Below are 57,671 nucleotides of genomic sequence, written 5' to 3'. Positions count from 1 at the left end.
TGCTCCTGCATACGACCTTACCCTATGCACAGAAGGCTACAATGGTCAGCACGCTACATCTGTCAACTCTACCGGCTACCCTACTCTTCAGGACTTCATAGCCGTTGGGACAAAGATTAAAATGGGCGAGAAGCGTTGCAGGGAAATCTTTGATGAGGTTTATCAGAAATGCGGTGACCTTCTGCTCAATGACATTACAAAGAAATAACAGGAATGGTATAAACATTTTTTGCACAGCATTGAAGCAATGGCAAAGCACCTATAGGAGCTGTTGTCACTATGCAACTTCAGTAAATCGCAACCATCCGAAACAAGCCGCCTTTTCCATTTCATTGCTGTCCGCTAAAACTCTAAAGAGCACAAATTCCCCGCCCGAAGTCCTGAAATGGGACTCTGGGCTTGTTTTATAAAAAGTAAGCCCCTCTCTAATCACCTGAACCATTTTTGCCCAGTCTTTTTCTGGTTCCTCAAGGAAAGTATAGCAGTTCACATAATACATGAGCATGATTCTTACCATTGATGCCAATCCAGAAAAGCTCCAAGAGCGTTTGATGCGCTTTTTTATGACCATCAGAAGGAGATTGGCTATTAGGGTGCCCCCAAATCTGTATCTTGATGGCGTTGGCGCTCTCCCCATAGAAGTATTTCAGCGGGAAATTTTGTTTCAACTGCTTGAACAGCAACTCTATTTCCCATCTTTGGCGGTATATGTCGATGATGTCTTCCACCTCCATGGTCATGTCGTTGGTGAGCAACGATATGACTTTCGCCTTTTTCTTCGCAGGATCGACATAGGTGACAATACGGGCCTTGTGTTTGATATTCTCTCCGCCCTTTATATGTTTCCTGAACTCCACGACCTGGACTCTACACTCCATGAGGCCGCACGGCAACATGTACATTGTGTCAGAAAGAGTATCATATACAAGATTCTTCTTCTTTGTCACGTATGTGACGCCACGATTGGTAAGTTCCTCAAACCTGGCATAGTCTATGTAGGCCCTGTCCATGGCAATGATATCTCCATCGTTATAATTCGCGGGCTTCAGCATAAAGCTGTCATTGGTTGCGGCTGACGTGAACTTGATGTCAGACGGCACGAACTCGTTAGCGTGGATATTGGTGTGCACTTTTATGCCACCCTTCTTTTTCCCCGGTCTTGGGATGCCTGCCTACGCCTTTGAAAATGAGGTTGGAAAAAAGGCTTATTGTCGTGGAGTCGATAATCTGCAGGCGGTTGAACCATGCGGACAGCCGAAGTTCTTGACACAAAGATAATATAACGCATCTGCCTGCGGGTGCGCCAGCCCAGAGGTTGTATGAAATGGCAGGGGAAATGTATGAAGTGTGATATCCGTTGTGATTGGAGCCAGGGTGGGCCCCATCCCAACCTTCCCCAACGAAGAATGCGACAAAACCACCCCATCTTCAGTTCCATGGATTTGGTTTTGCCGCATCATCTGTCTTCCCGGATGGTTATCAGGCCGCGCGATGCTTCCTTTTCCACCACAGGTAATAGCCGCTGATGACGCCGGCTGGTGTTGCGCCTTGCCCCTTACTTCTCATAGAGCTCTATGGGCAGACCGTCGGGGTCGCTGAAGAAGAGGAAGGGCTTGTGGGTGTACTCGTCGGTACGGACGGGCTCGTGGACGATGTGGCGGGCGTCCAGCTCTGCTACCGCCGCGGCTATGTCGTCGACCTCGAAGGCGAGGTGGCGCAGCCCCGCAGCCTCGGGATAGGTGAGGCGCGCGGGTGGAGTGGGGAAGGAGAAGAGCTCTACGACATAGGTGTCGCCGAGGTAGCAGTCGGCCTTCCACGAGTCGCGCTCGCTGCGATAGTGTTCGCTACGGATCTCGAGCCCGAGCACTTCGGTGTAGAAGCGCTTGGACATGCTGTAGTCGCTACAGATTACGGCGACGTGGTGTATATGGTTGAGTTTCATCGCTTATGAGTTTGTATGTTTGTGACCATGTTGCCCTCGGCCTGTTGTTCCTCCGGGCTGTATCGGTACACCCTGACCATCTGGCTGTCGCCGCCCAGCAGTTGGCTGCACCGGTTGAGGCGGCCCGTGTCTATAAAACCGCACTTCTCCATGACCCTCCCCGATGCTGGATTGCCCGTGAAGTGGTCGGCGTAGATGTTGTCGAAGTGCATCACGTTGACGCAGTAGTCGACCATGAGCCGCAGCGCCTCGGTGCAGATGCCCCTGTTCCAGTAGGGGCGCCCCAGCCAGTAGCCCACCTCGCAGTCGTGGGTGCCGATGTCGATGTTGCTCGTCGCGTGGGTGTAGTAGCCTATGCAGCCGATGGCTTCGCCCGTCTCGCGGAGCACTATCGCCCAGGTCGAGTCGTTGGCGAAGACAGAGCGGATAATCTCCAGGCTCTCTTCGACCGACCGGTGGGCGGGCCAACCGGCTCGCGGCCCCACTTCGGGGTCTGAAGCGTACTTGTAGAGCGCCTCGGCGTCGGTCTCCCGCCATCGGCGGAGTAGTATTGTCGCTGTTTCCATATTGTCGTTGATGTGTGGTGTGGGTGAGGGGGCTCTGGCGCCGCCCTTGGTCATTGTGGCTGTAAAGTTACATAGGAAGATTAACACCGCCAAACTATTTGCCTATTTTCTCATCATCCCCAGCCCTTGCCTCACTGTCATGGTGACCGTGGGAGGCGTGGATAGCGGCTCGTAACGTATGACGCGGAGACTCGTAACGTAAGGCGCGGATGCACGTGTCGAACGATACGGATGCTCGTTTCGGACGATACGCGTCAGCCAAGTGGCCCTCGGTGTCGGTAGTGGTCATGAGAAAAGTTGCCGGGGTCATGAGAAAAGTTGCCAAGGTCATGAGAAAAGTCGCGGAGGTCATGAAATCAGTATTTTAGGTCATGAAAGGAGTGGGCGGGGGCACGAAATATGTGTATGGTGGCATGAAATAAGATATAAAGCCATCAAAAAAGGGCAAAAGCAATCTTGCGGTGGTTGCTTTTGCCCTTTCGGGTCGTTTGCCGATGGCCGGCCTGACGGCGCGGACGCCTTACAGACGGTAGCCCACGCTGAAGGTGAACGAGCGGTTCTTGGAACCGAGGTCCTTATGCACCTTGGAGAGTCCCAGGTTGTAGCGCGCGTCGAGCACCACGTTCATATACTCGTAGGAGATGCCCACGGGTATGCTGAAGTCGGTCTTGCTGTAGCCGTCCTTGGACTTGTCTTCATTTTTGGTGACCACCTGGCTGTAGGTGCGCACTCCCGTGGTGCGGTTCTGCGTGAAGTCGCATGTGGTGTAGCCGCTCTTGGCCGAGGTGAGCATGCCCACCTGTACGCCAGCCTTGAGCGCCAGTCCCTGAGCCACATATACATGCGCCATGACGGGCACGGCGATGTAGGTAGTCGTGGTAGAGTAGTCGGTGTAGGCAGTGTACTTGATTTCCTCATCGGTCTCTGCCGGCTCTGCGCGCAGCTCGTCGAAGTCGTGATACTTGCTGCCCAGCGAGGTGTAGACTACGCCCGCCGAGAGCGCCACCTGGTCGGTGAGCTGGTAGAAGGCGTCGGCGCCCACGGCAAATCCGGGCTTGGACTTAGACTTGATGGTGCCACCGCGCTCGAGCGTCAGGTCGTTGTCGGTGAGGTTGGCGATGGTCACTCCCACGCGTGGCACGAAGGAGAACGAGCCCTGCTTCTGCTGAGCCAGAGCTGCTGTGGCAATGAGTGCGAGCACGAGGCTCGTCATGATTTTCTTCATTTCTTATTGCTTGTTAATGGGTTGTGTAATGTCTTGTCAGTTGGCTACCTCTGAGATGAACTTGATGCGCACCAGGCGTATGTTTTCGTCGGTGTAGTCGCCTCCCAGTTCCTCGACGGCTGTGTCGAGGTCGTCGGTGTCGGCCTCCATGAAGTAGTCGAAGATGTCGTCGATGGCGTCGTCGTCCATCACATCGCGCAGGAAGTAGTCGATGTTGAGTTTGGTGCCGCTGTAGACGATGCTCTCTATCTCGTCGAGCAGCTCGTCGAAGTCGAGTCCCATGGCCGACGCCAAGTCGTCGAGTGCTATCTGGCGGTCTATGCTCTGGATAATCTTGACCTTGACCATGCTGTTCTTGGCTACCGTCTTTACGCGTATGTCCTCGGGTCTCTCGATGCCGTATTCTTCGCAGTGGCGGCGTATAAGGTCACAGAATTCGGCGCCATACTTCTTGGCTTTTCCCGCACCCACGCCCTGTATGTTCTGCAGTTCCTGCAGGGTGACGGGATACATGGTCGCCATCTGCTCGAGCGACTGGTCGAAGAAGATGACGTAGGGTGCGAGCCCCAGGCGCTTGGCCACCTTCTTGCGCAGGCTGACGAGCATCTCGTAGAGCTCGGGGTCGAGCGCTGCCATGGCTCCCTGGGCGTCGTCGTCTTCGTATTCGTCCTTGAACTCGGTGTCCATGACCACCATGAAGGAGTGGGGCGACTTGATGAAGCGCCGTCCTGACGGTGTGACCTTGAGCAGTCCGTAGTTTTCCACATCCTTCTTCATGTAGCCGGCTATCATGGCCTGTCGGATGACGGGATTCCAGAGCTTCTCGTTGAAGTCCTCGCCCGAGCCGAACTCTTCGAGCTCGTTGTGGTGATGGGATACGATGTCGTCGGTGCCGCGACCCTTGATGAAGTCGATGACATACTCCTGGCGGAAATTCTCCTTGAGCGCCAGCACCGCCTCGAGGGCTATCACCAGCTGCTGCTGTGCCTCTATCCGCTCCTTGGGGTGCAGACAGTTGTCGCAGTTGCCGCAGTTGTCCTTGTCATATTCCTCGCCGAAGTAGTGGAGCAGTATGCGTCGGCGGCATACTGAAGACTCGGCATAGGCTGCCGTCTCCTGGAGCAGCTGCCGGCCTATGTCCTGCTCGTTGAGAGGTTTGCCCTCCATGAATTTTTCGAGCTTGTGCAGGTCTTTGTAGGAGTAGAAGGCTATGCAGATGCCCTCGCCTCCATCCCGGCCTGCGCGTCCGGTCTCCTGGTAGTATCCCTCCAGGCTCTTGGGTATGTCGTAGTGGAAGACGAATCTCACGTCGGGCTTGTCGATGCCCATGCCGAAGGCTATGGTGGCCACGATGACATCGATGCGCTCCATGAGGAAGTCGTCCTGGGTCTGCGAGCGCGTGGCGCTGTCGAGGCCGGCATGATAGGGCGCCGCCTTGATGTCATTGGCCTTGAGCTCGGCAGCCAGTTCTTCTACCGTCTTGCGCGAGAGACAGTAGATGATACCGCTCTTGCCCGGGTGCTTCTTGATAAAGAGCACAATCTGCTTGTTGATCTCCTTGGTCTTGGGCCGCACCTCGTAGTAGAGGTTGGGCCTGTTGAAGGAGCTCTTGTACTCGATGGCGTCCTGTATCTCCAGATTTTTCTTGATATCGCTTCTCACCTTGTCGGTGGCAGTAGCCGTGAGGGCTATCACCGGCGCGTTGCCAATCTTGTTGATGGTGGGTCTGAGGTTGCGGTACTCGGGTCGGAAGTCGTGTCCCCACTCCGAGATGCAGTGGGCTTCATCGATGGCATAGAACGAAATCTTGAACGACTTGAAAAACTCCAGGTTCTCGGGCTTGTTGAGCGACTCGGGAGCCACATAGAGCAGCTTGGTCTGGCCGTTGCGCACGTCATTCATCACCTGTGTGGTCTGCGCCTTGGTGAGCGACGAGTTGAGGTAATGGGCCAGTCCGTTGTGCTCGCTGATGCCATTGACGGCGTCTACCTGGTTTTTCATCAGGGCGATGAGTGGCGACACGACGATGGCAGTGCCTTCCATGAGGAGCGACGGCAGCTGGTAACACAGGCTCTTGCCTCCGCCGGTGGGCATGAGCACAAAGACGTTGTGCCCCGCCATGAGCGAGCGGATAATGGCTTCCTGGTCGCCTTTGAACGAGTCAAAGCCGAAATAGTGCTTTAGTTTTTCCGAAAGATTTATGTTGTCTGTCATATTGATATAAAGCAGTTTTCTTTCTCCAAGGAACTGGGGTGGGGGAGATAGAATTACTGATAATTATATATCTGATGACGGTGGGGCTGCCCGGGGCGGTCCCACCGGGCAGATTACTGGGCTTCCTGCTTCTGGAAATTGGATTTCTCCATCTGTTCCTTGGCGTAGGCGAGGGTGACCTCGAATGTCTTGGTACGCTTGGAGGGCAGCTCGAACATGGCGTCCATCATGATGGCTTCGACGATGGAGCGCAGTCCGCGTGCGCCCAGCTTGTACTCTACCGCCTTGTCGACGATGTAGTTGAGCGCCGCCTGGTCGAAGGTGAGCTCAATGCCGTCGATGGCCATCAGCTTGATGTACTGCTTGACTATCGAGTTCTTGGGCTCTACGAGGATGCGCTCCAGGGCGGGCTTGTCGAGGGGGTTGAGGTGGGTGAGCACGGGCAGGCGTCCGATAATCTCGGGGATGAGTCCGAACGACTTGAGGTCCTGCGGCGTGACATACTGTATGAGGTTGTTCTTGTCAATGCGTGCCACGTTCTGCACCGAGTTGTATCCCACCACGTGGGTGTTCATGCGCTGGGCTATCTTGGTCTCGATGCCGTCGAAGGCTCCACCGCAGATGAACAGGATGTTGCGCGTATCGACATGGATGTAGTCCTGGTCGGGATGCTTGCGGCCTCCCTTGGGCGGCACGTTGACCATAGTGCCTTCGAGGAGCTTGAGCAGACCCTGCTGCACGCCCTCGCCGCTCACGTCGCGGGTGATGCTGGGGTTGTCGCTCTTGCGGGCTATCTTGTCTATCTCGTCGATGAAGACGATGCCGCACTCGGCCTTGGCCACATCGTAGTCGGCCACCTGGAGGAGTCGGGAGAGGATGCTCTCGACATCTTCGCCCACGTATCCGGCTTCGGTAAATACGGTGGCGTCGACGATGGTGAAGGGCACGTTGAGCAGATGGGCTATGGTGCGCGCCAGCAGCGTCTTGCCGGTACCTGTGCTGCCCACCATCATGATGTTGCTCTTCTCGATTTCCACTCCGTCGTCGTCGATGTGCTGCTGCAGTCGCTTATAGTGGTTGTAGACTGCCACGGAGAGGAATCGCTTGGCGTCGTCCTGGCCTATGACATACTGGTCGAGGTACTCCTTGATTTTGCGGGGCTTGGGTATCTCCTTGAGGGTGAAGGCGTCGGTGGGTTTCTTGTTGGCAGCTGCGCTGCCATAGGCTCCGGTCGACTCGGCTATCTCGTAGGCTTGCTTGGCGCAGTCGTCGCAGATGAAGCCGTGAAGCCCCGAGATGATGAGGTTGACCTGGCTCTCGTCGCGGCCGCAGAAACTACATACTTTCTTCTTAGCCATTCTTCTTGCGTGTTAATATAGTGTCTATCATGCCATAGTCCTTGGCCTCCTGGGCAGTCATCCAGTAGTTGCGGTCACTGTCCTGCCATACCTTGTCGTAGGGCGTGTGTGAGTGCTCACTGATAATGGTGTAGAGTTCCTTCTTGAACTTCTGAATCTCCTTGGCCTCAATCTCGATGTCGGACGCCTGTCCCTGTACTCCGCCGAGGGGCTGGTGAATCATCACTCGGCTGTGGGTGAGTGCCTGTCGCTTGCCCTCGGTTCCGGCTGTGAGCAGCACGGCAGCCATCGAGGCAGCCATGCCGGTGCAGATGGTGGCTACGTCGCTCGAGATAAACTGCATGGTATCATAGATGCCCAGTCCGGCTGTGACGCTGCCGCCGGGGCTGTTGATGTAGATGGAGATATCCTTCTCTGGGTCGGTAGAGTCGAGGTAGAGCAGCTGGGCCTGCAGGGTATTGGCGGTATAGTCGTCAATCTCGGTACCGAGGAAGATGATGCGTTCCATCATGAGTCGTGAGAATACGTCCATCTGGGTGACATTGAGCTGGCGCTCTTCCAGAATATAGGGATTGATGTACTGTGCCTGCGACTTGATGACATCATCGAGTGCCATGCCGTTAATGCCTAAATGCTGGGTGGCATACTTGCGAAAATCTCTATTCATGATAATAATAATATATGTAATGAATGAAAACAAAGAGAGGTTGCCTACTCTTTTATGCATTGTTCTAAGAACAAAGATACATAAAAAAGTTGACAACCTCCTTATCTTTAAGAAGTTTTTTTTGAATTTCTTTTTATGCGTCGAGTTTGTTGAAATCGTCGAGGGTCACTTCCTTGACGTTGAGCTTGACAACGCCCTTGAGTTTCTCGGTGAGCTTGCGGTCGATGGCGCGCTCCACAAACGACTGGATGTGCTCCTGCTTCTTGAGCATCTCGGTGGCGTAGTTGTCCAGGTACTCGTCGGGCACATTGTTCATGCCGTACTGTGCAAACTGGGCGCGGGCAGCCTCCTTGGCAGTCTCCTTGACGTCGTTGTCGTCAATCTTGATTTCCTGGGCGGCAACCAGCTTCTCTCTGATGAGGTGCCATGTCAGCTCGTTGATGCTGGCTTCGTAGTTCTTCTCTACAAACTCCTCACCCTTGTCCTTGTTGTTGGCGAGCATGATGCGCTTGAGCAGGGCATCGGGGAACTCGAGCTTGCCGACCTTCTTCTCGCAGTGCTTGCGCACGTCCATGAGGAAGCGGAAGTCGGTGTTGACCTCAAACTGAGCCTTGAGGTTCTCGGCAATCTTGGCGCGGAAAGCAGCCTCGTCGGCCACGTTGCCCTCGCCGTATACGCGGTCGAAGAGCTCCTGATTAACCTCGTGCTTGGTAAAGTGGTTGATTTCCTTGACCTGATAGCTGAAGTCGCCGGTGTGCTCGGCTACCTCCTTGCGGTCTATCTTGAGGAGTGAGGAAACCTCGGCGTCGTTCTCGGGATAAGCCTTGCGGGGAGAGAAGGTCACTACATCGCCGGGCTTAACGCCGTCGAAGAGGTTCTTCTGGTCCTCGACCTTGATGTAAGAAGGCATAATTATGGCGTCCTCGACTACGATGCCGCCTTCCTTGGTGTTGCCAGCCTCGTCGAGCTCGCGCAGCTCGCCCTTGAGGGTGTCGTTCTCCTCGTAGTGGTCGCCGGGAGCGTAGCTGCCAGCCTGTGAAGCGAACATATCTACCTGACGGTCGATGAGCTCGTCGTCAACCTTGAGCTGGTAGTAGTCTACCTTGTCGCGGCCTGTGAGCTCGCACTTGAACTCGGGGGCGATGGCGATGTCGAACTTGAAGGTGTAGGGACCGTCCTTCTCGAGGTCCTGGGGCACCTGTGACTCTGATGCCATGGGCTCGCCCAACATCTGGATGTCGTTGTCCTTGATGTACTTCTGCAGCTGCTCACCTACCAACTTGTTGATGGCGTCCATCTTGATGCTCATACCAAACTGGCGCTTGATGAGGCTTAATGGGGCCTTACCTGGGCGGAAGCCGGGGATATTGGCCTTCTTGCGATAGTCTTCGATTGTCTTGTTGACATCCTTCTTGATGTCTGCCTCTTCAACCACGAGGGTGAGCAGACCGCTTACTTTGTCAGGGTTTTCAAATGAAATATTCATCTCTGATACTATTTATAAATTTTTGATTTTCCGAATGAGTCGCAAAATTACTCATTTTTAGCGACATTACCTAATAATCTTGTGGAAAAGTGCATCCGCGGGCGGCTGGCGGCCGTCTGCAGATGGGTTTAGTCGCGGTGCATGGCTGCCGCGGCCGCTGCTGCCTGCTCGTCTTCCTCGGTGGGGGTGAAGCGGGTCAGCTGGAAGTTGTCGGTGAGATAGTTCTTGCGCACCACGGGGTTTGACGCCAGCTCTTCGGGCTTTCCGCTGAAGAGAATCTTACCCTCGAAGAGCAGGTAGCCACGGTCGATGATGGCCAGGGTATCGCGCACGTTGTGGTCGGTGATGAGTATGCCGATGTTGCGGTACTTCAGTCGCCACACGATGTGCTGGATGTCGGCCACAGCCACGGGGTCTACGCCGGCAAAAGGCTCGTCGAGCATCACAAACTTGGGGTTGATGGCGAGGCAACGGGCAATCTCGGTGCGGCGGCGCTCGCCACCCGAGAGTTGGGTTCCCATGTTCTTGCGCACCTTGGTGAGGCGGAACTCCTTGATGAGGCTTTCGAGCTCTCTAAGCTGCTCTTCATGGCTGAGCTGCGTCATCTCGAGCACGGCCATGATATTGTCTTCCACGCTCATCTGGCGGAACACGCTGGCCTCCTGGGGCAGATAGCCTATGCCTGCCCTGGCGTGCTTGTAGACGGGGTAGTTGGTGATGTCGATGTCGTTGAGGCTTACGCGGCCCTCGTTGGGCACTACCAGACCGGTGGTCATATAGAACGAGGTGGTCTTGCCTGCACCGTTGGGTCCGAGCAATCCCACGATTTCTCCTTGCTTCACATGGAAGTCGACCTTGTTGACCACCGTGCGCTTGCCATATCTTTTTACAAGACCCTCTGTGCGGAGGGTCATCACCATGTTGTCTGTATCGGCCATAAATAGCTATTGTTTATCGTGCAAAATTACAAAAAAATAAGACAATTACACTGAGAATACTAAAAAACTATTATATACATGGTAGTTTTTTGACCTTTTTTGGTTACTTTTGCAACGTAAAACGGACATTAAGCCTATGTTGATAATCAAATTGTTAAAGAAATATCTCACCACTTTCGGCAAATACCTCATCCTGATGGGGCGCTCGTTCAGCGTGCCCGAGCGGATGCGCATGTTTGCCAAGCGGTATATCAAGGAGATGTCGCAGTTGGGCGTAGACTCGATACCCATTGTGCTGCTTATCTCCTTCTTCATCGGCGCCGTAATCTGCATACAGATGAAGGTGAATATCCAGAGCCCCTGGATGCCGCGCTGGGTGTCGGGCTATACCACCCGCGAGATTATGCTGCTCGAGTTTTCGAGCTCCATCATGTGTCTCATCCTCTCGGGCAAGGTGGGCTCCAACATCGCCTCTGAGTTGGGTACCATGCGTGTGACCCAGCAGATAGACGCCCTTGAGATTATGGGCGTCAACTCTGCCTCGTTTCTCATCCTGCCCAAGATAGCAGGCCTGATGACGATGATGCCCACCCTGGTAGTCTGCTCGTCGGCGATGGGCATCGTGGGTGCTTATGGCACAGCCTATATCGGGCATCTCTTGCCGCCCGATGACCTGACCTTAGGACTGCAACACGCCTTCAATCCATGGTTTGTATGGATGAGTATCATCAAGAGTACCTTCTTTGCCTATATCATTGCCAGCGTGTCGTCGTTCTTCGGCTACACCGTCGAGGGCGGCTCTGTCGAGGTGGGCAAGGCCAGCACCGACGCCGTGGTGTGCAGTTCGGTACTCATCCTCTTTTCCGACGTTTTCCTTACCCAAATCCTGAGTTGATATGATAGAAGTCAAAAATCTTACCAAGTCCTTTGGCGACAAGACCGTACTGCGTGGCATCAATGCCCGCTTTGAGACCGGCAAGACCAACCTCATCATCGGCCAGAGCGGTTCGGGCAAGACGGTGCTGATGAAGAACCTCGTAGGACTGCTGCACCCAACCTCGGGAGAGGTGCTCTACGACGGGCGCGACTTCGTGGGCATGACCAAGCGCGAGCAGGTGATGATGCGCCGCGAGATGGGCATGATTTTCCAGGGCGCCGCACTCTTTGACTCGATGTCTGTGAGAGACAATGTGCAGTTCCCACTCGATATGTTTTCCTCGCTCAACTATGCCGACCGCGTGCGCCGTGCCGAGGAATGCCTTGACCGTGTCAACCTGGTGGAGGCAGCCAACAAGTATCCCGACGAAATCTCTGGAGGTATGCAGAAGCGTGTGGCGATAGCCCGAGCCATCGTGCTCAATCCCAAATACCTCTTCTGCGACGAGCCCAACTCCGGCCTGGACCCCCAGACGTCGCTCGTGATAGACCATCTGCTCTCCGACATCACCCACGAGTATGGCATCACCACCATCATCAACACCCACGATATGAACTCAGTGATGGGTATCGGCGAGAACATCATCTTTATATATAAAGGTACGAAGGAGTGGCAGGGAGTGAGCGCCGACATCATGGGCTCGACCAATGAGCGGCTTACCGACTTCATCTTTGCCAGTGACCTGCTCAAGAAGATGAAGCGCACCGAGATGCAAGGCTGAACCAGCTGACTCGGACTCGATAGAAAACGAAAAGGGCAAATCTGCGGATTTGCCCTTTTCGCGTATATGCAGTGCAGTGACCAGCGTGTCAGCGCCCGGCCATCACTCGGAGCTCCTTGACGAAGCGGCGGTAGAAGAGTATGCCGGCAATGGTAAGACCTATGGGGAAGGCGGTCCAGATGCCGTATATGCCCCAGCCTGCGATGAAGCCCAAGACATAGCCCACAGGCAGATTGATGCAGAAGTAGGCGATGAAGGCGTAGTACATCATCGGCTTCACGCAGGCTATGCCGCGCAAGGCGTTGGCGTAGATATACTGCATGCCGTCGCCAAACTGGTAGATGACGAGTATCCATATCAGATGCGCCACCGTGAGGCACGCCTCGTCGTTGTCGGTGAAGATGAAGCCGATGTCGTGGCGGAAGAGGATGATGGGCAGACTCACCACGGCAGAGAAGACCAGCAGCATGCGGAAGCCGTCGGCCGCGCAGCATCGCATGGCGTCATACTCCTTCTGCCCCATGAAGTAGCTGATGCGGATGGATATGGCTGAGGCCATGCCCGATAGCACCAGGTAGAACAACTGGGAGATGGTAATCATAATCTGGTGAGACGCCAGTGGAATGGTGCCCAGCCAGCCCACCATCACACAGCTCAGCGTGAAGGCAGCCGACTCGGTGCCCAACTGCAGTGCCACGGGCCAGCCCAGACGGTTCATCTCTACAAAGTCGGCACGCGTCACGGTGCTCTGCTTCAGGCTCTGGCGGTAGCGGACATAGCCTCTGCCGGTGAAGAATATCACCACGAGGGCTATCGACATCACCACGCGCGACCCCATGGTGGAGATACCGGCTCCGAGCAAGCCCAGCTCGGGGAAGGGACCTACGCCGTAGATGAGCAGCCAGTTGAAGAGGATGTTGACCACATTGCCGCCAATCATTACCCACATCGGCACCTGTGTGCGGGTGATGCCGTCGAAGAACTGCTTCAGGGTGTTGAACATGCCCACGAAGGGGATGCTCACCAGATTGACCAGGAAGTAGGGGCGGATGATGGGCAGCAGCTCCTCGGGCTGACCGATGTTGTGCAGGTTCAGGTAGAGCAGCGTCATCATTGCCATGAGCAGCAGTCCCACCACCATGTTGGCCACTATCGAGTTCTTCACCTTCTGCCCGATTTCGTCGGTGCGGCCCATGCCGAAGAGGCGGCCCACGATGGGGGTAAGTCCGTAAGAGAAACCGAGATAGAAGAGCAGTCCCAGGGTGAAGATGTTGTTGACCAGTCCGGCTGCACCCAGCTCGATGGTGCTGTGGTGGCCTATCATCAGCGTGTCGGCAAAGCCGAGGATGATGGTGCCCAACTGTCCGATGACGATGGGCACTCCTATTTCCAAGAGGGGCTTATAATGGTGTCGTTGTGTCTGTTGCATTCTTGATTTTCGTTTTACTTGTTTTCGTTTACGGTCTTGTCACGTTGAGGGTGCCGGTCAGCCTGATGTCCTTTGACGAGGCGCCCACCATCAGGGTGAAGTCGCCCGGCTCGACCACGAAGCGCATGTCCTTGTCCCAGAGCGCCAGGTCGGCAGGCCCGAGCCTGAATGTCACCATCTGGCTTTCGCCCGGCTTGAGGCTGATACGCTCGAAGCCACGCAACACCTGGGTATAGGTAGTCACCGTGCTGACTTCATCGCGCACATAGAGCTGCACCACCTCGTCGCCTTCGCGCAAGCCCACATTCTTGACCTTTGCCGTCACGGTCACGCTGTCGGTGGGCAGCATCGTGGAGCGCGAGATGACAAGGTCTGAGTATTCAAAGCGCGTGTAGCTCAGTCCGTGGCCAAAGGGGAAGAGGCTGCCCCAAAGCGAAGACTTGTTCTCGACGTCTGAGCCGGGCTTGAAGGGGAAGGCGTAGGGTATCTGGCCCACGGTGCGGGGCGTGGTACAGGTGAGGCGGCCTCCAGGATTGTAGGCACCGAAGATGACCTCAGCCACAGCCTGTCCGCCATACTCTCCGGGGAAGCAGGCATTGATGATGGCTGGCACGTGACGGGCGGCATAGTTGACGGTGGTAGCCCGGCCCGCCATCAGCACCAGCACCACAGGGCGGCCCGTAGCCACAATCTCTCTGAGCAGCTGTTCCTGACGGCCGGGCAGATTGAGCGTAGTGCGCGAGTTGCCTTCGCCCACGGTCTTGTCGTCGTCGCCCAGCACCACGATTACCGCCTCGGCGTCGCGTGCCACACTGACGGCAGAGTCCATCATGAGCCTCTCGTCGCGGGTCATCTCAAAGTCACACACCTCGCTCTCGGGATAGTGGGGGTCGCGTATCTCGCAGCCCTTGGCATAGACCACCTCGGCCTGAGGCAGCAGCTGTCTTACGCCGTCGACCACCGATACCACGTCGGCACCCGCAGGACCGTAGCGGCTTATGGGGCGGGCGTCGGCATTGGGACCTATCACCGCCACACGCTTCATCTGCGCGCTGAGGGGCAGGGTGGCGCTGTCGTTCTTGAGCAGCACCATCGACTGGCGGGCCGCGTCGAGCGCCAGCTGGCGGTGGGGCTCGCTGTGCACGATGCGGTCTACGCGGACGGCGTCGCCACGGTAGGGCTGGTCGAAGAGCCCCAACCAGAACTTCACCCTCAGCACCTCGCCCACGCGCTCGTCGAGCGTCTCGCGGCTTATCTTGCCGCTCGCCACAGCCTGGCGCAGAGGCGTGATAAACTCCGAGGGTTGGGTAAACTGTGTGCGCACGTTGAGACCGGCGTTGACAGCCAGTGCGCAGGCGTCTTCGTAGGAGGCAGCCACATGGTGCTTGGTGTAGAGAAACTCGAGGGCTTCGCTGTCAGACACCACGTAGCCCTTGAAGCCCCATTCGTGGCGCAGTATGTCGGTGAGAAACCGGCGGCTGCCAGTGATGGGCTCGCCGTTGTAGTCGTTGTACGAACTCATCACGCCCAGCGCGCCGGCCTCAGCTATGGCCTTGCGGAAGGGTTCGAGGTAGAGGGTGCGCATTTCGCGCTCGCCCACATGGGGGTCGGTGCGGGTGTTGCCGTCGCGGCCTCCCACCGGGATGGAGTACACGGCAAAGTGCTTGGGGGTAGCCACCAGCCCGTGGGCTTGCAGTCCGATGACCATCTGCTTGCCCAACTCGCCCACGAGATAAGGGTCTTCGCCATACGACTCCACGCAGCGGCCCCAGCGGGGGTCTTGGGCTATGTCGAGTATAGGCGAGTATATGTTGGTGTAGCCCAGCGCCACGGCTTCCTTGGCTTCTGCGTCGGCTATCTGCCTTATCAGCTGTCGGTTCCATGTGCTTCCCTGACCTGTCTGGTTGGGGAAGTAGGTGGCGCGATAGTGGCAGAGACCGCGTATGCCCTCGTTGGTGAAGTCGACGGGGATGCCCAGTCGGGTCTGTTCGACAAACCAGCGCTGCACGGCGTGGAGGGCGTCGATATGTCGCTTGTAGGGGAAAGCGTATTGGGCTCCGAAGCGGCCCACGCCGTTGTGCTGCTCATCGATGTTGCCGATGCCGTCTTTCCACACCTCGTTCTTCCATCCCTCGGTGGGCAGGGCGTCGGCGAGCACGCGGCCCGAGCCATAGAGCGTAGCCAGCTGGCAGGTCTTTTCCTCTATGGTCATCTGCTGCAGCAGGTCGGCCACGCGGGCATCAATCGGTGCGCGGCTGTCTTCATAGACATCCATGCGCCCGTTCTTGTTGAAGTCTATCCAACCTTTGTGGTAGATGCGCTGGGCTTCTGCGTGCTGTCCAGACAGAAGCGCCAGCATCAGCGCCAGCGCTACAAGGACAGTGCGCCGGCTCTTGTACATAGTTTGTTTTGTCATATATAGTCAGTCCATTGTCGGGCTGATGTGCAGCAACCCTCCCGGGCGCGTTCAGCCGCTATATATATAAAAGGTATCGCGCGCGCGGCGATGCCGTCAGCCCCGATGGCGCTTGCGGGCACAGTCGGGGCAGATGCCTTTGACCATGTAGTCGATGGTAGAGACCCAGAAGCCGTCGGGCACATCTATCTTGGGTATGGCCACATGGTCCAGACAGAATGTCTTGCGACACTCCTCGCAGTAGAAATGGGCGTGGCGGTCGTCGTCGACGTCATGATGGTGGCTGCGGCAAAGCTCGTATTTCACCTCGCCGTTGCCACCCTCGATGGCGTGTACCAGCTGGCGCTTGTAGAATTCGGCCAGGGCGCGGTAGATGCCCGACTTGTCGATGGTGACGATGCTGGTTTCGAGCTCGCTCATCGACATGGGTCTGCCAGCCCGGTCCAGCGCCTCGGCTATCACGATGCGGTTGGCTGTGGCTCTGATGCCGTGCTTGGCGAGCATCTGTGCATAGTCGTCCGGTTTCATCTGCGAGGTAGGGTGGTTAGCGTTCAAACTCCAGAGTGCCGAAGAAGTCGGGACGGTGGAAGTTGGGCGAAGGCAGGTCTATGCGGTTCCACGACAGGAAGTGGGGAGTCTGCAGCTTGTCGCCACACTTGTAGAAGTTGGCTTTCATGCGGGCTCCGTCGAGAGTGGCTATCTGTGAGTGGAAGGCTGTGCCTGTGGGGATGATGAGCGCCATGTGCCATGTGGTGGGCTCTATGCGCTCGGCAAATGGTGTGCGTCCCAGCGACGACCAGCGGCTTATGGCGTTGAGCACCTCGGCGGGAGCGGCCTCGCGGGCCTCGCGGGTCTCGCCGCAACCCACCAGCACCGTGCCGGCACAGTTGGTCTCTACATTATAATACACGTTGCCGCCCTCGGGCTGGAAGAAGAATTCGCAGCAGCTGTCTTCCCACACGCGGCCGTTGTCGTGGGGAGCCACGGCGGCCACCGACTGCTCGCTTACGCGGTATTCTATCAGCACGGCATCGCCCTTGTGGGCTATACGAAACTCTACCTTGGGGGCATAGGGATAATCGGCCGCCCAGTCTACGCAGTCGATGGGCTGGAACTCCACTCCCTGGGCGTCGAGCAGTGCCGGGACATCCTCGGCACGAGCCACGCTGGTGTCTATCTTCTTTACACTGAGATGTTTCATATCTTTCTTCGGGTTATTTACACTGGTTGATGAAGTCGCGCATGTATTGCTGCTGAGCATATACTTCGCGGAAGAGCTGCAACTGGTTGCGAGTGCGCACCAGATTATGCTCAGGATACTTAATTTTGTAATATGTGTCGCCATTGATGTAGTCGGTGAGGAATCTTACGCATTGCATGTAGGGGAAGAGGGCGACGGCGTAGGGCAGATTGTCGCGCTCTGCCGGGGTGAGGAATGTGGCCGACTCGAGATAGCCTCGGGTGAAGGCTTCGAAGATGTCGCGGCGGAAAGCGACACGCTCGATGGCTGGGTCGTCCTCGGCCACGGCGTTGGCACCGGTGCGCAGGAAGTCGCCATAGTCAGAGAAGACAAAGCTGGGCATCACCGTGTCGAGGTCGATGACGCAGAGCACGCGGCCGTCTTCGTCGAACATCATGTTGTTGACCTTGGTGTCGCAGTGGCAGATGCGCTTGGGCAGCACACCGTCTCTCCCCATCTGCTCGGCCTTGCACATCTCCTCGGCATGGGTCTCCAGCTCGTCCACCATGTCCTTGACCTCTGCCAGACGGCCTACGGGGTCTTGGGCCACGGCGTCGCGCAGCTGGCGCATACGCAGTTCCATATTGTGGAAGTCGGGGATGGTCTCGCCTAAGGGCTCGTCGAGGTCCACCAACATGGCTTCAAAGTGGCCGAAAGCCTTGCCGGCATAGTAAGAGTATTCGGGGTTGACGGCCTCGAAGGTCTTGGCACGGGGGATGAACACCATCACGCGCCAGTAGCGGTCGGCATCGTCGTGCCAGTAGGTCTTGCCCTCGGCGGTGGGCACAAAGCGCAGCACGCGGCGGTCTATGTCGTCGGCACCTTCGGCCTCGAGCTTGCGGCGTATGTGGGCGGTCACAGCCTCGATGTTGTGCTGCAGCAACTCTACATCCTGGAAGATGGCGTTGTTGATGCGCTGCAGCACGTAGTCGGGCGCATCGCCTTCGGTCGTCACCTTGTAGGTGTCGTTTATCAGTCCGTTACCCAGGGGAGCCACCGCGATGACGGGCGCCTCGACCTCAAATTGAGCTACAATAGCTTTCAGTTCTTTTTCGTCCATGTCTTCATGATTTGTAATTGCTACAAAATTACGACATTATTTCTCCAATGCCAAATATTTCAACCACTATCTCTTCTGCCGTCCTCGTAAAAACCGCCACAGCCCGCTCTCCGGCCCTGTCGGCGGCGACGGTGGGCATGGCCGTGGCAATGACGGGTAGGGCTGTGCGGCGAGGAATGGCCGTAGCGAGGCGGGATGGCGCCGCCACCGTCTTCAAGCCGGTTGCAAGTCGCGAAACGGTGAAATCAGGGCTTGCCGTCATCATTGCAGGCCGCGCATCGGCTAATTCGCAGTCCGCAATGCAGATAAATGTCGTCTCGGGCGTGTTTGCAACCCGGTTGCATGCGAAACCTTGTACCTTTGTCGCCGTAAACATTAAAAGCAATACTGTATGTCAGATCATCATCACCATCATCATAGTGGTTCTTGTCGCAAGGTGGCTCTTATCCTTGCGGCATCGTTGCTGCTTGCCGTTGCAGCATGGATAGAGCATGCGCTGGCGCTGCCCACCTGGCAGCTGCTGCTGGTCTATCTGGTTCCCTATCTGCTCGTGGGCGCGTCGACGCTGCGCGAGGCAGCCGAGGGCATAGTGCATGGACGCGTGTTCAATGAAGACTTTCTGATGGCAGTCGCCACCATCGGTGCCCTCGCCATCGGGTTCATGCCCGGCGCCGACACCGAGTTTGCCGAGGCGGTCTTTGTGATGCTCTTCTTCCAGGTGGGCGAGCTCTTTGAGGGCTACGCCGAGGGCCGCAGCCGCGACAGCATTGCCCATCTCGTAGAGGTGCGCCCCGATACCGCCCATGTGGAGCGCAGATGGGCGGTGGAGACCGTTGCGCCCGATGAGGTGGCTGTGGGCGAGACCATCGTGGTAAGCCCCGGCGAGCGCGTGCCTCTCGACGGCGTCATCCTCTCTGGCCAGGCTTCGCTCAACACGGTGGCTCTCACCGGCGAGAGCATGCCGCGCGATGTCGGCGAGGGCGACGAGATAGTCTCTGGCTGCATCAATCTCTCGGGTGTGCTCCGGGTTCGTACCACCCGCTCGTTTGGCGAAAGCACCGTGTCGCGTATCATCCATCTTGTCGAGAGCGCCAATGAACAGAAGTCGCGCAGCGAGTCGTTTATCTCCCGCTTTGCCCGTGTCTATACCCCCATCGTGGTCATCTCTGCCGTCATGCTGGCTGTGGTTCCGCCCCTCTTCCTTGGCGGCATGGCAGTCTTCGCCCAGTGGCTCCACCGAGCCCTCATCTTCCTCGTCGTGTCGTGTCCCTGTGCGCTGGTCATCAGCGTGCCTCTCACCTTCTTCGGCGGACTTGGCGGGGCGTCGCGTCGCGGCATACTCATCAAGGGCAGCAACTACATGGACACCCTGGCGCGGCTCCACACCGTGGTCTTCGACAAGACGGGCACCCTCACCCACGGCGAGTTCTCGGTGGTGGCAGTCCATCCCGAGAAATGCGACGAGCGCGAACTGCTGCATCTCGCCGCCCATGTCGAACACTATTCCACCCACCCCATAGCGGCGGCGCTGCGCGAGGCTTTCCCCAGTGAGGCCACCGACGGATGCCGCGTCGAGGCGGTCGAGGAACTGAGCGGTCGGGGCATCCGTGCACGGGTAGACGGTCGCATCGTGTGCGTGGGCAATGCCAAGATGATGGGCGACCTGGGCGTGGAGTGGCACGACTGCCATCTCGTGGGCACCATCATCCATGTGGCTATCGACGGGCGCTATGCCGGCCACATAGTCATCAACGACCGCGTCAAGGCCGACAGCCCTCAGGCTGTGGCAGACCTCAAGGCTCTGGGAGTGGGTCATACCGTGATGCTCACGGGCGACCGCGAGGCTGTGGCTGCCGATGTGGCGCGCCAGACTGGCATTGATGAGTATCATGCCCAATTGCTGCCTATCGACAAGGTGTCTCACGTGGAGCGTCTGCTGGCTGCGGCTCCCCGGGGTGCCACTCTGGCGTTTGTGGGCGACGGCATCAACGACGCCCCCGTGCTGAAGCGTGCCGATGTGGGCATCGCCATGGGAGCCTTGGGCAGCGATGCCGCGATAGAGGCAGCCGACGTGGTGCTCATGGACGACTCGCCCGCCAAGATAGCCACTGCCGTGCGCATCTCGCGGCGCACCATCGCCATAGCCCATCAGAACGTGTGGTTTGCCATAGGTGTCAAGGTGGCAATCCTTGCTCTCGCCACCGTAGGGTTGGGCACCATGTGGATGGCGGTCTTCGCCGATGTGGGCGTCACCGTCCTGGCTGTGCTCAACGCCATGCGTGCCCTCATGGTTGGCGGCAACCGGTAGCTGCCGGGCTCCCCGGCTGAGCGCAATGTATTATAGGGAACAGCGCAGGAAACCTGCCTGAACATAATGGGCCCAAGTCAACGCGCGGCAACGGTCTGCGGCGTCGCGCGGGCCATGGCGGTTGGACGGTGAGTCTCTTCGCCTGACATAAGAAATCCCCATAGCTGCCCCGGGTGGGTGGCTATGGGGATTGATGTTATTGCTGTCAGCCTGGACGGCAGTGATTACTTGCTGAACTTCTCTACCTGCTGACGTATCAGCTCCTGGTCGTCGAAGTAGTTGATCTGCATGGCTGCGCGCACTTCGTCCATGGTCTTAGCGGCGGTTTCGCGTGCGGCCTCTGAGCCCTTCTTGAGGATGTTGAATATCTCGGGGATATCCTGCTCCCACTCGTGACGACGGGTGCGGATGGGGTCGAGCATCTTGTTGATTACGCTGTTGAGGAACTTCTTGCAGGTGCCGTCGCCGATACCTCCCTGCACATACTGCTGCTTCAGGGCTTCGAGGTTCTCAAACTCGGGCCAGAACTCGGCAAAGTCTTCGTCGGTGCTGAAGGCTTCGAGGTATGTGAATACGGCGTTGCCCTCGAGGTGGCCGGGCTCTTCCATGCTCATACGTGGCTCGCCGTTGGACATCTTCTTGACCTTTTTCCATACAGTTGCCGCATCGTCGCTCAGATAGATACAGTTGCCGAGGCTCTTGCTCATCTTTTCCTTGCCGTCGGTACCGGGCAGGCGTCTGCATACGGCCTGCTCGGGCAGCAGGATATTGGGCTCGACGAGCACCTCGCCGTAGGTCTGGTTGAAGCGGCGCACCAGCTCGCGTGTCACCTCGAGCATGGGCTCCTGGTCTTCGCCTGCGGGCACGGTGGTAGCCTTGAAGGCGGTGATGTCGGCGGCCTGAGAGACAGGGTAGCAGAAGAAGCCGAGGGGCAGGTTGGCCTCGAAGTTGCGCATCTTGATTTCGGTCTTAACCGTGGGGTTGCGCTGCACGCGCGACACGCTGATGAGGTTAGAGAGATAGGTGGTGAGCTCGGCGAGCTCGGGTATCTGGCTCTGGATGAAGAGCGTGCACTTCTGTGGGTCGAGTCCACATGAGAGATAGTCGAGCGCCACCTCTATGATATTCTGTCTTATCTTCTCGGGGTTGTCGGCATTGTCGGTGAGCGCCTGCACGTCGGCCATGAACACGAACATGCGTTCATAGTCGCCTGCGTTTTGCAGCAACACCCTTCTGCGGAGTGAGCCGATGTAGTGTCCCAAGTGTAATTTGCCGGTGGGACGGTCGCCGGTAAGAATGATTTTTCCCATTGTCGTTATGTGATATTCTTAGAGTTACTAATCCATGATGCCTATAAATCGCAGCACGTCGTTGAGGTTGGCTACGACCATGAGGAGTACGAGTATGCCTATGCCGATGTATTCAGCCCATATCATGAAGTTTTCCGAGGGCTTGCGGCGGGTTATCATCTCGTAGAGCAGGAACAGCACGTGTCCTCCGTCGAGTGCGGGGATGGGCAGGAGGTTCATGAAGGCGAGGATGATACTCAGGAAGGCGGTCATCATCCAGAACATGTGCCAGTCCCAGGTCGGGGGGAAGAGGCTGCCGATGGCGCCAAATCCACCGAGGCTCTTGACGCCGTCGGTCGAGAATACGTACTTCATGTCGTTGACATATCCCTTGAGGATGTTGATGCCGTAGCGTGTGCCTGCGGGGAAACTCTCAAAGAAGCCGTACTCTACCTTGACGGGCTCGTAGTAGGAGAGGAGCGAGGTGAGGCCTACGCCCATCTTCATCTCGGGGGTGAGCACCAGCTGGGTCTCCACGGTGTCCTTGGCGTTGGCGTAGGTGATGTTTACGGTGCGCAGAGCGAGGCTGTCGCTGCCGGTCTTGGCGTCTTCGAGCTTCTTGTTCAGCCCGGCCATGATGTCCTGAAACTCGTTCCATGTCTCAATCCTGGTGCCGTTGAGGGCGATGATGCGGTCGCCTTTGGCTATTCCTGCCTTCTGCGCGGGAGAGCCTTTCTCGGTGAGTGCCACCTCTGAAGGGATGAAGGGGGCGACAAACCGTGGCGACTGCTTGATCATATCGAGCAGATTGAGATTGCCGGGGAGGTGAAGGCTGATGTGCTTGCCGTCGCGGATGATGTCTACGCGGGTGGCTTCAGAGAGTTCGCGCACCAGGTCGATGTTGAAATCCTTAAACGTGCCGAGGTCGGTGCCCAGCAGGATGTCGTGGTCGGCAAATCCCAGTGCCTTGGCCTCCTTATTGAACTTCATCCCCATGGTCATGTCCTTGGTCGGGACAAACTGTTCGCCCCAGACGAAGAGCACCATGGAGTAGATGAAGAGCGCGAGAAGGAAGTTGACCAGCACGCCGCCAATCATGACCAGCAGTCGCTGCCAAGCGGGCTTGGAGCGGAACTCCCAGGGCTGGGCAGGCTTTGCCATCTGCTCTTTGTCGAAGCTCTCGTCTATCATACCGGCTATCTTGCAGTAGCCGCCCAATGGCAGCCAGCCTACGCCATACTCGGTGTCGCTGGTCTTGGGCTTGAAGCTGAAGAGCTTGCCCGACCACTTGCCGATACTCATATCGAAGAAGATGAAGAATTTCTCTACTCTTATGCCGAAGAGCTTGGAAAAGAACATGTGTCCTCCTTCATGCAGGAAGACAAGCAGCGAGATTGCCAGAACGAACTGGAGCAGTCTGATTAAAAATATTTCCATTATGATGATTATAACAATTTGTTTAACTGAGTAACTGGGCAGCCACACGGCGGGCCTCGGCGTCGGTCTGGATGTAGACGTCGTAGTCGGGCGAGGCGTCGAAGGAAACCAGGTTCATGGTGCGCTCGATGACGTCGGCCATCTGGAGGAAGCCGCAACGGTCGTGGCGGAACGCCTCGTTCACCACCTCGTTGGCGGCATTGACGATGCAGGGCATGTTGCCACCCTTGCGGATGGAGTCAAACGCCAGGGCAAGACACTTGAACTTGCGCATATCGGGCTCGTAGAACTCGAGGCTCTTGCCATAGAGGTTGAGCCTGTCGCCACGCAGGGGGAGACGGTCGGGGTAGGAGAAGGCATACTGGATGGGCATGCGCATATCGGGCACGCCCAGCTGGGCCTTGACCGAGCCGTCGACAAACTCGACGGCGCTATGCACGATGCTCTGCGGATGCACGAGTACCTGGATGCGGTCGGCCTCGACGCCGAAGAGCCACTTGGCTTCGATGACCTCGAAGCCCTTGTTCATCAGCGAAGCCGAGTCGATGGTAATCTTGGCGCCCATGGTCCAAGTGGGGTGCTTGAGGGCGTCGGCGGCAGTGACCGAGCAGAGCTGCTGGTCGGTGAAGGTGCGGAAGGGACCGCCCGAGCAGGTGAGCAGTATGCGCTCTATCTCGTTGTTGCCCTCGCCGACGATAGACTGGAAGATGGCGCTATGCTCCGAGTCGACAGGGAGAATGGGGGTGTGGTACTGTTGGGCCAGATTGCATATCAGCTCGCCTGCCACGACCAGGGTCTCCTTGTTGGCGAGGCATATCTTCTTGCCGCTCTTGATGGCGTGGATGGTGGGGGTGAGTCCGGCAAATCCTACCATCGCGGTGAGCACCATGTCTATGGACTCGGCTTCTACTATCTCGTTGAGGGCGTCGCGGCCGGCATAGACCTTGATGTCGGGCTGGTCGTCGAGCAGCGCGCAGAGTTCACCGTATTTGTCCTCGTTGGCTATGACCACGGCAGCCGGGTGGAACTTCCGGGCCTGCTGAGCCAACTCCATCACGCGGTTGTTGGCCGTGAGGCAGTAGACTTCGTAGAGGTCGGGATGCTGTTCGATGACATCCAGCGCCTGGGTACCTATCGAGCCCGTACTGCCAAGTATGCAGATTTGTTTCTTCATTATTATATTATATATCCATGATGCCTTCGGGCAGCCGGGTCCAGATGGCCCGAGCCTCGGCATCTACCTTTTCTATCAGTTCTTCGTGGGCGGGAACGAGCAGAGAGTCGCCCGCCGGGGTGGTGATGTCAAACAGGGTGTTGATGGTGCTGTCGTCTACGTGGTCGATGGTGCCCACCTCTCTGCCGGTGGTGCTGTCGATGAGCTTGAAGCCCACTATCTCGCTCCAGCCGAAGCCGGCCTCGTCGCTGTCCGAGAGCTCACGGGGGAAGTAGACCTTGGCGCCGGTCAGGCTGCGGGCCTGCTCCTGGGTGTCGATGTCGCAAAACTTCATCAGCACGGTCTCGTCGCTCTTGAAGCGGTATTCCTCCATGAAGAAGGGGACGAGGATACCGTCGAGTTCGAGCAGCAGATATTCGGCGTCGACGCGGTCAAACACGTCGTCGCTTATCTGGAAGGTTATCTCGCCCTTCACGCCGTGGGGTCTGCCCAGGCGTCCTATCTGGAATACGTCTTCGGGGGTTATCATCAGCTTTCGATGCGTTGGATGTGGGCGCCCAGACGGTTCAGACGGTTCTCTATGTCTTCATATCCACGGTCTATCTGGGCGATGTTGTCTATGCGGCTGGTGCCGTTGGCACTCATGGCGGCTATGAGCAGTGCTATTCCGGCACGGATGTCGGGACTGGTCATGCGGCCGGCTCTGAGCCTGCGGGCGTGGTCGTTGCCGTTGACCACGGCGCGGTGGGGGTCACAGAGGATAATCTGCGCGCCCATATCGATGAGCTTGTCTACGAAGAAGAGGCGGCTCTCAAACATCTTCTGGTGTATCAGCACATTGCCTTTGGCCATCGTAGCCACCACGATGAGCACCGACAGGAGGTCGGGGGTGAGCCCGGGCCAAGGGGCATCGGCGAGGGTCATGATAGAGCCGTCGATAAACGAGTCTATCTCGTAGTGGGGCTGCTCGGGGATGAACAGGTCATCACCGTCTTCCTCTATCTTGATGCCCAACCGCCTGAAGGCGTCGGGTATCATGCCCAGGTTGGGCAGCGACACGTTCTTGATGCGTACACCCTTGCCCACCATGGCTGCCATGCCGATAAACGAGCCTACCTCTATCATGTCGGGCAGTATGGTGTGGCTTGTGCCGTGCAGCGAGTCCACTCCCTCGATGGTGAGCAGGTTCGACGCCACGCCGCTGATGCGGGCGCCCATGCTGTTGAGCATCCGGCAGAGTTGCTGGATGTAGGGCTCGCATGCCGCGTTATATATAGTGGTGGTGCCCTCGGCCAGCACTGCCGCCATGATGATGTTGGCAGTACCCGTTACCGATGCCTCGTCGAGCAGCATATATCTGCCGTGCAGCCTGTCGGCCTTGATGGTGAACACGTTGCGATGGCTGTCATGGGCAAAGTCGGCCCCCAGTTGCTTGAAGCCGATGAAGTGGGTGTCCAGACGCCTGCGGCCTATCTTGTCGCCGCCAGGCTGAGCCACCGTGGCTTGCCCGTATTTGCCCAAGAGCGGGCCGATGGTCATCACCGAACCTCGCAGCGACGCACTCTTGCGCACGAACTCGTCGCTGGCCAGATAGTTCAGGTCTATGTGGGCTGCCGTGAAGGTATAGTCGTTCTTGGCGTTGCGCACCACGTCGACACCCATGTCCTGCAGCAGCTTGATGAGATTGCATACATCCAGTATCTCGGGGATATTGGTTATCCTTACCGGCTCGGTGGTGAGCAGACAGGCGCAGATTACCTCCAGAGCCTCGTTCTTGGCGCCCTGCGGGGTTATCTCTCCGTGCAATCCATGTCCGCCCTCGATGATAAATGACTCCATAGACGTTGGGGTTGGGGTTATTTCTTCTTGTTATTGCGTTTCTTCTCGGTAAACTCTCTGACGTCAATCTTCTCAAACTTGAAGGTGCTCAGGTCGAGTTGTATCTTGCCGTCGGTAAACTTGGCGAGGTCCGACGCCACCTTCTCGTCGTCCGACGAACCATGGCTCCACTGATAGAGGCAACGCTTCATCTGGTTGGCGGTGAGCTTGACGAGATTGTCGCGTTCCTTGCCGGGCTCCATAGTCTTGAGTTTGGCGAAGAGCTCGAATATCATGTTGCCGTAGTGTCTTACCGGGATGCGCTGCATGGGATAGTCCATAGGCTGCGGCTTGGCGTCCACGGCGTGGGCCTGCTTGATGTCGTAGGGCCAGTCTATGTCGAGCTCGAAATGGCTCATGATGGCCAGATGGTCCCACAGCTTCTGCTTGTAGTCGGCGCTCTCGCGGTTGGCGGGATACATGCGGTCCATGATGGCGATGATGGTTTGGGCACACTGCTGGCGCTCTGCCTTGCTGGGCAGTGTAATGGCGTGCTCCACCATCTTCTGCACCTCGCGGCCATATTCGGGCAGTATCAGCTTCTCCCGCTGGGTGTTGTAGTCAAGTCCTTCTATTTGCATAGTCCTTACTTAATGTCTTGGGTTGGGTATATGTCGTGTCTCAGAGCAGCTTCTTGGGCATCTTGGCCACAAAGTCCTTGAGATAGAATGGCACGAAGTAGGCCACGTCTTCGGTCTGGCCCTGGGCGATGCGGCGCTCAGCCAGAGGGAACATGTTCTTGGCCAGGGGCTCGATGCCGTCGATGTAGCGGGCATTGGGGTGGGCGATGACGTCCATACACTTGGCGGCGCCGTTGCCAAAGAAGTAGACGGGGCGCTCGTCGAGATACTTCCTGTAGGTGTCGGCGTCTACCACGTCGGCCTGGATGGGACGCACCTCATGCAGGGCGCGGTCGAAAATCTGTGCATACACCTCCATGCGGCGGGCGTCTATCATGGGGCAGAGCAGCGCGTTCTCCTCCTTTACCATCTCCAGCAACAGCACGGGCACACACATCAGTTCGAGAGTGGGTATAGCCACCAGGCTTACACCACGTCCGTAGCACACTCCTTTGGCCATAGACGTGCCGATGCGCAGACCGGTATACGAACCAGGGCCGCAGCTCACAGCCACGGCGTCGAGGGGTATGGCGTGGCTCTCGGCAAAGGAGAGCGCTTCATCGACAAATTTACCCAACCGCTCGTTGTGGTTGGGGCCGGTATGGTCTTCCTGATTAAAGATACATGCACCGTTTTCGCTCACCGATACAGAGCAGACATTGGTGCTTGTTTCAATGTTTAATATACACGACATGAATTTTAATTTACTAAATAACTGCAAATTTACGGTTTTTTTCCTACATTTTTGTTACTTTTGCAGAAATTTAACGTGTAACTACTATGATACAGTCAATGACGGGCTACGGAAAGGCAGTCCTTACTTATGGAGAAAAGAAAATCAACGTCGAGGTGAAGTCGTTGAACAGCAAGACGATGGACCTCTCTACCCGTATAGCGCCACTCTATCGCGAGAAGGAGATGGAGATACGACAGATGCTTACCCGCAAACTGGTCAGGGGCAAGGTCGACTTCTCTATCTGGATCGAGAAGGACGAGGTGGCCGACGCTGCTACCATCAACGCCGCCCTCGTAGACAATTATTACCACCAGATACGAGACATTGCCGCCAAGACGGGTATTCCTGAGCCTCAGGACTGGTTTTACACGTTGCTCCGCATGCCCGATGTCACCTCTCGTGTCGAGGCTGTTGTCCTCGAGCCCGAGGAGTGGGCAGTGGCATGCCAGGCTATCGACGCCGCCGTTGGCGCGCTCATCGACTTCCGCCATCAGGAGGGTGCAGCCCTCGAGCGCAAGTTCAATGAGAAGATAGACAACATCGAGCGGCTGCTCGCCAGCATCGAGCCCTTCGAGAAGGCACGTGTCCAGAAGATACGCGAGCAGATAGTCAAGGGCCTCGAGCAGCTCCCCGAAGCCAGCTATGACAAGAACCGGCTCGAGCAAGAGCTCATCTACTATATCGAGAAACTGGATATAAGCGAAGAGAAGCAGCGCCTCACCAACCACCTCAAGTACTTCCGCGAGACTATGGCCGAAGACCAGGCCAACGGAAAGAAGCTGGGATTTATCGCACAGGAGATGGGACGCGAAATCAATACCACCGGCTCCAAGAGCAACCAGGCTGAGATGCAGAACATCGTGGTCAAGATGAAAGACGAGCTCGAGCAGATTAAGGAACAGGTACTCAACGCACTCTAATCATGACAAAGCCAGGCAAACTCATCATATTCTGTGCACCATCGGGCTCGGGCAAGAGCACTCTGGTGCAGTGGCTCATGGCCACACACCCCGAGCTCCATCTCGCGTTCTCCATCAGCTGCACATCGCGCCCGCCGCGAGGCACCGAGCAGAACGGCGTCGAGTATTTCTTTATCTCGCCCGACGAGTTCCGTCAGCGCGTGGCTGCCGACGAGTTCCTTGAGTACGAGGAGGTCTATGAGGGCCGCTTCTACGGCACCCTCAAGAGCCAGGTAGACACCCAGACACAGCGCGGAGAAAACGTGCTCTTCGACGTCGATGTCAAGGGCGGATGTAACATCAAGGATTTCTATGGCGACCGTGCCCTGAGCATCTTTGTCCAGCCACCCTCGATCGAGGAGCTGCGCCGCCGTCTCGTGGCGCGTGCCACCGACACCCCCGAAGCCATCGAGCAGCGCGTGGGCAAGGCTGCCTACGAGCTGACCTTTGCGCCGCGCTTCGACCATGTCGTGGTCAACGACGACCTGGAGCGTGCCAAGGAGGAGGTATACCGGCTCGTGAGCGGTTTTGTTAACCGATAGCCCTGCACCCCATCCCTTCACCCTCATTCCCATGACCCTCTCGACCAGACAGATAGGCATCTTCGGCGGTTCGTTCAACCCCATCCACTGCGGACACATCGCCCTGGCGCGCCACCTGCTCACGGCGCTCGGGCTCGACGAGATATGGTTTGTCGTGTCGCCCCTCAACCCCTTCAAGACCCACGCCACCGACCTCCTGGCCGACGATGTGCGCTACGCCATCACCGCCCGCGCCCTGGCCAGCCAACCCGGTCTCAGCGCCAGCGATGTAGAGATGACCCTGCCACGCCCGTCGTATATGTGGAACACGCTCTGCCACTTGTCAGAGCTGCATCCCCATGCCCGCTTCACCCTGCTCATCGGCGCCGACAATTGGCTGGCGTTCGACCGCTGGGCCCACAGCCAAGATATCATCACCCACTACCGCATAGCCGTCTATCCGCGGCCAGGCTATGAGGTCGATGCCGCCGCCATGCCGCCATCGGTCACCTACGTCCATTCCGACCTGTACCCCGTGAGCAGCACCGAGATACGCCGCCGCATCGCCGCCGGCGAGTCGATAGAGGGCATGGTGCCCCAAGATATCCAGGCAATGGTAGAGCATTACTACCGCTAACCCGCCACCATCGCCGCGCCAACCCAATTCAACGCCGTACACATTCTCATTCTCTCCACCTGCGCGCAGCCCATCTCCGCTTGCGCGCAGCCCATCTCCGCTTGCGCGTAGCCCATCTCCGCTTGCGCGTAGCCCATCTCCGCTTGCGCGTAGCCCATCTTCACCCACTCTCCGCACCTCGCTCCACCATCCGCGTTCATCGTGGCAGCCACCCTGGCAGCTTGCGATACTATGCCGCTGCTTCTCGTTGAGGCTCAGCTATCCTCAATCTTGCTCTTCATCATGTTTATCTTGGTTTCGTGCCATGATACAATCGTTTCGTGCTTTGCCGTCACGATTTCACGCCACGATTTTATCGTTTCCCGCTTTGCAATATGCTTCATGTGGCCCTCTGCGCCTTTGGCCAGCCGCGCGGATGTCGGGGGAACCATCTCCGGCAGCGTGGAGGGTATCTCTGGCAGCGTGGAGGGCTCCTCTGGCGGTGTGGAGGGCTCCTCTGGCGGCGTGGAGGGTATCTTGGTCGACCTGCAGTCGGTTCCCACCACTACGGCGACAGACGCCAGAGCCCCCGCCTTGCTGCTCCATCGGGTGGAGTGGCAGAGCGGGGGCTCTTGGGATATGGATGCGACGATGGGGGCTTATCGCTTCAGACTCTCGGGCAGTGCGGGCATCGCACCGTGCTGGGTGCAGACATAGGCGCTCACCTCTACGGCGTGCTTATGTGCCTGGGCGATGGTCATGCCCTTGAGGATGCAGGCGCAGAAGGTGCCGGTAAACGAGTCGCCGGCTCCCACGGTGTCGGCAACCTCCACATGAGGAGTCTCGTGGAACGACTTGCAGCCGGGAGCGAAGACGTAGCTGCCGTTGACACCACAGGTGAGCACGAGCATATCCAGATTGTACTTGCCGAGGATGAGCCAGCACTTGTTCTCAATGTCCAGACCGGGATAGCCGAAGAGGCGGCCCAGCGTGATGAGCTCTTCATCATTTATCTTCAGTATATTGCAACGCTTCAGACTCTCGCAGATAATCTCCTTGGTATAGAAATTCTGGCGGAGATTGATATCAAAGATCTTGAGACAGTCGCTGGGAGTGTGGTCGAGAAACTGGTAGATGGTATCACGGCTCGCAGCGCTGCGCTGGGCCAGTGAGCCCCAGCATACGGCACAGGTGTTGGCAGCCACGTTGCTGACGGCGTCGGTGAAGGGTATGTTGTCCCACGCCACGCCCGTCTTGATGTCATAAGTAGGTACACCCTGGTCGTCCAGTTCCACCTGTACGGTGCCTGTAGGATAGTTTACGCGGGGCAGGAGATAGTCCAGGTGTTTCTCTTCGAGCTGGCGGATAGCCTCGTCACCATAGGCGTCGTTGCCCAAGGCACTCACGGCTATCGAGCGCAGACCGTGCTGGCCGGCATGATAAGCGAAGTTGGCAGGGGCGCCACCCAGTTGGGAGCCGGAGGGGAACACATCAAACAGCACCTCACCCAGGCCCACACAGTATTTGTTCTTGAAATCGGTATTCATAGTCTTGTCTTTGCTGAGTTGTTACATTTTGATTTTACCAATATATGTGAAGAGGTAGGCCACGCCTACAGCCATTACCAGCACAGCGCCTATCTGGCCGATGGCATCGCTGGCGAAGCCCATGAGCAGTGGGAAGACGGTGCCACCAAAGAGGCCCATAATCATCAGGCCGCTCACCTCGTTCTTCTTCTCGGGCAGCGCGAGCAGAGCCTGAGAGAAGATGATGGAGAAGACGTTGGAGTTGCCGTAGCCCACCAGGGCGATGGCGGCATAGAGCATGGCCTTGCTCTCGCCTACGAACATGCCTGCCATGCTCAGCGCCATCATCACGATGCTGATGATGAAGAATGTGCGGGGCTTCATCACGCGGAGGAAGAATGAGCCGGTGAAGCAGCCGATGGTACGGAAGATGAAGTAGAGCGATGTGGCTATGGCAGCCTCGTTGAGTGTCCAGCCCAGGCGCTCCATCAGCAGCTTGGGGGCTGTGGTGTTGGTGCCCACGTCGATGCCCACATGGCACATGATGCCCACAAAGGAGAGCAGCACGATGGGGCGGGTCAGCAGACTGATACATTCGCCCATGCCAGAGGCCTTGCCCTGGGGCTTCTCTTCATCGATAGGAGTGCCGGCGAGGAAGATGGAGGCGCAGATGCCTATCACCATGTAGATGGGGAACAACATCTTCCAGCCCATGCCCAAGGAGGGAACAGCCCCGATGGCTCCCCACATGGCGATGTATGGTGCCATGAACGAGGCGATGGCTTTGACAAACTGGCCGAAGGTGAGGGTCGACGCCAGGTTCTTGCCCGAGGTCACAGCCGATACCAGCGGGTTGAGCGAGGTCTGCATCAGCGCGTTGCCGATGCCCAGGAGGGAGAACGAGGCCAGCATCACGCCGAAGCTCTCGCCCACGATGGGCAGCAGCAGCGAGACTACGGTCACCACCAGCGACAGCAGTACTGTCTTCTTGCGGCCTATCTTGTTCATCAGCATGCCCGTCGGCACCGAGAAAATCAGGAACCAGAAGAAGACCAGTGACGGAAACAGGTTGGCTGTGGCATCGTTGAGGTTGAGGTCTTCCTTGACATAGTTGGAGGCAATGCCGACCAGGTCTACAAATCCCATGGTGAAGAAGCAGAACATCAATGGGATGATGGTGAGCTTGGATGAAGTCTTCATAATTATAGCGCGAGTTTATGTACGTTGATGTTGTTGAATTGTGCCTTGCCACCCTCGGCGTAGAGCTTCACGTTCTCGTAGGGGGCAACGGGGAATACGAGGTTGGTCATGGCGATGCGGCCGCCGTCGACGAAGAGCTCGATGGATGACTTGTCGACGAAGATATCTACGTGGTAGGTCTTCTTGCCGGCCTGGCAGAGTGAGAGCGGAGCCCATGTGGCCAGGGCGAAGTCGTTCTTGTAGTTGATGGCATTGACCATGCGGGCGGGCTGCTTGCCCTCGGCTGCGCGCTGCTTGTCCCAGGCCAGCTCGATGTCATGGGGCACAGCCTGCTTGCCAAAGTCGGTGAGTCCGCTTTCGGTGCGGTCCATCACCACCTTGCCCTGCTTCATGTCGAAGTAGATGAGGGTGCGCTCGCGCTTGTTGTTGGAAATCTCGATGCCGGCTATGCCGTTGGCGTCGGGGGTGATGTCGGCCTCAATCTCGAAGGCGCCGTCCATGCCGGCGGTCAGACTGGCAAACGCCTTGGACTCGTCGACTGTCTCGTTGGCCAATGTGCGGGTTGTCTTGCGTAGAGCGTAGACCTCGGGGGCAACATCTTCAGACAGATAGTACTTGCCGTTGTTCTCAAAGAGCTTCAGCTCGCGTGGCAGACCATTGGCGCCGCGGTTCTGCTTGAACGGGGTGAGGTTGGCGTACTGCCAGTTGCTCATCCAGGTTATCGCCAGCACTCTGTCGCCGGTGTTGGAGAAGGTAACAGTGGCATAATGGTCCTTACCCCAGTCCATCCACTTCACGTCTTTGGCATCGGGGCAGGTAAACTGCTTGCCGTCGAAGTCGCCGACGAAGTACTCGGTGGCGCTGCCGCCAAACCAGCATCCAGGGTTGATGTTCATAGTCATCACCCATTTCATGTTGTTCTTGTCGCCATTGACGGGCAACTGGAAGAAGTCTGGGCACTCATACTGGCATGGCTGCTGGCCCAGTCCCTTGCCAAAGGCGCTCACGTAGTCCCATTTCTTCAGGTTCTTGGACTTATAGAAACGGGTCTCCTTATCGGCAGAAACAATCATATACCAGCACTTGCCCTTCTCATACCAGAACACCTTGGGGTCGCGGAAGTCCTTGAGACCGTCAAAGGGAGTGAGCACGGGGTTGCCCTCATACTTGGTGAAGGTGCGGCCGTTGTCGTTGCTGTAGGCGATACACTGCACCTCGTCGTGGTTTACACTGTTGTTGGTGTAGATGGCGATGATGGCGTTCTTGCCAAATCCGGCGGTATTCTTCTTGTCGACTACCGAACTGCCGGAGAAGATGTGGCCCACGGGGTCACGGGCGATGGCTGGGTCGAGGTGCTCCCAGTGTACCAGGTCTTTGCTCACGGCGTGTCCCCAGTGCATATTGCCCCACTTGCTGCCATAGGGATTGTACTGGAAGTAGAGGTGGTACTCCCCGTCCTTATAGACCATGCCGTTGGGGTCGTTCATCCATCCGTAGAGGGGAGTGAAGTGGTAAGAGGGACGGTAGTAGTCGGTATTGGTGGTATCGAAGGTGTTGCTCAGCTTCATCAGGTTGAGGGCGAGGGCGTCCTTGGCGAGGCCGAGTATCTTGACGGTAGCGGTTTTGCCATGTCCCAGCGCGAAGGGCACATAGTAGTCGGCGCCGTTTTGAGCCAGGCGCACGTCCATCCAAGTGTCGTCCTTGGAGCCGGTATCGAGCAGCACCTGCGCTTCATCCTTCTCTTCCTGGATAGGCAGCAGGATGTACTTGGTGGGGTTGTCCACACGGATAATGGTTGTGTCGCCCTTGTGTTCGATGTCCATCTTCTGGGCGGTGGCGGTGGTGGCAACTGCAGCCATCAGCATGAGGCATGCCGCCTTCATTATGTTGCTTGTTCTCATTGTGTTGTTGTTTAGTTATTATATTAACGGTATTGTTGTCTGTTTCTTGTGTGCCGACAACCCTATACCTATTATTATATAGGGTTGTCAGCGTGTGTGTGAAGAGTGAGAATGATCAGAATTTGAGAGATGCGGTAAACTCTACGGTGAACGGGCGCAGATAGCTGCCAGTCATGATCTGGTTCTTGATGTTCTTGGCCTCGTCCTTGGTTATCAGCTCGGCGCCGGCGATGCTGCCCTTGGCTCCGGTCTGGTTGAGGAAGTTGACAACAGTACATCCCAGGCTCAGGCGCTTGCTTGCCTGCCAGTTGACGCCACCGAATGTCTCCCAGTGGCCATTGAAGTAATATGCCTCGTTGATGTTGGCGTAAGTCTTGCTGAAGTAGCGGAAGCTGGTCCACAGCTTGATGTCCTTGGTGACCATGTAGCTGGGGTCGAGCTCGATGAGTATCTCTGGGATTTCGGCTACGATGTTGCCAGTGGCATTGATCTTGCCCACATAGCCATCGTTGAAGGTGACAGAAGTCTCAAACTTCTTGTATGTAGGCTTCTGGTAAGTGAACAGGAAGTGGAAATCGAATCCCTTGAAAGGATGAGCCACAGCGTCGGTAGTCCAACCCCAGGTCTGGATGTCGTAAGCCAGAGGAGCAGCCTTAATCTCGCTGCCGTGCTGGAGGTTGAGCGTAGAGTTGTTGTTGGTCTTGGAGATATACGAGAACAGTGATGTGAGGCTCAACCATGAGTTGTTGTAGTATATACCTGCACGGCCGAGTGGCACGGATATCTTGTCTGTATTGGGAAGGGTAGCAGGAGCGAAGGCTTCAAACTTCGGGTGCTGCACGATGTAAGTGAAATCGCCGGTAAAGCCAAAGTTGTCGGTGAGCTTGTAGGTTGCGGCTACCGAGAAGTCGTAGTTCAGCCAGTTGTAGGCCAGATCTACGGGCGCAATCTTGGTTCCGTCGGCAGCCATGGCGCCGAGGTGATAGTCAGCGAAACGGCCTACGAAGTTGCCTTGGGCATTCTTCACGGCGGCGTTCTCTCCCTTCAGGCGCTGCCATTCCACGCGGGCGCCATAGTAGAGGTTGAGCTTCTTGGTGACATCCCAGTCGTGGGTGAAGTAGAGTGCCAGCTTGTTCTCGCTGCCTTTATAATATTCTGAAGCGTTCTTGTTGAAGTCGTAGAAATAGCCATCACGCAGGTTAGCATCCCATACACGGACGGCATAGCTACCATCGGCAGGCACACTCTGGTCATACATGGTCGTATTGGAGCAGTAGTCGATGTGGTAGAACCACTCGTTGAGGCCCAGGCGCAGGGTAGAAGTCTTGAACTTCTTGTTGAGCTCGGTGGTGAAGAGCGCCTCGTCTATGGTACCTGCATTGAGACACGACATGCGGGTCTGCACGTACTGGCCGTCGTATGCCTTGGTCTGGCCGTCGATGTCGCGGTACATATAGTTATACAGCCCGTGGTTGTCGGCACTGTTGAGGTCGACGATGGACATCGGGGTCTGGTAGACCATGGCTCCGCGCGAGTGGTCGTACTTCAGCGTGGCCTTCCAGTTCAGTCCGTTGTCAAAGCGGTAGCTGTTCATCAGCGTCACCTCACTGGCCTTGTTCAGGCAGGCGTCGTAGAGCGTGGTCTGGGCCAGCTTGCCTGTGCGCATGTCACGATAGGTCATCTCGTTGTCGATGGGCAGATACGAGGTGGTACCCAGCTTGAACTTGCCGTACTCCTTCACGCTTCCGTCGCCCACATAGATGAACGGGGCGCTCTGTGTGGCGTAGTTGTAGACATTGTGGCTGTTGGCATACTTATACATGGCGGTAAACTCGCCACGCTCGTTGTTGTACTTCTTGGTGAGGAGCGCCTTGTAGATTTGCGTACGGTCCTGGTAGGGCGTAGACTTGATTTTGAACGTACCGGGGTCGAAGTCCTGGTACATGTTGACGCTGTAGAACCAGTCCTTACTCAGGTCACCGTTCATGTTGAGCGAGAACTCCTGCAATCCGAAGTGGTTGCTCTTGTAGTTGAGCGTTCCGTTGAAGCCCTTCTGACCTTTCTGGGTAAAGGAGTTGACGGCGTAGCCGATGTTGCCGGTGGTGATGGCAGTCTCGGCAATCTTGAGCAGACCCTGGTGGCTCAGGCTGGCATCGCCGCGCCAGATGGTGTTGACCGAGTGGGGATTGGTGGCATAGGTAACGGGCAGGCCGTTCTCGAGCACGTTGACATCGGCAGATGGCAGACCAATCTGAATCTCTCGAGGGCCGTTGGCACTGGCTGCGTTGAGCATCACGTTGCGGTTGCCCTCTTCCTTGGCGTTTGCATTTTCGTCCTGTGCATACGCTGCTGAAATGTTTACCATTGAAAGTGCAAGCACCATGGCTGCGAGCTTTCCTTTGAATAAGGTATTCATAACCGTTTAGATTTTTAATTGTTGTTGATTGCGTTAAATTTCTGCTGCAAAGTTATCCAAACGGTTGGGAGACAGCTATAACTGATGGTTCATGTGATAACAAAAATCGTTCATTGTAACATAATTGTTATACAATGAACGATTTTTGCTGTGGTTGTCTATGCCTGAGTCGATAATCTGGCTATAATTTTTCCATTCCTATATAAAAAGCGTGCGACGATGATGGCTGCCACCGCGTGTCGGGTCATGAGTTGGCTATGTCGCCCGGCAACATGCCGTATTCGTCCTTGAAACACTTGGTGAAGTAGGATGGCGCCGAGAATCCCACCTCGTATGCCACTTCGGCGATGGTCATGCTGCGGCTCTCCAGCAGCCGCTTGCCCTTGGCGAGGCGTGCCTTGCGCAGGATGTCGACCACCGATGAGCCCGTCATGGCTTTGATCTTGCGATAGAGCTGCACGCGGCTCAGACCTATCTCCTTGCCGATGTCCTCGACACCGAAGTCGCAGTCGGAGAGATGCTGCTGGATGATGGCGTTGAGCTGCTTGACAAACTGCTTGTCTCGGGCGTTGAGCTGTGTGGCCTCGACCTCGGTCTCTACATCTGCGGCACGCTGGTATACATGCTTGAGCAGCTTGCGCTGCTTCAGCAGATTGTCGATGCGTGCCAGGAGCACCTTGCCGTGGAATGGCTTGGTGATGTAGGAGTCGGCGCCATGCTCATAGCCTTCTGCGCGGTGTTCCTCCAGGTTCTTGGCGGTGAGCATGATGACCGGGATGTGCGAGGTGGCGGTTCCGGTCTTGAGCTGCTCGGTAAACTCGAGTCCGTCCATCACCGGCATCATCACGTCGCAGACCACCAGGTCGGGCACCTCCCTGCGCGCCACCTCCAGACCCTCCTTGCCGTCGGCAGCCTCGATTACGAAGTAGGTGTCCTGCAGCAGCGTGCGCTCATACTGGCGTATGTCGTTGTTGTCGTCGATGATGAGTATCGTGGGCTTGTCGGCCTCTTCGCTCACCAACTGCTGCACCTTGCCCTGCTGCTTGTCGCCATCGTCGATGTATTGCAGCGCGGCCTCGTCGGCGGTCGGGGTGATGGTGTCGGTGTCGTCGGCTATCGGCGCGCCGTCGGCCTGATGGCGGGGGATGACCACGATGAAGTCGGCGCCCATGCCGGGACGGCTCTCCACCCTTGCCTCGCCGTGGTGGAGTTCGGCGAACGACTTGACCAGAGCCAGTCCTATGCCCGTACCGCTTGCGGCGCCCTTGAGCTGGAAGAACCGTTCAAACACCTTGTCCGTCTCTGCGCTGGCGATACCCTTGCCCGTGTCGCGCACATCGATGCGTATGTTGTCGGCCTCGGCGGCGAGCGTCACATGGATTTCGCCTCCTGCCGGAGTGTATTTCAGCGCGTTGCTGATGAGGTTGAACACGATGCGCGCCACTTTCTCCTTGTCGGCGACCATCATGCGGTCGGTGTCGAAGCCTGTGGAGGCACAGTCCATCCTTATCTTCTTGCGCTCGGCAGTCAGGCGGAAGTCGTCGGTCCACACCCTCATCGCCTCGACGATGTCAAAGCGGCTGAGGCTAAGCTCCATCTTGCCGTTCTGTATCTTGCGGAAGTCGAGGATATTGCCCACGAGCTGCTGCAGAGCCAGTGCGTTGCGCTGCACCATCTTGAGCAGTTCGCGGCTCCTGCCCTTGATGCAGGAGTCTTCGAGCATCATCTCCACAGGGTCGGCGATGAGCGTGAGAGGCGTGCGCAGTTCGTGGCTAATGTTGGTAAAGAACACCAGGCGCGAGTGGGTGAGCTCCATCACCTCCTCGTTGAGTCGCTTCAGCTCCTTGTTCTTCTCCTCCAGTTCTCCGTTGGCCTTGGCGAGCTGCTCGTTGAGCTTGGCCTTGATGATATATCCTCTGAAAATCATGGCGGCGGCGGTGACGCATACCAGAAGGAACACGCCGAGGCCGATGAGCATCACCTTCTGCGCATTATAGTCTGAGAGGTATTGGTTGACCTGGTTGTGGAGTGTCTTCAGATTGCGCGACTGCCTCTCCGCATCGCGCGCTTCCATCAGCGTGAGCTCGGCGTTGGCCTTGGTGATGATGGATGTACTCAGATAGTTGTCCTTGTCAAAGGGCTTGTGGGTAAGTATCTTCATGGCGAGCGCTATCACCTGGTCGCCCTTGGTGGGGTAAAGGTATGACGCCTCAAGCACGCCGTCGCGCACCAGCTCCAGACCTCCGCCCTCGGTGGCGAGCCCATCCACGCCCGTATACTTGTATCTCTTGCCCACGCCCATCTGCTGCGCTGCCACATAGGCACCCCAGGCGAGTCGGTCGTTATGGGCGTAGACATAGTCGAAGTCCTGCGTGCGCTTCAGGATACGCTTCATCGCCTGGATGCCGCTCTCCTCCTTCCAGTCGCCACCCTCCGACGCTACCACCTCTATGCCGGGATAGGACTTGACGGCATCCATAAATCCGCGATGACGCTCCAGGGCGGGCGACGAGCCTTCGAGTCCTGTGATTTCGACGATACGGCCCTTGCCGTGCAACTGCTGGGCGATGAACGTACCCATAGACTCGCCTATCAGATAGTTGTCGCAGCCGATGAAGGCAGTATACTTGTCAGAGTTGGTCTTGCGGTCGTAGAGTATCACGGGGATGCCCTTGTCGTAGGCTCGCTCTACGGCCTTGGATATCGGGCTCAACTGGTTGGGCGACACCACCAGCAGGTCGACGCCCTCGTCGACAAACTGGTTGATCTGCTTGTTCTGCAAGACATTGTCGTCGTTAGACGAGGCGAGCTTCACGATGATGGAGTCGTTGAGAAACTCGCCCATCTTGAGCTCGTCGTTCAGCTTGTTGCGCCAGATGTCTTCAGAGCATTGCGACACGCCGATGACAAAAGGTCGGGGCTTGCCGGTGCAGGCTGCGAGCAGCACCACGCAGGCAATGATCAGCAGGGGGATGGTGATGAGATACTTCTTCATGTCCAAAAGGGTATAAGTATATAGTTGCCAACTGCAAATATACGACAATTTTCAGAGATAGAGACGATTAGGACGAGAAAAGAGTGGCTCCCGCCGATTTCGGCGATGGTCAGCCCGTGGGTAGAGGTACCCTCCACGGTTCCCAAGGTACCCTCCAGCTTGCCCAAGGTACCCTCCACGCCACTGGAGTTACCCTCCCTGTCGCCGACCTACGCAAAAGCCTCACCCTGGGTAGTATGCTGCCGATAGAAGGCTGCCGGGCTGGGCGCGCGGACATACTGCTCGAGGTGAGGCTTGGCTGCTATGGTCTCCGGTCGCGTCTTCATGACGGTGGGCCGGACTTGGGGGCTTCTGTTACTTCTTCTTTATCTCGTAACCTATCTTCCTGAAGGCGGCGACATAGTCTTCGTACTTGGCCTTCTTGCCGTCGTAGATGATGGTGACCCGCTGGTCGTCGACCGAGGTCTCTATCTTCTTTGTGCCCTTGACAAAACGGATGTTGCTCTTGATTTTGTTCTCGCATTTCTGGCAGTGCATCTGCGGCAGAGTGGTTACGGTGAGCGTGTCGGCCGGTGCCTTGGCAATCATGTTGCCCGCTGTCGCAAGCATACATGCCATTAAAAGATACTTCTTCATGTTCTATAGTTTTTTGAATGATTTGTAGCGTTATAACTTTTCCAGTTTGAACCTCAGTCCTACATAAGCCATCGCTCCGGTTACCGGTCCCCACACCTGAGTGGCGTCGAAGCCGGCATCCCAGGGATGGTGGGCACCCTGGATGGGGTTGGCAATCTTGTAGTTGGTAAGATTTTCGCCACCGACATAGAGGCTGATGTTGCGGAATTCCCTTGTAATCTGCGCCTGCAGCTGGAAGTAGGCGGGGTAGCGGCTCTGGTCGTAGAGGCGTCCACCTCCATTGAGCTGGCCCGTCACATCAAACTGCCAGAGTTGAAGCGGCGTCTTGTAGGAGAGCGTGAGCAGCCCCTTGTAGCGCGAAGTGAGCGGCTTGGCTTGCCTTGCTCCGTCGTAGGTACAACGGACATCGTTCAGGCGGAAAGCGGCAGTGGCCGACATGCCGTCCCAGAACGGATAGGTGGCATCGACCTGCAGCGTGTGGCTATAGCTTCTGCCGTCAAGGTTCTCAAACGAGAGCGTGTGGGCGCCCCGGGCTCCGTCGAAGTTGATGACCATCTGGTTCAGGAAGTCGGTGTAGTAATACTCAGCGTTGAGCTCGAGTGTGCGTTCGGCCACGGGCAGGTTCAGACCTATGGATAATCCCATGTTCCATGCCTCCTCCTGCTTCAGGTCTGGACTTACGATGACCTCTCTGCCACTTGCCAGCAGCGCGGTGTTCTCTGCCAGGGCGTGGGGTGACCGATAACCCTTGCCGACCGATGTGCGGAGGGTCACCACGTCGGATGGAGAATACTTGAGGTGCAGTCGGGGCGTGACGAAGGTGCCGTAGAGACTCGAGTGGTCCCATCTCACGCCGGGCATCACCGTGAGGCGGTCGCCCAACTTATAGGTGTACTGGGTGTAGACGCCCGGAGTGGTCTCTCGGGTCACCCGGCTCGCGGCGTCGGGCAATGTACCGAGCGGGTTGAAACGCTCGTCGTAGTTGTCGTGGTTGAGCGACGCCCCGACGCTGATGTTGTGATGGTCATCGATGTCGGTCTCAAACATCAACTGGGCATAGCCGTTCTTCTGGGTCACATCGTAACGGGTGAGGCCGAAGCCATAATCGGCGTCGTGCCACGAGCCGTGCAGCATGAGGGCTATCGACGTGTTGTGGTCGGCGTTCAGGGTGAAGCCATTCTTCCACTGCATCTCGTATCGGTCGGTCTCTACCGCTGTAGCATAGAGTGGCGCCGACGAGAAGGTGGCGTGCTTGGCGCTCTGTCCGCCTTGGCGCTCGTCGTGGAGCCCCCGCAGCAGCAACTGGCTAATCCAGCGCGGCGAGACATAAGCCCAGCGGTGCATCAGGTTGTATTGGCGCAGCTTGGGCATATCCATAAATCCGTCGCCATTGCCGTCGTGGTCCATCTGTCGGTTCTCGAAGTGCAGCAGAGTGGCTGTAGACAGTCGGCTGTTGAGGTGTATGCTTCCATCGAGGTTGACCTCGGTCTTCAGTTCACTGTCCTGATAGACATTGGCCCTCACTCCATCGGTACCCTGTGGCTTGAGAAACTCTATATTTATCTGGCCCGTGGTGCTCTCATATCCGTTTTTGACGCTCGATGCCCCCTTGCTCACCTGTATCGACTGCATCCAGGGTCCGGGCACATAGCCAAGACTGTAGGGGAGTGCTGCGCCGCGCAGATTGGGTATGTTTTCGGTGAGCATCTGGACATAGGTGCCGCTGAGTCCAAGGAGTTTTATCTGTCGGGCTCCCGTGGCAGCGTCGCTGTAGCTTACATCGACCGAGGGGTTGGTCGTGAACGACTCGCCCAGGTTGCAGCAGGCAGCACGTATCAGTTGGCCCTGACCAATGAGGTCGGTATTGTCCACGCGGTATCGTGCCTTGATGCCCTTGGTGGCTTTGACCACCACCTGCTTGAGGTCGTGGGTCTGGGTGGTAGTGTCCTGCTGTGCCGAGAGGGTCTGGGTCGCCAGCATACCTACCAGTAGTATAATCAAAGTTCTTTTCATCTGTGTAGTCTTTTTCCTTACTAACAATCTCTTTATCCTTAATGCCAGTATCTATACCTTATTATAATGCATCGAGGGCAGTACGCCGGTGTATCTCCAGCTCGCGAAACTCCCGAGGCGTCATCCCCGTCACCTGCTTGAACTGCGAAGACAGATAAGTGGGTGAACCGTACCCCAGCCGGTAGGCTATCTGGCTGGTAGTGAGGCTGCTGTAGCATAGCAGCTCCTTGGCGTACTCGACGCGATGGTGGATAGCGAACCTCTCGATGGTGATGCCGCGCACCTCGGAGAACAACTTGCTCAGGCTGCTGTACTCCCGATGGAGCCGACAGGACAGATAGTCTGACAGCTTGGGTCGCACGGAGTCCATCCTTACCCATGCCTGTACGGCTATGCGTATCTGCTCGACCAGTTGGCTGCGAGGGTCGTCGAGGAGTTCAAATCCTATGGCGTGCAGACGCTCTGCCACGGCATGGCGCTGGCTGTCGGAGAGATTTTCTGCCGTCTCCGCTTCTCCCAGAGTTATCGACATGACCGTCAGGTCTTCAGACATGAGTATATCCTTGACTGCGCTGATGCAGCGAGGGCATACCATATTCTTTATCAATAGCTTCATCGATGTCTATAGGTGTTTCTGTTCTTATCGTGTACAAAGGTAAATCTTTTCGCGTTAATATTTGTACAAAATTAAGGATAATGTTTTCAATTTTTTGAGCATCAACACATAGACAGTCCCATGCTGCAGCGTCGACGGGGGATAGCTGAGCATGATGGTGCAGACGATTACGCCAGAGGGAGCAATGGCTGCGGCGCGCGCGATGAAGGGCTTGGGCGTGAGGGAGGCTCGGGTGCCGACTGATGTGGCTGCCGCCATCCCCGCGATAGGGATAAAAGAAAAGGAGGTGGCTTCAGTCGCTACCGAAACCATCTCCTTATAATTCTTGACCAAGTTGGCGCCTCAACGACGCCTCATGACCTGGGAACTATCCATCTGTAGCTCCATCGAGCTTGTGATTTCAAATCCCCGACGGCCTCGAGAACACTTCACATTTACCTAAATTCCTCAGGCCGCCACAAAAAAACTTAAAACTAACTAACTCTCCATCAGTGACTGTATTCCGTAAAATACTATTAATGTCCCTGTCTCTGCTCCTCATCCTCTCGGACTCAGGTAGAGATGTTATGAGAATGACGGAATAACTTTTATCCATTGCAAAAGTACTATTTTTGAGGGATATAATTGATTTTCATCAAAAGAAAATTCATGGTTTTGACAATTATTATAGTTTACAGCGCGTTTTTTAGGGTTTCTGCGCATTTTTTTAGCCTCATTAATGTACTAAATGGTATCATTTGAGCGTTATACCTATAAGATATGAAATGGACAGACCGCATACGACAGGTAAAGATAGTGCTGGTGGTGATAGCCATACTGATGGCTGTCGCCTCGGTGATGGTGTCTCATCGGCTGACGCGCGACCTCGAAGCCGAGGAGCGCAACAAGATGGGGGTGTGGGCAGAGGCTATGCGCTCGCTCAACACCGCCGACGAGAACACCGACCTCAATCTGGTGCTGCGCGTGATAGACGAGAACCACACCATCCCCGTCATCGTGCTCAACCAGCAGGGGAGGGTGCAGACGGTGCGCAATGTGGATACTGGTCGCCGCCACGATGCCGACAGCACCGCCTATGTCGCGCAGATGGCTTCGCGGCTCAAGGCGGGTGGCCACTACATCCGTATCTATCTCGACGAAGACCATGCCGATGGCTATATCGACGTGTGCTATGACGACTCGCTCACGCTGAAACGCCTTGCCGTCTATCCCTATATACAAATAGGAGCAGTATTGCTCTTCGTGGGCGTGGCGGTGATAGCCCTGCTCACCTCGAAGCGGGCCGAGCAGAACCGCGTGTGGGTGGGCCTGTCCAAGGAGACCGCCCACCAGCTGGGTACTCCTATCAGCAGCCTCATGGCGTGGGTCGAGATACTGCGCGAAAACTATCCCGACGACGACTTGATACCCGAGATGGACAAGGACGTGAAGCGTCTGCAACTCATTGCCGACCGCTTCTCCAAGATAGGGTCGCTCCCCGAGCCTGTGCCCGTGAGCCTTGACACCACGCTGAGTCATGTGGTCGACTATATGGACCGCCGCACCTCGCGCCGGGTGGTCATCAGCGTCAGCCATACCCAGGGCGACCAGACGGTGAACCTCAACGCGTCGCTCTTCGAATGGGTCATCGAGAACCTGTGCAAGAATGCTGTCGACGCTATGGGCGGCGACGGCGGAAAGATAACCATTACTACTGGCACTTCGCCCAAGGGCGTGTGGATAGAGGTTGCCGATACGGGCAAGGGCATCCCCAAGAAGGATGTGGGCAACGTGTTCCGCCCCGGATTTACCACCAAGCGTCGCGGATGGGGACTGGGCCTTTCGCTCGCCAAGCGCATCGTCGAGGAATACCACCACGGCCGCATCTATGTCAAGAGTTCCGAGCCCGGCGTGGGCACCGTGTTCCGCATCGAGCTGCGGCAGTGCTGAGCAAGTCACGCCGCAGCCCGTCGCGGCTATGCCCGAGGTGCGCACCATGCCCTCTGCCGTGCCCTTTTGCCCCAGCCCGCTGTGGTTTTGGGCTTATTCCATTATTTTTTAGCGTTTTTGCTTTCCCACAAGTTTACTTTTTACTACCTTTGTCGGTTGAAACGTTATTGGTATGAACTGGATTACTGAAATACTGACCGGCAACTCGCCTGTACACACCATCATCGCGCTGTCATTGATATGCGCCTTGGGCCTCGCCTTGGGCAAGGTGCGCCTGATGGGCGTGTCGTTGGGCGTGGCTTTCGTGTTTTTTATTGGTATTCTTGCCGGACATATCGGCGTGACCGTCGATGCCGAGAGTCTGGCTTACGCCGAGACCTTCGGACTGGTCATCTTTGTCTATATGCTGGGTCTCAGCGTGGGCCCCAACTTCTTCGGTTCGCTCCGTCGTGAAGGACTGTCCCTCAATCTGTGGTCTTTGGGCGTGATACTCTTGGGTACGCTCTTCGCCATCGTGCTGGTGCCGCTCACCGGAGTCAATCTGCCCGACATGGTGGGTCTGCTCTGCGGAGCCACAACCAACACCCCTGCGCTGGGTGCCGCCCAGCAGGCGCTGCATCAGGTGGGCAAACCCGCCGGGTCGCTCGCCTTGGGTACCGCCGTCACCTATCCCTTCGGTGTGGTGGGCGTCATCCTGGTGATGGTGGTGCTGCGCCGCTTCCTGGTGCGCCCCGCCGACCTCAAGGTGCGCTCGCGCGACGAGGCCGACCATACCTATATCGGCGAATATGAAGTGGTGAACCCCGCCCTTGACGGCAAGAAGGTTGAGGACTTCGCCCAGAGTTCCCACGAGCACTTCATCATCTCGCGCATCTGGCGTGGACAGGAAGTGATAGTACCCTTTGCGCAGACCGTGCTGAAGATGCACGACAAGCTGCTCGTCATCACCAACAAGCACGACCGCAACGCCATGGCCATCCTCTTCGGCCACGAGTGTGATACCAACTGGAACGAGGGCAAGATAGACTGGAACCATATAGACTCAGAAGTGGCGAGCCGCACCATCGTCGTATCGCGCAAGGTGCTCAATGGTAAGCATCTGGTAGACCTCCAGCTGCGTTCCACCTACGGTGTCAACGTGAGCCGTGTCTTGCGCGGCGACCTGAAGCTCCTCGCCACCGACGACTTGCGCCTGCAGTATGGCGACCGTGTCGTTGTCGTCGGTACTCCCAAGTCGCTCGACAATGTGGAGAAGTTCATCGGCAACGGAGTGCAGACCCTCAACGAGCCCAACCTCGGCAGCATCTTCCTTGGCGTGGTGCTCGGTCTGCTGCTTGGCTCCATCCCCATCGCCATCCCCGGCGCCGCAGCCCCCGTGCGCCTCGGCATAGCCGGTGGCCCCATCATCATGGGTATCATCGTCGGCGCCCTTGGCCCCAAGGCCCACTTCATCTCCTACACCACCCGCAGCGCGTCGCTCATCCTGCGCAAGTTCGGGCTGTCGCTCTACCTTGCCTGCCTGGGTCTCGAGGCTGGCAAGGACTTCTTCCATACGCTCATCCGACCCGAGGGCCTCATGTGGATAGGTATCGGTGCGCTGCTCACGCTTATACCTATATTAATAATAGGTATCATCATGCTGCGCATGCACCGCTACGACTTCGGTACCATCTGCGGCGTGCTCTGCGGCAGTATGGCCAACCCCATGGCTTTGGGCTATGCCAACGATACGCTTCAGGGTGATACCTCTTCGGTCAGCTATGCGTCGGTCTATCCCCTCGGCATGTTCGTGCGAGTCATCATCGCCCAGATTATCATCATGTTCTTTGTCTGAACCGCCGTCGCGGCTTCCGCCCGGCGCCACCATATGCAGAAGGCCCGCTTTCCCTTGTGAGGAGAGCGGGCCTTCTGTCTGTCGGGTCAGAACGGTGGCGGCGAGCATACCGTCATGGGCTTGCCCGTGACGGGATGGATGAAGGAGAGCGACTGCGCATGCAGGTAGAGGCGGTCGCCGCCATGACCGTAGAGCGGGTCGCCAAGGATGGGGCGGCCGAGACCACGGCTGTGGGCGCAGTGTACGCGCAGCTGATGGGTGCGTCCCGTGAGCGGATGCAGCTCCACGCGGTCGTCGCCGGTCATGCGGTATCGGGTGTGGGCGTCCTTGCCTTCGGCGTCGTCTACCCGCTGTCGCGGACGGTCATCGGCGTCGGGCGCCAGAGCCAGCCTTATCTCGCCCTCGGCAGCCACGGTAGTGCCCGAAGGCTCGAGCCGCGCCACATAGGTCTTGTCTATCTCGCGGCTGGCAAACTGGCGCTGCAGCCGGTGGTAGACCTCGGTGGTGAGCGCCACTATCATCAGTCCGCTGGTGTCCATGTCGAGCCGGTGTACCACCATAGGTCCTGTGGCATGAGGATGACGCCGGCGCATGATGGATGCCACCGACTCGCGTTCCTGTCTGCCTGGCACGCTCAGCATGCCAGCCGGCTTGTTTACCACCACGAGCCACTCGTCTTCATAGACGATGTCCAGCCGATGGTCGTCGGGCGTGTCGTCGCTGTCTTCCACCTCTATTCCTTGCAGCATGTAGCTCAGCACGGGCCTGCACTTGCTCTGGCAAGCCGGGTAGTAATGCAGGTGATGGCGTATCTCTCCCTCGGGACTCTCGCCCCACCAGAACATCGCCATGCACAGCGGGCGCAAGCCCATCCTGTAGGCATATTGCAGCAACTTGGGCTCGCAACATTCGCCCGTGCCGCCCGGTGGGGTGAGGTAGGGACGCTGCGGGTCGTAGTGGGCAAAGATGTCGGCGATGGAAGCCTCTTCGCCACGGCCGTTGAGCATCACAAAGCGGTCGAAGAGCCAGTGCTGCAGGCTGTCGCTCATCTCGCGTCGCCTGGCGATGAGCCGCTGTCGCTCTTCGCGCTCCCTCTCCTGTCGGCGGTTTACCGCGCCGATGACCACAGTCCACCGCTCTCTGATGCGGCGCAGCTGCGCCTTCTGGTACTGGCTCTCGCGGACGAGTCTGCGCGCCGTCTCTTCATCGGCGGTGGGGCGCAGCAGGTCGCGGCGCCGCTTGGACTGCTCCATCGTCTTGCGCCAAGCCTCCACACGGCGGTCGCGACAGGCTTCAATCACCTGGCAGCGCTCTCGGACGAGGCTGCCATTGTCGGCATCCATGGCCTTGAGGCTGTGGTTGATGGCGCTTATCTCCCGCTCGGTCTGCTTGAAGTGTCCGGTGGGCGCGAGATAGTCGTAGACCGGCGGCACAAAGTCGTCGGTGAGCGGATAGCTGCCGCCCAGCTGTCCGCTGTAAGCCTGCAGATAGCCCAAGTCGTCGCCCCGCCTTACCACCAGCACGCCAAACATTTTGCCCCGCTCTTCGGGGTATCTGCTCATGATTTCCGGCAGACTGCGCTGCAGTTCTCTGGCAGCGGCGATGCACAGCGCATGGGGCTGGTAACTGAATGGGTCGTTCATGCGCGCGGGTGGCGCAATGGTAGTATTGAGTATATGAAATAGCATGATTGTCGTCGTCTCTGTCGTCAGCCCGCCTGTCGGGCTGCGGGTTGTGGCACCGTAGGCAGTTTACCTGGCAGCCTTGACCACCTTTCTCCCGCCCACGATGTATACGCCCTGCGGATAGCCCGTGAGGTTGACCGCCTGGCCCTCTATGCGCGCCGTGCCCACCTTGACTCCCGTGAGGGTGTAGACCGCCACGGTCGAGCCTTCAGCCCATGTGGCGTCGATGCCCGATGTGGTGCCTTCTATCACGATGCTCTCTCCCTCGGCAGGCTCAGCTGTCGGCACAAAATATGCGCGGAACGGCGCTATCTGTGTCGCCTCGCTGTGGTAGTCGAAAGCATTGCTGTGGGTGTTGAGCGTGAAGCTGGCTGCCACCGACGGACTGTAGGTGGTGCCCTTGAAGCAGTAGTCGTCGGTCTCGGCGCTCAGGCGTTGCGACGCGTCTATCTGCGCGTTGACGGCGCTGAAGGTGAGCGTCTTGCCCTTGAGTGTGCCGGTACCCTTGATGACGAAGGGCTCGGCGGCGGTGATGGCTGCTGCGGGTTCGAATATCGGGGCAAGCGTCTGGTTCTGCCCCGCGTAGCGTCGCAGGTAGAGACGGCTCTGGTCTATGCTCACCCGCTCACCCTCGCAACTGATGTCGGTGGGGGCGAAGGGCAGCGCAAGCGTCTGCCAGTTGTTCTCGCTCTTTGCTTCGGCAGCCAGGGTGCGGCTATAGCTCACGCTGCCCGCCGTGAACGCCACGGGCGTCATAAAGGGATAGCCGTCGGTGAGCGTGATGCGGTCGGCGTAGGTGCCGCTCACCACGTTCTTGCCCGCCAATGTCGAGGGCACCGTGGCTGTGGCGTCTATGAGATACAGCGCATTGGGGTTGGTCGATGGGGCGATGGCGTTGATGCCCGTCACACCACGCATATCTATCGCCATGGCACTGCCTCCGTCTATGGCGGCGGCAGGAACCTGTGCCGAGGTGGTGCCGTCGGCATGGTAGAAGATGATGCCAGGATGCTGCTCGCGCGAGTAGATGGCGTTGGGGTTGTTGTTGTCGAGCGCCGATTTGGCTCCCTCATAGAAGAGTCGCAGCGCATACTTGTAGCCCGTCTGCAGGCCGTCGAAGCGGCATACTGAGCGTGTCTGCTCACCCGCTTTCACCTTGATGCTGATATACTTTGTGACCAGGGGCGACAGCGTGCGTCCGCCTATCTGCCCTCGGTAGAGCGTCACCACCACATTGCCGTTGTAGTCGGCTGTACCCTTGTTGTTCAGGATGATGGTGGCACGGCGGTAGTTGCCATACACCTTGTTGCCCACCATATTGTCGTAAGCCACATATCCCACCGAGAGGTTTACCGCCTGCGTGTCGGTCGTGGTGATGGCCACCTGGGTCGAACCCACCACCTGTGTGCCGTTCTTGTCGCGCGCGAGCCATATATAGTATGTTCCCGCAGGGGTGGGAGTGAAGGTCATGGTCACCTCGTTGTCCTTTCCGCCCACGAGCGATACGCCGCCTGTGCTTGCGGGCTTGCCTTTGGTTGAGGCGCTGGTGCTGGCAAAGAGGTAGAGGTCGCCTATATAGTCGTCGCCGGTATTGCTGATGACCGCCTTGACGTGTTGCTCCACGCCCGCCACGCGGTTGTTGATAAACGACCACTCCTTGACGCTCAGCTTGGCGTTGTTGAGCGGATGGCGGGTCAGCGTCACCTTGCCCCCAGCCGACACTGCCTCGATATACTCATGACTTGCGTCGCAGCAAGCCGACCACTTGCTGCCTCCTATCTGTTTCCAGATGGGAATGATGCGGTAGGTGCCGTCAACGAGGTTGTTGACAGAGAAAATCTCTTTGATTTCGTAATTGTTTTTGAGAAACACCATGGAAGACGCCAGTTTGGTGATGGAGCCATTGGCTGCGATGACGCCTATGCCCACCGAGCCGGTCTGCGCAGAGCCTGTGAAATTGGTAAAGGTGGTTGAGATGGAGCTGCCCTTCACGCTGATGTTTCGTGCCGAGAGCGTCGGCGTGCCGTCTATGCCGCTGTCTATCCCGTCGTTAGGCTTCACCCCGATGATGGCTTCCTGCTCCAGGGAGAAGCCCTTGCCGTTGGCGGTGCTCACGCTGGTGGCTTCCGACTGGTAGAGCACACTGATGCGGAAATATCCGTTGCTCGAACCGCCCCAGCCCCAGTTGACATGGAAGAGGTCGGCGGTGTCGTAGCCGTCGATGACGAAGGCGTGGCCGCCGCGTAGGGTCGAGTTGGCACGGTAGCCCACGGGCCTGCCCTCGGCGACCTCGCGGTAGAGCAGGTCTGTCCATTCGGTTTGGGTGTAGTTGGTGCGGCACACGTTGCGTACGGTCTCGTCATAGCCCATCTTGTCGCGCAGCAGCTGTACGCCCATCTGCATGTTTGACGCCGAGGCTGCGCCATACGCCATCTGGCATCCCGTGCCCACGATGACCATGAGCTGTGCCACGGCTGTCTTTTCTGCCTCCGTGTTGGCTGCCGAGTATGTATTTCTGATGTTGTTCCAGTCTATCTTGGTGCCCTTGGCTACGGCATCCATCCTGATGCTCTTGCCGCCGCTGGTGAACGAGTAGGAGGGGATGTCTGCCATCGTCGCCGACGGGTAGCGATAGTACGCCATCATCTGTCCCAGCGCCGTAGCCACACATCCTGTGGCCGACCGGGCGCCGCTTGACGACCCGTCGCTGTTGTTGTAGACGGGGCACAGCTGGTTGTACGGGTCTTTCTGGTTCCACGCCGTGGGCAGCAGGGGCGCAACGAAACGGCGCGAGGGATGAGCCACCTGCGCCCTCATGGCGCTGGCGCTCTGCGACGCCTGCCCAGCCTCGGGCAGCGAGTCGAGCGCCTCTATCTGGTGGCGGTAGTCGGCGAGCATGTCGCGCAGGGCGTCGGGCAGGGTTGCCTCGTCGTAGCTGCCGCTGTCGGTATAACCCAGTATGCTGGGCACGCGGTCGTCGCCGGCGATGATGACAAATCCGCCGCCGTTTTCTACATCGTATATGTAGTAAGGTGCGTGGGTCGAGGTGCTCCCCTTAACCTTCAAGGGTGCTGTCGGGGTGACTATCTGCTTGCCGCGCTGCGTGGCAAAGGTCTGTGCCGTGGCGCGGGCGGTGCGGGCGTCGATGGGGGCGGCTGTGGCAGCCAGTGTCGATGCCAGCCATGCCACCATGACAATCGTGATAAATCGGGATATGCGCATATCAGTTTGTGTTTTAACGGTTAGCGGTGCGCCCGGCGTGTTGGCCATAGGCGCGTTGTACGCCACAAATGTACAAAAAAATAGCAAACCAACTGCGGTTGCCCCCATATTTTTTTTGATTTTTTCTCCCGTTTCCGCCGTCACATTCCTGTTTCCGCCGTCACATTCCCGCTTTTGCCGGTCGTCGATGGCGGCAGTGGCGGGCAACTCCGCGCCATCCTCATCAGCGGCGGCGGGCGTGACAGCCCCTTACGCCCTCATGCTGAGTACTTTGGCTGCCGCCGTTGTCATGACTGCCGGCTCGTAACGGAAGGCACGGGCTCACGTGCCTATTGAAACGAGGGTTCGTAACAATTGTTACGTGGGCTCGTGCCTATTGTTACGAACCCCTGAAAGCGGTCGCGGCGCCGCTGGGGTAGCCGGCGGTGGCAGCATCGGTGACCGCCGTCACGACAAGTGGTGCTGGCAGCGTCGCCACGTACGGCGCGGTGGGGCTGTCGGTAGGCGCCGTGGGGGTACACGAACCATAACAGATGCCACATCTGATGGTACCCTTGCCATTATAGTTAGTACAACGAGGCTTCTTTGATGAATATGGATTGTATCCTTTTCCACTACGTCCGCCACGAACCTGTCCACCTGAGCCACTTGACCCCAACGGGGGGCAGCAGGCTGCATCTATATTATTTTCTCCCCCTGCCATCACTTTTCTGCCATTTTTCTTTGCGCGTGTGTACATTATTATTATATTTGCAATGTAAACATCTTAACCCCTGTCCATGCGCCGCCAGATTGTCATAATGCTGTTGGGGCTCATGACCACTCTGAGCCTCCCTGCTTTCGCCATTGCCGGAAGCAGAGAGAATGACCACGCCACCCAACCCTACAAATACATAGGCAAAGAGCTCGACCGCACCCATGGACTGGACTGGTACGACCACGGTGCAAGACACTACGACCCCGTGACGGGAAGATGGAACGTAATGGATGCCTTGGCGGAGAAATACTACTCATGGTCGCCATACGTGTCGTGTGGAGACGACCCCGTGAACTACATTGATGCAAGGGGGGACAGCGCATGGGCTGTAAGAAGACAATGGAGTGAAGAGGATAGTGAGAATTTTTCCAATTTTGTACAATTAAGAACAGGAGAGTACAATATAGCGGATAGTGCTATAATAGATAGTATTTGCAAATTATATAACTCATATTCCTGTGAATTTATTATTTGTACATTAGGATATACAGAAGGACCTCATGCATATACATCAGTTGTCTTTGTCAAGAATGCTGACGCAACTGATTATTGGTGCATAGCACGCCCTAAAGGGATGTGTACAGAATGTTGCGAAAACAAAGAGAATAATCCATATATAAAAAGACATGGAAATATAGAAAGTGACGAGCTGTTTTCTTATAAGGAAAAAAGTCTATGTGGAGTTACTATGAAAGAAAATTGTTTATATTTCGTACCACCTCTATTTTTTGAGAAATTAATTATCTACAAAAAAAACAGCAGTACATTCTATTTTGAAATGGGGATAAGTCCTAAGAGCTACTCCCCCTCACAAAAAAGAGAAAGATACAGAAGAGAATGGGAGGCTATTATAATAAAGTATATCAATAAAGTATGCTTATGAATTCAGTGAAAGGCAGCACTAAAGCACAGGGTTTCCCACTAACTTTGCACGATGTTATGGGCGACAGCCGCAACACCGGCCTGCAACCCTATAAATACATAGGCAAAGAGCTCGACCGCACCCACGGACTGGACTGGTACGACCACGGTGCCCGCCACTACGACCCCGTGACGGGAAGATGGAACGTAATGGATGCCTTGGCGGAGAAATATTACCCATGGTCGCCCTACGCTTCGTGTGGAGATGACCCAGTAAATGCGGTTGACCCGGATGGGAAAGAAGATTATAGGGTAAATAAGCAAGGACAATTTTATAAACAAAAAAGTATGTGGGAACAAATAAAATCCTTTTTTGGATGTAATATGAAAAAAGATAGAGTGTTTATGGAAGATACCGATGAATTACTTGCTGAGTTTGAAGAGGGAACTATTATGGAGTTAGAAAAACAGGACATTGAATTTCAAAATGGCACTATAACGCAGACTTCTATGCATATAAAAAACAGACACAACTCGGAGAAACGTTTTAGAATATTAGGTGAACGAACAGAGGTGGAATGGGCACAAACAGAAATGGCCCAAGGGGATAATATCATACTAACGGATAAAGACAAAAGAGAAGTTTCCTCATCTCTTTTGTTGATAGATGCTATTGGAAGGAAAGGAGGAAAAGTTGCCGCATTAAAACACACCCATAAACCAACGTTAGAAGAGAGAAATGGAAATATGGGGGATTTTATAGATATAGGGCCGAGTCCAGCAGACTTACAACACGCGTCGAATCGGCATGGAACTATTTTCGTCGTTTATAATTACTATACAAATACTAAACAATATTATAATGGGAAAGGTATTTATAAGCAAGTGCGTTTTCGCTAATTTCATATTAGTCTATATTACTTATGTTACCTCTTTTATTATTATGTGCCCTGTTGGGACAACTCTGCAGCGTTTTGAGATAATAGATGCGAAATTGGATTCTGTCACAGAATATGTAATAAACGATGTCTATCCCGTGGAAAGACAAAGGAGAGACAGCATGGTAATGGAACTTAATATCAAAAATGACACGATGGAGTTTGTATATTCTTTTCATGATGATATTAACGACATTAGGACGAGGTTTGTAGAAATAGCCCATAAGCGTGTGATAGGGTATATAAGCCATGGCTCCTTTGATATTCTCCTGATGTCGAATATAGATGATTGGTGCGATGTGGAGAAAAAACTGGGAACACTCATTAAGCCAGTAGAAGGAACAAAAAGGGTAGATTACCTCTATTATTCGGTCCCCCAATGGGGATGTGGAAAATACATTATGTACGAGCCATTGTGCTGGCATTTCAAGTATGCAAATGGGAAAGTAAGCCACCCTATTGGGCGCCTTGGGTTTTACTAAGACTATGTTTTGCATGATAGATAATTATACACTACATGGCTATCATAAACGTGTGCATATAGTTACTATGCGCATAGCCACAGAGCGCAGTGGAGGGTTCCTGCCCAGCGCCTACGCCTACAACCTGCGCTCGTGGGTCACACACATCAGCAGTCCGCTGTTCAGCCAGAGGCTGTCCTATGGAGAGCCCTCTGACGGGGGACAGCCGCGCTACGGCGGCGGGGTCTCGGCCATGGACTGGCAGGCGGCAGGCGACTCGCTACGCGGATACCGCTACCAGTACGACGCGTTAGGCAGGCTCGCCGCGGCCGATTATAGGGAGGGCGGCCTGCCCTCAGACCGATATGTCACGGAGTACAGCTACGACCTGATGGGCAACATCCTTACCTTGAGTCGCAGCGGCAAGGTTTATGATGAGATATATGGCGTCACCGATGACCTCACATATCAGTATGACGGCAACAGACTGATACGGGTCACCAATCATGCAGCCGACACTCCGGCTTACAAGGATGCCATGTATTATGTAGACGGAGCCGACCTTGACACAGAACGCACCTATGATGCCAATGGCAACATGACCAGCAATGCAGACAGCAGAATTTCGCGCATCAGTTACGATGCGCTCAACATGCCATGCAGGATAGACTACATTGACGGCAGCCACATAGACTACACCTATGCTGCCGACGGCGTGAAGCAGCGCGTAGATTATTATCTCAACCCTTATACCAGCAGTTTGCCCGATGATGATTTGGGTACAGCCTGTGACAGTTCTCTGCTGGTCCATACCTGGCGCGAATATGCAGGCAACTGCGTATATGTCTGCGACACGCTCAGCATGATACTCATCAATGGAGGCTACATTACATTCGATTACACCACACATCAGCCCATCTATCACTACTATCTCAAGGACTATCTGGGCAACAACCGCATCACCGTCAGTCTTGCCGATGGCCGCATAGAGGAGGTGAACCATTATTATCCATTCGGCGGGCTGATGGGCGACAGCCGCAATGCCACCACCCAACCCTACAAATACATAGGCAAAGAGCTCGACCGCACCCATGGCCTCGACTGGTACGACCACGGTGCACGCCACTACGACCCCGTCACGGGAAGGTGGAACGTAATGGATGCCTTGGCGGAGAAATACTACCCATGGTCGCCATACGTGTCGTGTGGGAATAATTCGATAAGCACCATTGACGATAATGGCATGGAATGGTATAGAGATATAGATAATACTATTCAGTACTCCCCGCAAGTTCATTCACAAAAAGACTTGAAGAAGAATCAGGTGTACATAGGGGCATATTTAACTACAGGGAAGGGTAAATCACTGGTAAGTTACCGTCGTGACGGCAGTATACTCTATGCCAATGAGACCAAGGCATATAAACGTATCTGGAATCAGGCCAGCGTACATTATCGAAGAATGGGAGAAAAGGGAGGAAGGGAAGTAGCTGCATTTATCCTTGTAGATAGTCGTGTACTGGTACTTCCAGATTATAAGAACACAAGTATGCAGTCTGAAATAGGAGACTATGGTTATCGAGTTGGACATGGAGTCATACGCAAAGGAAAGGAGAAGTTTAACATTTCAGCTCAGATTCATACTCACCAAGAGAGAATGAGCGATGAGCGTGCATCAGAAGCAGATGGTTTATTCTCAAAAAAGATGGGAGGACTACCTGTTCTTGTAATAGGAAAGGACAAGGTTACTCGTGGCTTCTATTATGACTTCAACGATGGAAAAAGTTTTGGATTCGGCGACAGCCTTAGATTCCATGAATTAAATAAATTATCATCATGGTTAAATCAACATCGAAGATTTTTTTTGCAGGTAAAGTGACATGCCTAATGGTAATTGGCTGCTTGTTCACACTCTCTTTAGGTATGTCTACAGCCCCCAAAGCATGTACGCCAGGAGAAGGTTTGGAAATAAAAGAGATTTTCTGTGATAGCTCTCTACGTGAAATTATCAAAACGTATACGGAAAGCCATTCCCGCTATGACACTTTTGTTGTTACCCGCCCCATCTTAATGAAAGAGGGATATGATAAATATCCTTATATCTATAAGGGTCTTCTTGTCGGTCCTGGTTATCGTCCCCTGTATGACAGACGAACAAAGCATGACACTCTGAGAATAGGGAAGAAGGTGGTGCTGGCATTTGATTCTCTAAGAGAATGTGAACTTTGTTATAGGGAGGGTTTTCAGAATTATAAGAGGAAATATGCAAAAACTCAAGACACATATATCTACAAAGGTGATATACAAGACAAAGAGCTAAGTAACTATCTCTACAGAGCTATTTATATAGACCGTAAAAATGGGAAATATGTAATAAGCCAAAGAATGGATACGATAATGGTAATACCATTTGGAATAAGCAAGATACGCTTTCATGACTTCGGCACCGATTCACCAACAAAATCTTCGATAGATCCTTTCTAATTACAGTTCGAGGGAAGATATGGTGTTCAAACAGGCGATTTATCCATGTTTAACCCAAATCGGTCATTAGGCTTGCTTGGATTTTGCTTTTAGAAGAGTGGATTTTGTTTTGGGTTAAAATGCGCGAAACAGGGGGCATACACGAAGATGGCCATATACTTGACCACATCGGGCCTCAAGCAGGCTGCATCATACGATTTTCTCCCCCAGCCATCACTTTCCTGCCGATTTCCTTGGCGCGTGTGTACATTATTATTATATTTGCAATGTAAACATCTTAACCCCAGTCCATGCGCCGCCAGATTGTCATAATGCTGTTGGGGCTCATGACCTCTCTGAGCCTCCCTGCTTTCGCCATTGCCGGAAGCAGAGAGAATGACCACGCCACCCAACCCTACAAATACATAGGCAAAGAGCTCGACCGCACCCATGGACTGGACTGGTACGACCACGGTGCAAG

49 protein-coding genes and 1 pseudogene (1 of these 50 running past the window's edge) are annotated in these 57,671 nt (G+C 56.2%); 17 read left to right on the top strand and 33 right to left on the bottom strand.

Translation table 11 applies throughout. The annotated features are described in order from the left end of the window. Positions 1 to 208, top strand: the 3' end of a protein-coding gene (locus tag CIK87_RS04345; RefSeq protein WP_094385799.1) for a type II toxin-antitoxin system HipA family toxin. It extends 920 nt beyond the left edge of the window; only the last 208 of its 1,128 coding nucleotides appear in the window; its start codon lies beyond the left edge, outside the window; the stop codon is at positions 206 to 208. 228 nt (positions 209 to 436) lie between these two features. On the opposite strand, the pseudogene CIK87_RS04340 reads toward CIK87_RS04345, so the two are convergent. The 9 genes and pseudogenes from CIK87_RS04340 to lptB form a co-directional block, all read right to left on the bottom strand. After that, a pseudogene (locus CIK87_RS04340) lies at positions 437 to 1,251 on the bottom strand (IS4 family transposase); the annotation flags it as partial. A gap of 304 nt (positions 1,252 to 1,555) precedes the next feature. Next, on the bottom strand, positions 1,556 to 1,942 hold the full coding sequence (locus CIK87_RS04335) for a VOC family protein (protein WP_094385797.1): 387 nt from the start codon (positions 1,940 to 1,942) through the stop codon (positions 1,556 to 1,558). Continuing rightward, a complete protein-coding gene (locus CIK87_RS04330) occupies positions 1,939 to 2,508 on the bottom strand; it encodes a GNAT family N-acetyltransferase (RefSeq protein ID WP_094385817.1) in 570 nt (189 codons plus the stop codon). Before CIK87_RS04330 ends, CIK87_RS04335 begins: the two co-directional genes overlap by 4 nt. A gap of 520 nt (positions 2,509 to 3,028) precedes the next feature. Beyond that, positions 3,029 to 3,733, bottom strand: a complete 705-nt coding sequence (locus tag CIK87_RS04325; protein WP_094385795.1) for a porin family protein — start codon at positions 3,731 to 3,733, stop codon at positions 3,029 to 3,031. 36 nt (positions 3,734 to 3,769) lie between these two features. Beyond that, entirely contained in the window at positions 3,770 to 5,947 is a 2,178-nt protein-coding gene (recQ, locus tag CIK87_RS04320) for a DNA helicase RecQ (RefSeq protein WP_094385793.1), read from the bottom strand. Positions 5,948 to 6,060: 113 nt separating this feature from the next. After that, positions 6,061 to 7,305: an ATP-dependent Clp protease ATP-binding subunit ClpX gene (gene clpX / locus CIK87_RS04315; protein ID WP_022310061.1), complete on the bottom strand. Its 1,245-nt coding sequence runs from the start codon at positions 7,303 to 7,305 to the stop codon at positions 6,061 to 6,063. Then, positions 7,298 to 7,972 carry an ATP-dependent Clp endopeptidase proteolytic subunit ClpP gene (clpP, locus tag CIK87_RS04310; protein ID WP_094385791.1) on the bottom strand — a complete coding sequence of 225 codons (675 nt, stop codon included), beginning with the start codon at positions 7,970 to 7,972 and terminating at the stop codon, positions 7,298 to 7,300. The genes clpX and clpP overlap by 8 nt, the downstream gene beginning before the upstream one ends. A gap of 133 nt (positions 7,973 to 8,105) precedes the next feature. Next, positions 8,106 to 9,458, bottom strand: coding sequence for a trigger factor (gene tig, locus CIK87_RS04305; protein WP_094385789.1), 1,353 nt, complete (start codon positions 9,456 to 9,458; stop codon positions 8,106 to 8,108). A 128-nt stretch (positions 9,459 to 9,586) separates the two neighbouring features. Next, positions 9,587 to 10,396: an LPS export ABC transporter ATP-binding protein gene (lptB, locus tag CIK87_RS04300; protein ID WP_022310058.1), complete on the bottom strand. Its 810-nt coding sequence runs from the start codon at positions 10,394 to 10,396 to the stop codon at positions 9,587 to 9,589. Positions 10,397 to 10,532: 136 nt separating this feature from the next. Between lptB and CIK87_RS04295 the strand changes: the two genes are divergently transcribed. Both CIK87_RS04295 and CIK87_RS04290 read left to right on the top strand, forming a co-directional pair. Next, positions 10,533 to 11,291, top strand: coding sequence for an ABC transporter permease (locus tag CIK87_RS04295; RefSeq protein ID WP_022310057.1), 759 nt, complete (start codon positions 10,533 to 10,535; stop codon positions 11,289 to 11,291). Between the two features lies 1 nt (position 11,292). Further along, positions 11,293 to 12,054 (top strand): ABC transporter ATP-binding protein, encoded by a 762-nt coding sequence (locus CIK87_RS04290; RefSeq protein ID WP_094385787.1) that lies wholly within the window; start codon positions 11,293 to 11,295, stop codon positions 12,052 to 12,054. 88 nt (positions 12,055 to 12,142) lie between these two features. On the opposite strand, the gene CIK87_RS04285 is transcribed toward CIK87_RS04290, so the two are convergent. From CIK87_RS04285 to CIK87_RS04260, 6 genes are all read right to left on the bottom strand, one after another. Next, complete coding sequence (locus tag CIK87_RS04285; protein WP_094385785.1) at positions 12,143 to 13,483, bottom strand: MATE family efflux transporter; 1,341 nt, start codon at positions 13,481 to 13,483, stop codon at positions 12,143 to 12,145. Between the two features lie 28 nt (positions 13,484 to 13,511). Next, the gene (locus CIK87_RS04280) at positions 13,512 to 15,899 is read right to left on the bottom strand and encodes a glycoside hydrolase family 3 N-terminal domain-containing protein (RefSeq protein WP_371327104.1); all 2,388 of its coding nucleotides are present in this window, start codon (positions 15,897 to 15,899) and stop codon (positions 13,512 to 13,514) included. A gap of 96 nt (positions 15,900 to 15,995) precedes the next feature. After that, entirely contained in the window at positions 15,996 to 16,454 is a 459-nt protein-coding gene (locus CIK87_RS04275; protein WP_371327103.1) for a Fur family transcriptional regulator, read from the bottom strand. After that, complete coding sequence (locus tag CIK87_RS04270) at positions 16,444 to 17,100, bottom strand: carbohydrate-binding family 9-like protein (protein WP_094385780.1); 657 nt, start codon at positions 17,098 to 17,100, stop codon at positions 16,444 to 16,446. The genes CIK87_RS04275 and CIK87_RS04270 overlap by 11 nt, the downstream gene beginning before the upstream one ends. Positions 17,101 to 17,113: 13 nt before the next feature. Beyond that, a complete protein-coding gene (locus CIK87_RS04265) occupies positions 17,114 to 18,199 on the bottom strand; it encodes a phosphotransferase enzyme family protein (RefSeq protein ID WP_022310051.1) in 1,086 nt (361 codons plus the stop codon). Positions 18,200 to 18,227: 28 nt separating this feature from the next. After that, on the bottom strand, positions 18,228 to 18,464 hold the full coding sequence (locus CIK87_RS04260; RefSeq protein ID WP_144008106.1) for a hypothetical protein: 237 nt from the start codon (positions 18,462 to 18,464) through the stop codon (positions 18,228 to 18,230). Between the two features lie 126 nt (positions 18,465 to 18,590). Here CIK87_RS04260 and CIK87_RS04255 point away from each other — a divergent pair, with 126 nt between their 5' ends. Further along, positions 18,591 to 20,507: a heavy metal translocating P-type ATPase gene (locus CIK87_RS04255; protein WP_094385776.1), complete on the top strand. Its 1,917-nt coding sequence runs from the start codon at positions 18,591 to 18,593 to the stop codon at positions 20,505 to 20,507. A gap of 224 nt (positions 20,508 to 20,731) precedes the next feature. Here the strand turns inward: CIK87_RS04255 and trpS are convergent, their stop codons facing one another. From trpS to tsaB, 7 genes are read right to left on the bottom strand one after another with little or no spacing between them, the layout of a single operon-like run. Continuing rightward, on the bottom strand, positions 20,732 to 21,817 hold the full coding sequence (trpS, locus tag CIK87_RS04250) for a tryptophan--tRNA ligase (protein ID WP_022310049.1): 1,086 nt from the start codon (positions 21,815 to 21,817) through the stop codon (positions 20,732 to 20,734). Between the two features lie 27 nt (positions 21,818 to 21,844). Further along, positions 21,845 to 23,233, bottom strand: a complete 1,389-nt coding sequence (gene rseP, locus CIK87_RS04245; RefSeq protein WP_094385773.1) for an RIP metalloprotease RseP — start codon at positions 23,231 to 23,233, stop codon at positions 21,845 to 21,847. Between the two features lie 22 nt (positions 23,234 to 23,255). After that, on the bottom strand, positions 23,256 to 24,407 hold the full coding sequence (locus tag CIK87_RS04240; RefSeq protein WP_094385771.1) for a 1-deoxy-D-xylulose-5-phosphate reductoisomerase: 1,152 nt from the start codon (positions 24,405 to 24,407) through the stop codon (positions 23,256 to 23,258). A 7-nt stretch (positions 24,408 to 24,414) separates the two neighbouring features. Further along, positions 24,415 to 24,936, bottom strand: coding sequence for a ribosome maturation factor RimM (gene rimM, locus CIK87_RS04235; RefSeq protein WP_094385769.1), 522 nt, complete (start codon positions 24,934 to 24,936; stop codon positions 24,415 to 24,417). Then, positions 24,936 to 26,246: a UDP-N-acetylglucosamine 1-carboxyvinyltransferase gene (gene murA, locus CIK87_RS04230; RefSeq protein ID WP_094385767.1), complete on the bottom strand. Its 1,311-nt coding sequence runs from the start codon at positions 26,244 to 26,246 to the stop codon at positions 24,936 to 24,938. The genes rimM and murA overlap by 1 nt, the downstream gene beginning before the upstream one ends. Before the next feature lie 17 nt (positions 26,247 to 26,263). Further along, complete coding sequence (locus tag CIK87_RS04225; protein ID WP_022310044.1) at positions 26,264 to 26,866, bottom strand: DUF4290 domain-containing protein; 603 nt, start codon at positions 26,864 to 26,866, stop codon at positions 26,264 to 26,266. Between the two features lie 40 nt (positions 26,867 to 26,906). Then, complete coding sequence (tsaB, locus tag CIK87_RS04220; protein ID WP_094385765.1) at positions 26,907 to 27,599, bottom strand: tRNA (adenosine(37)-N6)-threonylcarbamoyltransferase complex dimerization subunit type 1 TsaB; 693 nt, start codon at positions 27,597 to 27,599, stop codon at positions 26,907 to 26,909. 86 nt (positions 27,600 to 27,685) lie between these two features. Between tsaB and CIK87_RS04215 the strand changes: the two genes are divergently transcribed. From CIK87_RS04215 to CIK87_RS13925, 4 genes are all read left to right on the top strand, one after another. Further along, on the top strand, positions 27,686 to 28,561 hold the full coding sequence (locus CIK87_RS04215; protein WP_022310042.1) for a YicC/YloC family endoribonuclease: 876 nt from the start codon (positions 27,686 to 27,688) through the stop codon (positions 28,559 to 28,561). A gap of 2 nt (positions 28,562 to 28,563) precedes the next feature. Then, the gene (gene gmk / locus CIK87_RS04210; RefSeq protein ID WP_094385763.1) at positions 28,564 to 29,142 is read left to right on the top strand and encodes a guanylate kinase; all 579 of its coding nucleotides are present in this window, start codon (positions 28,564 to 28,566) and stop codon (positions 29,140 to 29,142) included. 31 nt (positions 29,143 to 29,173) lie between these two features. After that, entirely contained in the window at positions 29,174 to 29,758 is a 585-nt protein-coding gene (gene nadD / locus CIK87_RS04205) for a nicotinate (nicotinamide) nucleotide adenylyltransferase (RefSeq protein ID WP_094385760.1), read from the top strand. Positions 29,759 to 29,989: 231 nt separating this feature from the next. After that, positions 29,990 to 30,454, top strand: coding sequence for a hypothetical protein (locus CIK87_RS13925; RefSeq protein WP_144008105.1), 465 nt, complete (start codon positions 29,990 to 29,992; stop codon positions 30,452 to 30,454). On the opposite strand, the gene CIK87_RS04190 is transcribed toward CIK87_RS13925, so the two are convergent. From CIK87_RS04190 to CIK87_RS04150, 8 genes are all read right to left on the bottom strand, one after another. Next, positions 30,397 to 31,284 carry a carbohydrate kinase gene (locus CIK87_RS04190; RefSeq protein ID WP_094385754.1) on the bottom strand — a complete coding sequence of 296 codons (888 nt, stop codon included), beginning with the start codon at positions 31,282 to 31,284 and terminating at the stop codon, positions 30,397 to 30,399. The two genes, CIK87_RS13925 and CIK87_RS04190, sit on opposite strands and share 58 nt — an antisense overlap. A 21-nt stretch (positions 31,285 to 31,305) precedes the next feature. After that, a complete protein-coding gene (locus CIK87_RS04185; protein WP_094385752.1) occupies positions 31,306 to 32,463 on the bottom strand; it encodes an MFS transporter in 1,158 nt (385 codons plus the stop codon). A 2-nt stretch (positions 32,464 to 32,465) separates the two neighbouring features. Then, positions 32,466 to 34,364, bottom strand: a complete 1,899-nt coding sequence (locus tag CIK87_RS04180; RefSeq protein ID WP_094385750.1) for a GH32 C-terminal domain-containing protein — start codon at positions 34,362 to 34,364, stop codon at positions 32,466 to 32,468. Positions 34,365 to 34,479: 115 nt separating this feature from the next. Further along, a complete protein-coding gene (locus CIK87_RS04175; protein WP_094385748.1) occupies positions 34,480 to 36,780 on the bottom strand; it encodes a TonB-dependent receptor in 2,301 nt (766 codons plus the stop codon). Positions 36,781 to 37,024: 244 nt separating this feature from the next. Further along, entirely contained in the window at positions 37,025 to 39,775 is a 2,751-nt protein-coding gene (locus CIK87_RS04170; RefSeq protein ID WP_094385746.1) for a substrate-binding domain-containing protein, read from the bottom strand. Positions 39,776 to 40,129: 354 nt separating this feature from the next. Further along, the gene (locus CIK87_RS04160; RefSeq protein ID WP_094385742.1) at positions 40,130 to 40,411 is read right to left on the bottom strand and encodes a heavy-metal-associated domain-containing protein; all 282 of its coding nucleotides are present in this window, start codon (positions 40,409 to 40,411) and stop codon (positions 40,130 to 40,132) included. Positions 40,412 to 40,441: 30 nt separating this feature from the next. Beyond that, complete coding sequence (locus CIK87_RS04155) at positions 40,442 to 42,424, bottom strand: TonB-dependent siderophore receptor (RefSeq protein ID WP_094385740.1); 1,983 nt, start codon at positions 42,422 to 42,424, stop codon at positions 40,442 to 40,444. A 61-nt stretch (positions 42,425 to 42,485) separates the two neighbouring features. Further along, complete coding sequence (locus tag CIK87_RS04150; protein WP_094385737.1) at positions 42,486 to 43,040, bottom strand: AraC family transcriptional regulator; 555 nt, start codon at positions 43,038 to 43,040, stop codon at positions 42,486 to 42,488. 151 nt (positions 43,041 to 43,191) lie between these two features. Here CIK87_RS04150 and CIK87_RS14295 point away from each other — a divergent pair, with 151 nt between their 5' ends. From CIK87_RS14295 to CIK87_RS04140, 3 genes are all read left to right on the top strand, one after another. Next, entirely contained in the window at positions 43,192 to 43,362 is a 171-nt protein-coding gene (locus tag CIK87_RS14295; RefSeq protein WP_158215079.1) for a hypothetical protein, read from the top strand. 437 nt (positions 43,363 to 43,799) lie between these two features. Then, positions 43,800 to 44,969, top strand: a complete 1,170-nt coding sequence (locus CIK87_RS04145; RefSeq protein WP_094385735.1) for a PAS domain-containing sensor histidine kinase — start codon at positions 43,800 to 43,802, stop codon at positions 44,967 to 44,969. Positions 44,970 to 45,141: 172 nt separating this feature from the next. Beyond that, complete coding sequence (locus CIK87_RS04140) at positions 45,142 to 46,803, top strand: putative transporter (RefSeq protein WP_094385733.1); 1,662 nt, start codon at positions 45,142 to 45,144, stop codon at positions 46,801 to 46,803. A gap of 86 nt (positions 46,804 to 46,889) precedes the next feature. Here CIK87_RS04140 and CIK87_RS04135 read toward each other — a convergent pair whose 3' ends face one another. Beyond that, complete coding sequence (locus CIK87_RS04135; protein WP_094385731.1) at positions 46,890 to 48,491, bottom strand: RluA family pseudouridine synthase; 1,602 nt, start codon at positions 48,489 to 48,491, stop codon at positions 46,890 to 46,892. 63 nt (positions 48,492 to 48,554) lie between these two features. Beyond that, the gene (locus CIK87_RS04130; protein ID WP_158216202.1) at positions 48,555 to 51,710 is read right to left on the bottom strand and encodes a C10 family peptidase; all 3,156 of its coding nucleotides are present in this window, start codon (positions 51,708 to 51,710) and stop codon (positions 48,555 to 48,557) included. On the opposite strand from CIK87_RS04130, the gene CIK87_RS14290 reads away from it, so the two are divergent. Beyond that, positions 51,703 to 52,017, top strand: a complete 315-nt coding sequence (locus CIK87_RS14290) for a hypothetical protein (RefSeq protein ID WP_158215081.1) — start codon at positions 51,703 to 51,705, stop codon at positions 52,015 to 52,017. The two genes, CIK87_RS04130 and CIK87_RS14290, sit on opposite strands and share 8 nt — an antisense overlap. Before the next feature lie 72 nt (positions 52,018 to 52,089). On the opposite strand, the gene CIK87_RS13920 is transcribed toward CIK87_RS14290, so the two are convergent. After that, entirely contained in the window at positions 52,090 to 52,449 is a 360-nt protein-coding gene (locus CIK87_RS13920) for a hypothetical protein (RefSeq protein WP_144007718.1), read from the bottom strand. 76 nt (positions 52,450 to 52,525) lie between these two features. On the opposite strand from CIK87_RS13920, the gene CIK87_RS14805 reads away from it, so the two are divergent. The 5 genes from CIK87_RS14805 (at position 52,526) to CIK87_RS04105 (ending at position 57,211) form a co-directional block, all read left to right on the top strand. After that, positions 52,526 to 53,350 carry an RHS repeat domain-containing protein gene (locus CIK87_RS14805; RefSeq protein ID WP_254046192.1) on the top strand — a complete coding sequence of 275 codons (825 nt, stop codon included), beginning with the start codon at positions 52,526 to 52,528 and terminating at the stop codon, positions 53,348 to 53,350. Next, the gene (locus tag CIK87_RS14800; protein ID WP_371327102.1) at positions 53,347 to 54,228 is read left to right on the top strand and encodes an RHS repeat domain-containing protein; all 882 of its coding nucleotides are present in this window, start codon (positions 53,347 to 53,349) and stop codon (positions 54,226 to 54,228) included. The genes CIK87_RS14805 and CIK87_RS14800 overlap by 4 nt, the downstream gene beginning before the upstream one ends. After that, positions 54,191 to 54,748: a hypothetical protein gene (locus CIK87_RS04115; protein WP_094420924.1), complete on the top strand. Its 558-nt coding sequence runs from the start codon at positions 54,191 to 54,193 to the stop codon at positions 54,746 to 54,748. The genes CIK87_RS14800 and CIK87_RS04115 overlap by 38 nt, the downstream gene beginning before the upstream one ends. A gap of 67 nt (positions 54,749 to 54,815) precedes the next feature. Continuing rightward, on the top strand, positions 54,816 to 56,606 hold the full coding sequence (locus CIK87_RS04110; RefSeq protein WP_158216201.1) for an RHS repeat domain-containing protein: 1,791 nt from the start codon (positions 54,816 to 54,818) through the stop codon (positions 56,604 to 56,606). Beyond that, positions 56,564 to 57,211, top strand: a complete 648-nt coding sequence (locus CIK87_RS04105; RefSeq protein ID WP_144008104.1) for a hypothetical protein — start codon at positions 56,564 to 56,566, stop codon at positions 57,209 to 57,211. Before CIK87_RS04110 ends, CIK87_RS04105 begins: the two co-directional genes overlap by 43 nt. The last annotated feature ends 460 nt before the right edge of the window (positions 57,212 to 57,671 follow it).

It is taken from the genome of Prevotella sp. P5-64 (assembly GCF_002251285.1).
GTDB lineage: Bacteria > Bacteroidota > Bacteroidia > Bacteroidales > Bacteroidaceae > Prevotella.
The sequence above is the reverse complement of the archived record's forward strand: the minus strand, read 5'-3'. Positions and strand labels throughout refer to the sequence as shown.

Coding starts and splice junctions, on each gene's coding strand:
- gmk (WP_094385763.1), top strand. CDS start 28,564: ATGACAAAGCCAGGCAAACTCATCATATTCTGTGCACCATCGGGCTCG.
- CIK87_RS04115 (WP_094420924.1), top strand. CDS start 54,191: ATGGGAAAGGTATTTATAAGCAAGTGCGTTTTCGCTAATTTCATATTA.
- CIK87_RS04335 (WP_094385797.1), bottom strand. CDS start 1,942: ATGAAACTCAACCATATACACCACGTCGCCGTAATCTGTAGCGACTAC.
- CIK87_RS04325 (WP_094385795.1), bottom strand. CDS start 3,733: ATGAAGAAAATCATGACGAGCCTCGTGCTCGCACTCATTGCCACAGCA.
- CIK87_RS04175 (WP_094385748.1), bottom strand. CDS start 36,780: ATGAATACCTTATTCAAAGGAAAGCTCGCAGCCATGGTGCTTGCACTT.
- CIK87_RS04185 (WP_094385752.1), bottom strand. CDS start 32,463: ATGAAGACTTCATCCAAGCTCACCATCATCCCATTGATGTTCTGCTTC.
- CIK87_RS04145 (WP_094385735.1), top strand. CDS start 43,800: ATGAAATGGACAGACCGCATACGACAGGTAAAGATAGTGCTGGTGGTG.
- CIK87_RS04130 (WP_158216202.1), bottom strand. CDS start 51,710: ATGCGCATATCCCGATTTATCACGATTGTCATGGTGGCATGGCTGGCA.
- CIK87_RS04180 (WP_094385750.1), bottom strand. CDS start 34,364: ATGAGAACAAGCAACATAATGAAGGCGGCATGCCTCATGCTGATGGCT.
- CIK87_RS14805 (WP_254046192.1), top strand. CDS start 52,526: ATGACCACTCTGAGCCTCCCTGCTTTCGCCATTGCCGGAAGCAGAGAG.
- CIK87_RS13920 (WP_144007718.1), bottom strand. CDS start 52,449: ATGTACACACGCGCAAAGAAAAATGGCAGAAAAGTGATGGCAGGGGGA.
- tsaB (WP_094385765.1), bottom strand. CDS start 27,599: ATGTCGTGTATATTAAACATTGAAACAAGCACCAATGTCTGCTCTGTA.
- clpX (WP_022310061.1), bottom strand. CDS start 7,305: ATGGCTAAGAAGAAAGTATGTAGTTTCTGCGGCCGCGACGAGAGCCAG.
- CIK87_RS13925 (WP_144008105.1), top strand. CDS start 29,990: ATGCCGCTGCTTCTCGTTGAGGCTCAGCTATCCTCAATCTTGCTCTTC.
- CIK87_RS04270 (WP_094385780.1), bottom strand. CDS start 17,100: ATGAAACATCTCAGTGTAAAGAAGATAGACACCAGCGTGGCTCGTGCC.
- CIK87_RS04155 (WP_094385740.1), bottom strand. CDS start 42,424: ATGAAAAGAACTTTGATTATACTACTGGTAGGTATGCTGGCGACCCAG.
- CIK87_RS04135 (WP_094385731.1), bottom strand. CDS start 48,491: ATGCTATTTCATATACTCAATACTACCATTGCGCCACCCGCGCGCATG.
- rseP (WP_094385773.1), bottom strand. CDS start 23,233: ATGGAAATATTTTTAATCAGACTGCTCCAGTTCGTTCTGGCAATCTCG.
- CIK87_RS04105 (WP_144008104.1), top strand. CDS start 56,564: ATGGTTAAATCAACATCGAAGATTTTTTTTGCAGGTAAAGTGACATGC.
- CIK87_RS04190 (WP_094385754.1), bottom strand. CDS start 31,284: ATGAATACCGATTTCAAGAACAAATACTGTGTGGGCCTGGGTGAGGTG.
- CIK87_RS04225 (WP_022310044.1), bottom strand. CDS start 26,866: ATGCAAATAGAAGGACTTGACTACAACACCCAGCGGGAGAAGCTGATA.
- CIK87_RS04240 (WP_094385771.1), bottom strand. CDS start 24,407: ATGAAGAAACAAATCTGCATACTTGGCAGTACGGGCTCGATAGGTACC.
- CIK87_RS04255 (WP_094385776.1), top strand. CDS start 18,591: ATGTCAGATCATCATCACCATCATCATAGTGGTTCTTGTCGCAAGGTG.
- nadD (WP_094385760.1), top strand. CDS start 29,174: ATGACCCTCTCGACCAGACAGATAGGCATCTTCGGCGGTTCGTTCAAC.
- CIK87_RS04150 (WP_094385737.1), bottom strand. CDS start 43,040: ATGAAGCTATTGATAAAGAATATGGTATGCCCTCGCTGCATCAGCGCA.
- rimM (WP_094385769.1), bottom strand. CDS start 24,936: ATGATAACCCCCGAAGACGTATTCCAGATAGGACGCCTGGGCAGACCC.
- CIK87_RS14800 (WP_371327102.1), top strand. CDS start 53,347: ATGAATTCAGTGAAAGGCAGCACTAAAGCACAGGGTTTCCCACTAACT.
- CIK87_RS04285 (WP_094385785.1), bottom strand. CDS start 13,483: ATGCAACAGACACAACGACACCATTATAAGCCCCTCTTGGAAATAGGA.
- trpS (WP_022310049.1), bottom strand. CDS start 21,817: ATGGGAAAAATCATTCTTACCGGCGACCGTCCCACCGGCAAATTACAC.
- recQ (WP_094385793.1), bottom strand. CDS start 5,947: ATGACAGACAACATAAATCTTTCGGAAAAACTAAAGCACTATTTCGGC.
- CIK87_RS04330 (WP_094385817.1), bottom strand. CDS start 2,508: ATGGAAACAGCGACAATACTACTCCGCCGATGGCGGGAGACCGACGCC.
- lptB (WP_022310058.1), bottom strand. CDS start 10,396: ATGGCCGATACAGACAACATGGTGATGACCCTCCGCACAGAGGGTCTT.
- CIK87_RS04170 (WP_094385746.1), bottom strand. CDS start 39,775: ATGAAGAAGTATCTCATCACCATCCCCCTGCTGATCATTGCCTGCGTG.
- CIK87_RS04260 (WP_144008106.1), bottom strand. CDS start 18,464: ATGATGACGGCAAGCCCTGATTTCACCGTTTCGCGACTTGCAACCGGC.
- tig (WP_094385789.1), bottom strand. CDS start 9,458: ATGAATATTTCATTTGAAAACCCTGACAAAGTAAGCGGTCTGCTCACC.
- CIK87_RS04160 (WP_094385742.1), bottom strand. CDS start 40,411: ATGAAGAAGTATCTTTTAATGGCATGTATGCTTGCGACAGCGGGCAAC.
- CIK87_RS04295 (WP_022310057.1), top strand. CDS start 10,533: ATGTTGATAATCAAATTGTTAAAGAAATATCTCACCACTTTCGGCAAA.
- murA (WP_094385767.1), bottom strand. CDS start 26,246: ATGGAGTCATTTATCATCGAGGGCGGACATGGATTGCACGGAGAGATA.
- CIK87_RS14295 (WP_158215079.1), top strand. CDS start 43,192: ATGATGGTGCAGACGATTACGCCAGAGGGAGCAATGGCTGCGGCGCGC.
- clpP (WP_094385791.1), bottom strand. CDS start 7,972: ATGAATAGAGATTTTCGCAAGTATGCCACCCAGCATTTAGGCATTAAC.
- CIK87_RS04280 (WP_371327104.1), bottom strand. CDS start 15,899: ATGACAAAACAAACTATGTACAAGAGCCGGCGCACTGTCCTTGTAGCG.
- CIK87_RS04265 (WP_022310051.1), bottom strand. CDS start 18,199: ATGGACGAAAAAGAACTGAAAGCTATTGTAGCTCAATTTGAGGTCGAG.
- CIK87_RS04290 (WP_094385787.1), top strand. CDS start 11,293: ATGATAGAAGTCAAAAATCTTACCAAGTCCTTTGGCGACAAGACCGTA.
- CIK87_RS04140 (WP_094385733.1), top strand. CDS start 45,142: ATGAACTGGATTACTGAAATACTGACCGGCAACTCGCCTGTACACACC.
- CIK87_RS14290 (WP_158215081.1), top strand. CDS start 51,703: ATGCGCATATCAGTTTGTGTTTTAACGGTTAGCGGTGCGCCCGGCGTG.
- CIK87_RS04215 (WP_022310042.1), top strand. CDS start 27,686: ATGATACAGTCAATGACGGGCTACGGAAAGGCAGTCCTTACTTATGGA.
- CIK87_RS04110 (WP_158216201.1), top strand. CDS start 54,816: ATGCGCATAGCCACAGAGCGCAGTGGAGGGTTCCTGCCCAGCGCCTAC.